At 58.4% G+C, this 57,671-nt stretch carries 51 protein-coding genes and 1 pseudogene (2 of these 52 only partly in view); 11 read left to right on the top strand and 41 right to left on the bottom strand.

Annotated elements, in window-relative coordinates:
* From DTA24_RS11660 to nasR, 7 genes are all read right to left on the bottom strand, one after another.
* Nucleotides 1-182: the 5' portion of a YchO/YchP family invasin gene (locus DTA24_RS11660; protein WP_110196298.1), read on the bottom strand. The gene continues 1,201 nt to the left of window position 1, outside the view; only the first 182 of its 1,383 coding nucleotides appear in the window; it begins with the start codon at nucleotides 180-182; the stop codon falls past the left edge of the window.
* Nucleotides 183-333: 151 nt separating this feature from the next.
* Nucleotides 334-2,940 (bottom strand): nitrate reductase, encoded by a 2,607-nt coding sequence (locus DTA24_RS11655; protein ID WP_110196299.1) that lies wholly within the window; start codon nucleotides 2,938-2,940, stop codon nucleotides 334-336.
* Nucleotides 2,940-7,007 (bottom strand): nitrite reductase large subunit NirB, encoded by a 4,068-nt coding sequence (gene nirB / locus DTA24_RS11650; RefSeq protein ID WP_110196300.1) that lies wholly within the window; start codon nucleotides 7,005-7,007, stop codon nucleotides 2,940-2,942. Before nirB ends, DTA24_RS11655 begins: the two co-directional genes overlap by 1 nt.
* A 10-nt stretch (nucleotides 7,008-7,017) precedes the next feature.
* Nucleotides 7,018-7,806 carry an ABC transporter ATP-binding protein gene (locus tag DTA24_RS11645; RefSeq protein ID WP_004145418.1) on the bottom strand — a complete coding sequence of 263 codons (789 nt, stop codon included), beginning with the start codon at nucleotides 7,804-7,806 and terminating at the stop codon, nucleotides 7,018-7,020.
* Between the two features lie 9 nt (nucleotides 7,807-7,815).
* Nucleotides 7,816-8,700: a nitrate ABC transporter permease gene (ntrB, locus tag DTA24_RS11640; RefSeq protein WP_008804396.1), complete on the bottom strand. Its 885-nt coding sequence runs from the start codon at nucleotides 8,698-8,700 to the stop codon at nucleotides 7,816-7,818.
* Between the two features lies 1 nt (nucleotide 8,701).
* On the bottom strand, nucleotides 8,702-9,958 hold the full coding sequence (locus tag DTA24_RS11635) for a CmpA/NrtA family ABC transporter substrate-binding protein (protein ID WP_063105869.1): 1,257 nt from the start codon (nucleotides 9,956-9,958) through the stop codon (nucleotides 8,702-8,704).
* Between the two features lie 242 nt (nucleotides 9,959-10,200).
* Entirely contained in the window at nucleotides 10,201-11,382 is a 1,182-nt protein-coding gene (nasR, locus tag DTA24_RS11630; protein ID WP_012967812.1) for a nitrate regulatory protein NasR, read from the bottom strand.
* A gap of 68 nt (nucleotides 11,383-11,450) precedes the next feature.
* Between nasR and DTA24_RS11625 the strand changes: the two genes are divergently transcribed.
* Together DTA24_RS11625 and DTA24_RS11620 are read left to right on the top strand one after the other, a co-directional pair.
* Entirely contained in the window at nucleotides 11,451-11,804 is a 354-nt protein-coding gene (locus DTA24_RS11625) for a DsrE/DsrF/TusD sulfur relay family protein (RefSeq protein WP_012541343.1), read from the top strand.
* A gap of 238 nt (nucleotides 11,805-12,042) precedes the next feature.
* On the top strand, nucleotides 12,043-12,285 hold the full coding sequence (locus tag DTA24_RS11620; protein WP_002910387.1) for a DUF1883 domain-containing protein: 243 nt from the start codon (nucleotides 12,043-12,045) through the stop codon (nucleotides 12,283-12,285).
* 218 nt (nucleotides 12,286-12,503) lie between these two features.
* Here the strand turns inward: DTA24_RS11620 and DTA24_RS11615 are convergent, their stop codons facing one another.
* Nucleotides 12,504-13,184 carry a gamma-glutamylcyclotransferase gene (locus DTA24_RS11615; protein ID WP_004203203.1) on the bottom strand — a complete coding sequence of 227 codons (681 nt, stop codon included), beginning with the start codon at nucleotides 13,182-13,184 and terminating at the stop codon, nucleotides 12,504-12,506.
* Between the two features lie 136 nt (nucleotides 13,185-13,320).
* A complete protein-coding gene (gene chaB, locus DTA24_RS11610; protein ID WP_008804392.1) occupies nucleotides 13,321-13,551 on the bottom strand; it encodes a putative cation transport regulator ChaB in 231 nt (76 codons plus the stop codon).
* 263 nt (nucleotides 13,552-13,814) lie between these two features.
* On the opposite strand from chaB, the gene chaA reads away from it, so the two are divergent.
* Nucleotides 13,815-14,915: a sodium-potassium/proton antiporter ChaA gene (chaA, locus tag DTA24_RS11605; protein ID WP_008804391.1), complete on the top strand. Its 1,101-nt coding sequence runs from the start codon at nucleotides 13,815-13,817 to the stop codon at nucleotides 14,913-14,915.
* Nucleotides 14,916-15,002: 87 nt separating this feature from the next.
* Here chaA and kdsA read toward each other — a convergent pair whose 3' ends face one another.
* Genes kdsA through hemA form a run of 6 tightly spaced genes read right to left on the bottom strand, consistent with a single transcriptional unit; the run spans nucleotide 15,003 to nucleotide 20,334 of the window.
* Nucleotides 15,003-15,857 (bottom strand): 3-deoxy-8-phosphooctulonate synthase, encoded by an 855-nt coding sequence (kdsA, locus tag DTA24_RS11600; RefSeq protein ID WP_002910393.1) that lies wholly within the window; start codon nucleotides 15,855-15,857, stop codon nucleotides 15,003-15,005.
* A 39-nt stretch (nucleotides 15,858-15,896) separates the two neighbouring features.
* Nucleotides 15,897-16,709: an invasion regulator SirB1 gene (gene sirB1 / locus DTA24_RS11595; RefSeq protein ID WP_008804390.1), complete on the bottom strand. Its 813-nt coding sequence runs from the start codon at nucleotides 16,707-16,709 to the stop codon at nucleotides 15,897-15,899.
* Nucleotides 16,710-16,712: 3 nt separating this feature from the next.
* Nucleotides 16,713-17,105 carry an invasion regulator SirB2 gene (gene sirB2 / locus DTA24_RS11590; RefSeq protein WP_008804389.1) on the bottom strand — a complete coding sequence of 131 codons (393 nt, stop codon included), beginning with the start codon at nucleotides 17,103-17,105 and terminating at the stop codon, nucleotides 16,713-16,715.
* Nucleotides 17,105-17,953 carry a peptide chain release factor N(5)-glutamine methyltransferase gene (prmC, locus tag DTA24_RS11585; RefSeq protein ID WP_032735945.1) on the bottom strand — a complete coding sequence of 283 codons (849 nt, stop codon included), beginning with the start codon at nucleotides 17,951-17,953 and terminating at the stop codon, nucleotides 17,105-17,107. The genes sirB2 and prmC overlap by 1 nt, the downstream gene beginning before the upstream one ends.
* Nucleotides 17,953-19,035: a peptide chain release factor 1 gene (prfA, locus tag DTA24_RS11580; protein ID WP_008804387.1), complete on the bottom strand. Its 1,083-nt coding sequence runs from the start codon at nucleotides 19,033-19,035 to the stop codon at nucleotides 17,953-17,955. Before prfA ends, prmC begins: the two co-directional genes overlap by 1 nt.
* 42 nt (nucleotides 19,036-19,077) lie before the next feature.
* Nucleotides 19,078-20,334, bottom strand: a complete 1,257-nt coding sequence (hemA, locus tag DTA24_RS11575) for a glutamyl-tRNA reductase (protein ID WP_012541339.1) — start codon at nucleotides 20,332-20,334, stop codon at nucleotides 19,078-19,080.
* Between the two features lie 271 nt (nucleotides 20,335-20,605).
* Between hemA and lolB the strand changes: the two genes are divergently transcribed.
* From lolB to dauA, 4 genes are all read left to right on the top strand, one after another.
* Complete coding sequence (gene lolB, locus DTA24_RS11570) at nucleotides 20,606-21,217, top strand: lipoprotein insertase outer membrane protein LolB (RefSeq protein WP_008804385.1); 612 nt, start codon at nucleotides 20,606-20,608, stop codon at nucleotides 21,215-21,217.
* Nucleotides 21,217-22,065: a 4-(cytidine 5'-diphospho)-2-C-methyl-D-erythritol kinase gene (gene ispE / locus DTA24_RS11565; RefSeq protein WP_012541338.1), complete on the top strand. Its 849-nt coding sequence runs from the start codon at nucleotides 21,217-21,219 to the stop codon at nucleotides 22,063-22,065. The genes lolB and ispE overlap by 1 nt, the downstream gene beginning before the upstream one ends.
* Nucleotides 22,066-22,248: 183 nt before the next feature.
* Nucleotides 22,249-23,196: a ribose-phosphate diphosphokinase gene (gene prs, locus DTA24_RS11560; protein ID WP_002910407.1), complete on the top strand. Its 948-nt coding sequence runs from the start codon at nucleotides 22,249-22,251 to the stop codon at nucleotides 23,194-23,196.
* Between the two features lie 250 nt (nucleotides 23,197-23,446).
* The gene (gene dauA / locus DTA24_RS11555; RefSeq protein WP_071787626.1) at nucleotides 23,447-25,126 is read left to right on the top strand and encodes a C4-dicarboxylic acid transporter DauA; all 1,680 of its coding nucleotides are present in this window, start codon (nucleotides 23,447-23,449) and stop codon (nucleotides 25,124-25,126) included.
* Here the strand turns inward: dauA and DTA24_RS11550 are convergent, their stop codons facing one another.
* Together DTA24_RS11550 and ychH are read right to left on the bottom strand one after the other, a co-directional pair.
* Complete coding sequence (locus tag DTA24_RS11550) at nucleotides 25,127-26,173, bottom strand: MerR family transcriptional regulator (protein WP_008804381.1); 1,047 nt, start codon at nucleotides 26,171-26,173, stop codon at nucleotides 25,127-25,129.
* Nucleotides 26,174-26,393: 220 nt separating this feature from the next.
* Nucleotides 26,394-26,669, bottom strand: coding sequence for a stress-induced protein YchH (gene ychH / locus DTA24_RS11545; RefSeq protein WP_002910437.1), 276 nt, complete (start codon nucleotides 26,667-26,669; stop codon nucleotides 26,394-26,396).
* Nucleotides 26,670-26,941: 272 nt separating this feature from the next.
* On the opposite strand from ychH, the gene pth reads away from it, so the two are divergent.
* A complete protein-coding gene (gene pth, locus DTA24_RS11540) occupies nucleotides 26,942-27,526 on the top strand; it encodes an aminoacyl-tRNA hydrolase (RefSeq protein WP_004180389.1) in 585 nt (194 codons plus the stop codon).
* Between the two features lie 117 nt (nucleotides 27,527-27,643).
* A complete protein-coding gene (gene ychF, locus DTA24_RS11535; RefSeq protein WP_008804380.1) occupies nucleotides 27,644-28,738 on the top strand; it encodes a redox-regulated ATPase YchF in 1,095 nt (364 codons plus the stop codon).
* 81 nt (nucleotides 28,739-28,819) lie between these two features.
* On the opposite strand, the gene DTA24_RS11530 is transcribed toward ychF, so the two are convergent.
* The 18 genes and pseudogenes from DTA24_RS11530 to tssK form a co-directional block, all read right to left on the bottom strand.
* Nucleotides 28,820-29,149, bottom strand: coding sequence for a DUF1869 domain-containing protein (locus tag DTA24_RS11530; RefSeq protein ID WP_043875095.1), 330 nt, complete (start codon nucleotides 29,147-29,149; stop codon nucleotides 28,820-28,822).
* 83 nt (nucleotides 29,150-29,232) lie between these two features.
* Nucleotides 29,233-30,147: a sugar ABC transporter substrate-binding protein gene (locus DTA24_RS11525; protein ID WP_032730670.1), complete on the bottom strand. Its 915-nt coding sequence runs from the start codon at nucleotides 30,145-30,147 to the stop codon at nucleotides 29,233-29,235.
* A gap of 131 nt (nucleotides 30,148-30,278) precedes the next feature.
* Complete coding sequence (locus tag DTA24_RS11520; RefSeq protein WP_038421420.1) at nucleotides 30,279-31,682, bottom strand: VasL domain-containing protein; 1,404 nt, start codon at nucleotides 31,680-31,682, stop codon at nucleotides 30,279-30,281.
* 19 nt (nucleotides 31,683-31,701) lie between these two features.
* Nucleotides 31,702-32,145, bottom strand: a complete 444-nt coding sequence (gene tssE / locus DTA24_RS11515; RefSeq protein WP_004152261.1) for a type VI secretion system baseplate subunit TssE — start codon at nucleotides 32,143-32,145, stop codon at nucleotides 31,702-31,704.
* Nucleotides 32,146-32,147: 2 nt separating this feature from the next.
* Nucleotides 32,148-32,684, bottom strand: coding sequence for a type VI secretion system lipoprotein TssJ (gene tssJ, locus DTA24_RS11510; RefSeq protein WP_077257008.1), 537 nt, complete (start codon nucleotides 32,682-32,684; stop codon nucleotides 32,148-32,150).
* Nucleotides 32,665-33,681 carry a type VI secretion system baseplate subunit TssG gene (tssG, locus tag DTA24_RS11505; RefSeq protein WP_164481328.1) on the bottom strand — a complete coding sequence of 339 codons (1,017 nt, stop codon included), beginning with the start codon at nucleotides 33,679-33,681 and terminating at the stop codon, nucleotides 32,665-32,667. The genes tssJ and tssG overlap by 20 nt, the downstream gene beginning before the upstream one ends.
* A gap of 29 nt (nucleotides 33,682-33,710) precedes the next feature.
* A complete protein-coding gene (tssF, locus tag DTA24_RS11500; protein ID WP_023340369.1) occupies nucleotides 33,711-35,474 on the bottom strand; it encodes a type VI secretion system baseplate subunit TssF in 1,764 nt (587 codons plus the stop codon).
* A 134-nt stretch (nucleotides 35,475-35,608) separates the two neighbouring features.
* Complete coding sequence (locus DTA24_RS11495) at nucleotides 35,609-38,923, bottom strand: ImcF-related family protein (protein ID WP_206060572.1); 3,315 nt, start codon at nucleotides 38,921-38,923, stop codon at nucleotides 35,609-35,611.
* Between the two features lie 117 nt (nucleotides 38,924-39,040).
* Nucleotides 39,041-39,544 carry a hypothetical protein gene (locus DTA24_RS28825; RefSeq protein WP_227508089.1) on the bottom strand — a complete coding sequence of 168 codons (504 nt, stop codon included), beginning with the start codon at nucleotides 39,542-39,544 and terminating at the stop codon, nucleotides 39,041-39,043.
* Nucleotides 39,545-39,578: 34 nt separating this feature from the next.
* A complete protein-coding gene (locus DTA24_RS28820; protein WP_227523394.1) occupies nucleotides 39,579-40,253 on the bottom strand; it encodes a hypothetical protein in 675 nt (224 codons plus the stop codon).
* A gap of 4 nt (nucleotides 40,254-40,257) precedes the next feature.
* Nucleotides 40,258-40,515, bottom strand: coding sequence for a PAAR domain-containing protein (locus DTA24_RS11485; protein ID WP_071787515.1), 258 nt, complete (start codon nucleotides 40,513-40,515; stop codon nucleotides 40,258-40,260).
* A 25-nt stretch (nucleotides 40,516-40,540) separates the two neighbouring features.
* Nucleotides 40,541-41,437, bottom strand: coding sequence for a hypothetical protein (locus tag DTA24_RS11480; protein WP_164481327.1), 897 nt, complete (start codon nucleotides 41,435-41,437; stop codon nucleotides 40,541-40,543).
* A gap of 14 nt (nucleotides 41,438-41,451) precedes the next feature.
* Entirely contained in the window at nucleotides 41,452-43,506 is a 2,055-nt protein-coding gene (locus DTA24_RS11475) for a peptidoglycan DD-metalloendopeptidase family protein (RefSeq protein ID WP_123836831.1), read from the bottom strand.
* Between the two features lie 2 nt (nucleotides 43,507-43,508).
* Entirely contained in the window at nucleotides 43,509-46,136 is a 2,628-nt protein-coding gene (locus DTA24_RS11470; protein ID WP_123836830.1) for a type VI secretion system Vgr family protein, read from the bottom strand.
* 150 nt (nucleotides 46,137-46,286) lie between these two features.
* Nucleotides 46,287-46,411 (bottom strand): annotated as a pseudogene (locus tag DTA24_RS28110) (hypothetical protein).
* Between the two features lie 186 nt (nucleotides 46,412-46,597).
* Entirely contained in the window at nucleotides 46,598-48,295 is a 1,698-nt protein-coding gene (locus DTA24_RS11465; RefSeq protein WP_123836829.1) for an OmpA family protein, read from the bottom strand.
* Between the two features lie 3 nt (nucleotides 48,296-48,298).
* The gene (gene tssL / locus DTA24_RS11460) at nucleotides 48,299-48,952 is read right to left on the bottom strand and encodes a type VI secretion system protein TssL, short form (RefSeq protein ID WP_012541320.1); all 654 of its coding nucleotides are present in this window, start codon (nucleotides 48,950-48,952) and stop codon (nucleotides 48,299-48,301) included.
* Nucleotides 48,949-50,289, bottom strand: coding sequence for a type VI secretion system baseplate subunit TssK (gene tssK / locus DTA24_RS11455; RefSeq protein WP_123836828.1), 1,341 nt, complete (start codon nucleotides 50,287-50,289; stop codon nucleotides 48,949-48,951). The genes tssL and tssK overlap by 4 nt, the downstream gene beginning before the upstream one ends.
* 632 nt (nucleotides 50,290-50,921) lie before the next feature.
* Here tssK and DTA24_RS11445 point away from each other — a divergent pair.
* Complete coding sequence (locus DTA24_RS11445) at nucleotides 50,922-51,251, top strand: gamma-glutamylcyclotransferase family protein (protein ID WP_008804357.1); 330 nt, start codon at nucleotides 50,922-50,924, stop codon at nucleotides 51,249-51,251.
* 57 nt (nucleotides 51,252-51,308) lie between these two features.
* On the opposite strand, the gene DTA24_RS11440 is transcribed toward DTA24_RS11445, so the two are convergent.
* The 6 genes from DTA24_RS11440 to dgoR all read right to left on the bottom strand — a co-directional run bounded on the left by DTA24_RS11440 (nucleotide 51,309) and on the right by dgoR (nucleotide 56,971).
* Complete coding sequence (locus DTA24_RS11440; protein ID WP_012967808.1) at nucleotides 51,309-52,256, bottom strand: 2-hydroxyacid dehydrogenase; 948 nt, start codon at nucleotides 52,254-52,256, stop codon at nucleotides 51,309-51,311.
* Nucleotides 52,253-53,566, bottom strand: coding sequence for an MFS transporter (locus DTA24_RS11435; RefSeq protein WP_043875087.1), 1,314 nt, complete (start codon nucleotides 53,564-53,566; stop codon nucleotides 52,253-52,255). Before DTA24_RS11435 ends, DTA24_RS11440 begins: the two co-directional genes overlap by 4 nt.
* 94 nt (nucleotides 53,567-53,660) lie before the next feature.
* A complete protein-coding gene (dgoD, locus tag DTA24_RS11430) occupies nucleotides 53,661-54,809 on the bottom strand; it encodes a galactonate dehydratase (protein ID WP_023322864.1) in 1,149 nt (382 codons plus the stop codon).
* Nucleotides 54,806-55,423, bottom strand: a complete 618-nt coding sequence (locus DTA24_RS11425) for a 2-dehydro-3-deoxy-6-phosphogalactonate aldolase (protein ID WP_023340379.1) — start codon at nucleotides 55,421-55,423, stop codon at nucleotides 54,806-54,808. Before DTA24_RS11425 ends, dgoD begins: the two co-directional genes overlap by 4 nt.
* Nucleotides 55,368-56,285, bottom strand: coding sequence for a 2-dehydro-3-deoxygalactonokinase (locus tag DTA24_RS11420; RefSeq protein WP_064180429.1), 918 nt, complete (start codon nucleotides 56,283-56,285; stop codon nucleotides 55,368-55,370). Before DTA24_RS11420 ends, DTA24_RS11425 begins: the two co-directional genes overlap by 56 nt.
* Entirely contained in the window at nucleotides 56,282-56,971 is a 690-nt protein-coding gene (gene dgoR, locus DTA24_RS11415) for a D-galactonate utilization transcriptional regulator DgoR (RefSeq protein WP_022066201.1), read from the bottom strand. Before dgoR ends, DTA24_RS11420 begins: the two co-directional genes overlap by 4 nt.
* A 368-nt stretch (nucleotides 56,972-57,339) precedes the next feature.
* Here dgoR and DTA24_RS11410 point away from each other — a divergent pair, with 368 nt between their 5' ends.
* Nucleotides 57,340-57,671 carry the 5' portion of a DUF2058 domain-containing protein gene (locus DTA24_RS11410; protein ID WP_012967804.1) on the top strand. It continues 208 nt past the right edge of the window, so 332 of the gene's 540 nt are visible here — the first part of the coding sequence; it begins with the start codon at nucleotides 57,340-57,342; its stop codon lies beyond the right edge, outside the window.

Here is a 57,671-nt window from a genome sequence, read left to right as displayed (position 1 = left end):
TTCGCCACCTCAGCAAAGTGCCGGGCGTCGTCATCGACCTGGGGAGCAATCCCCATATCGGGCAGCGGATCTTGCGCTGGCGCGGGGCGAGTGGTGTCGCTGGCGGTCAGCGCCCAGACGGGAACGCCCGGCAGCAGCAGGAGAAAGGTCAACGTTGGCAACAAACGGAAGGACACAGGCATCAACAGATTTTGAGCAGGCTCACAAAAATGGGAAGAAATGTTAGTTTATCGTTTTTTCCCTGCTCCCGCAGCCCTGTGGGCAATTCCAGGAATATACTGAAACCGGTTGGGCAAGGTGTCGCCCAACCGGAGCCGTCGCTGCGCGCCACCGTTACGCCTGGGTTCGGGTTCGTTGCGCCGCCAGCAGCGCGTTGAGTTCCGGCACGCAGGAGCCGCAGTTGGTCCCGCATTTCAGCTTTCCACCCAGCGCCCCGACGCTGGCGCAGCCGCTGGCGATAGCCTCGTTAATTGACCGTTCCCCCACGCCAAAGCAGCTACAGACGATCCGCCCCCGCGGGGCGACGGCGGCGCCCGGTCGGCCGCTAAGCAACGCATGTCGCTGGACGGCATCGGACGGCGGCGCGGCAAAGGCGGCGCTTATCCATGCGCTATCCACCGCCGGCTCGCGCGCATCGCTCCACCAGCCGAGCATCAGCCTCCCCTGATGCCAGGCCAGCAGGTTCCATACCGCGCCGCCGTCAGCCACCTGTAGCTGCCAGCCGCGCCGGGCGCACCACGCGCTGATCCACTGTCGGGCAGACACCTCCCCGGCCAGCGAATAGTGCAGCACGCCAGGCGCCGCCCGCCGCCGCCAGTGCCAGGCGGCAGGAAACGGCAGCGGTTCGCGACAGAACAGCTCGCTGTGCCAGGCTGGTTGCCAGGCGGCGATGGCCACCGCCGCCTGTTTACTTTCCGGCTGGCCGGAATACGGGTCGGTGACGGCGGTCAGCAGGTTATTCACCCGCCCCTGACGGGCAAACTGATTGTTCCAGTGCATCGGAACAAACAGCGAGCCGGGGCGCTGCCCTTCACTGATCGTCACTTTCGCCACCATCACCCCATGCCGCGACCAGATCCGCGCCAGCCCGTCGGCGGGAAGCTGGTAGCGAACGGCATCCTGCGGCGCCACCTCCACCACCGGCTCCGCGATGTGCTGCATCAGCCGCGGCACCGTGCCGGTACGGGTCATGGTGTGCCACTGATCGCGGATCCGCCCGCTGTTGAGGATCAGCGGATAAAAGACATCGGTTGTCGCCCGGGTCGGTTGAGGCGTCACCGGCACCATCCGCAGCCTGCCATCGCCATGCCAGCCGCGCGCGATATCCCAGGCGGCCTCGCTGCGGCTGACCGGCCAGCGCACCGGCGCCATGGCGTCCCACGCCTCACGGCTGAGATCCGCCAGCGCGCCGATATCAAACGCCCGCTGACCGTCGTTTTCGAAACCGGACAGCGCCGCATGCTCGCGGAAGACGTCATGCGGATGCTGCCAGGCAAACGCCTCGCGATACCCCAGCGCCTGCCCCACTCTGGCGATGATCCACCAGTCCGCTTTCGCCTCCCCCGGCGGCGGCAGGAAGCTGCGCTGACGGGAGATCCGCCGCTCCGAGTTGGTGACCGTACCATTCTTCTCGCCCCAGGCCAGCGCCGGAAAGCGGATGTGGGCGAAATGTCCGGTATCGGTCTGGGCGGCGACATCCGAGACGATCACCAGCGGACAGGCGGCCAGCGCCTGGCTCACCGCGTGGCTGTCAGGGAGCGACACCACCGGGTTGGTGCCCATGATCCACACCGCTTTCACCTCGCCGCGGCCAATGGCGGCAAACAGCTCCACGGCGGTCAGCCCCGGGGTCTGCGCCAGCCGTTCCGTCCCCCAGAAGCGGGCCAGCCGCTGCAGATCGTCTGGCACAAAATCCATGTGCGCCGCCAGCATCGTCGCCAGCCCGCCGACTTCGCGGCCGCCCATGGCGTTGGGTTGACCGGTCAGCGAAAAGGGGCCGCAGCCGGGGCGGCCATACTTCCCGCTGGCCAGATGGACGTTGATGATGGCGTTACATTTGTCGCTGCCGCTGGCGGATTGATTGATTCCCATGGTGTAGAGGGTGATCGCCCGCGGGGCGGCGATAAACTCGCGATAGAAGGCCGCCACCTCATCGACAGTCAGGCCGCAAAAATCCGCTACCGTCGCCACGTCCCAGCCTCTCGCCTCGGCCAGCGCCTGTGAGCCATCGCGAAAGCCGTCGATGCAGGCTCCGGCCTGCGCCACGGCGTTAAGCAGCCCCACGAACAGCCCACCGTCGCTCCCCGGGGCCAGCGCCAGATGGCGGTCGGCGATCTCGCAGGTGGCAGTGCGCCGGGGGTCGATCACCACGATCCGCAGTCGGGGATTATCCCGCTTCGCCTGCGCCAGCCGCTGGAACAGCACCGGGTGCGCCCAGGCGGCGTTCGAGCCGACCAGCACCACCAGATCGCTGTTTTCCACATCCTCATAGCTACAGGGCACCACATCGGCGCCAAAGGCCCGTTTGTAGCCGGTCACCGCCGACGACATGCACAGCCGCGAATTGGTGTCGATGTTCGCCGCGCCGATAAATCCCTTCATCAGCTTGTTGGCGGCATAGTAATCCTCGGTTAACAGCTGGCCAGAGGCGTAGAAGGCCACCGCCTGCGGGCCGTGCTGGTCGATAACCTGTTGCAGGCGCGCAGCGGTCTCCGCCAGCGCCTGAGGCCAGGCTACCTGCTGGCCGTCCACCTCCGGTGCCAGCAGCCGCCCCGCCAGGCCCGTGGTCTCCCCGAGGGCCGCCCCTTTGACGCACAGGCGGCCGAGGTTGGCCGGGTGCTGATCGTCGCCGCGCACGCTCACCTGCCCCGCATCGTCCACGCTCGCCAGCACCCCGCAGCCTACGCCGCAGTAGGGGCAGGTCGTTCGGATGGTCTGCATCAGGAGGCCTCCGCTCGGGCCAGCAGCTGCTGGCTGCCCACCCACACTTTGCCGTTTTCCACTTTCACCGGCCAGGCGCGTACCGCCTGTTCACTGCCGTCGCACGGCCAGCCGTCGCGCAGGCGGATCCGCTGTTTGTACAGCGGGGAGATCACCACCGGCTCGCCGCCGACGTCCCCTAACAGCCCGCGTGACAGCACGTTGGCCGCGCTGCCCGGCTCGCGGTTGTCCAGGGCGTAGACCCGATCGCCAAAGCGGAACAGGGCAATCTGCCGCTCCCCTAAGCGGGCGCCGATCCCCGCCTGCGCCGGGATGGCGTCAAGGTCGCATACCGCCTGCCACGGCCGGGATGGGAGTTCGCCCTCGGGCAACGTCTCAGTCTGTAACAGCTGCGGCTGACCACGCAGCTCGTGGCGCTGCACCGCCTCGTCCGGCTGGTCGCTGTTCACGAAGGAGCGGAACAGCGCCAGACGCTGCGGATCGTTGAGGGTGGTCTGCCACTCGCACTGGTAGCTGTCGACGATCCGGGCCATCTCCTGCTCCAGCTCCTCGCCAATGCCGAGACTATCCTCCAGCACCACCTGCCGCAGATAGGCGACGCCGCCCTCCAGGTTATCCATCCAGATGCTGGTCCGCTGCAGGCGATCGGCGGTACGGATATAGAACATCAGCAGACGATCGATGCTGCGGATCAGCGTCGCTTCGTCGAGATCGCTGGCAAACAGGTCGGCGTGACGCGGTTTCATCCCGCCGTTGCCGCAGACGTACAGATTCCAGCCTTTATCGGTGGCAATCACTCCGATATCTTTTCCCTGGGCTTCGGCACATTCGCGGGTGCAGCCGGAGACCGCCATCTTGATTTTGTGCGGGGCGCGCAGCCCTTTATAGCGATGCTCGAGCCGCACGGCGAGCCCGGTGGAGTCCTGCACGCCGTAGCGACACCAGGTTGAGCCGACGCAGGATTTCACCGTGCGCAGCGACTTGCCGTAGGCGTGGCCGGTTTCAAACCCGGCGTCGGCCAGCTCGCGCCAGATAGCCGGCAGCTGTTCCAGCCGCGCGCCAAACAGATCGATACGCTGGCCGCCGGTCACTTTGCTGTAGAGCTGGTAACGTTTGGCGATCTGCCCGATAGCGATCAGCCCGTCCGGCGTCACTTCCCCCGCCGCCATCCGCGGCACCACCGAATAGGTTCCGTCCTTCTGAATGTTGGCGAAATAGCGGTCGTTGGTATCCTGCAGCGGCAGGTGCGCCGGCTTCAGCAGGTACTCGTTCCAGCAGGAAGCCAGCACCGAGGCCACCAGCGGTTTGCAGACATCACAGCCGTGCCCCTGGCCGTAGCGGCTAATCAGCTGCTCGAAGGTATGGATATGATTGACCCGTACCAGGTGGTAGATCTCCTGGCGCGACCACGGGAAATGCTCGCAGACGTCTTTTTTCACTTCGACGCCCTGCTCCGCCAGCTGGTACTCCATCACCTGTTTCACCAGCGCGCTGCAGCCGCCGCAGCCGGTGGCCGCTCTGGTGCAGCTTTTTATCGCCGCCATATCCCCCGCCCCATTGTTCACCGCCTGGCAGATATCGCCTTTGCTGACATTATGGCAGGAGCAGATCGGCGCGCTATCGGGCAGCGCCGCGACGCCGAGCGCCTTCGGCGCGGCGCCCTCCAGCGCGGGCAGGATCAGGCTCTCCGGACGCGGCGGCAGCGCCATGCCGTTCAGCATCATCTGCAGCAGCGTGGCATAGTCGCTGGCCTCCCCCACCAGCACGCCGCCAAGCAGGGTTTTGCCGTCCTGACTGACGACGATTTTTTTGTACACCTGCTGCGGACCATCGGTCCATTGATAGCTCTGGCAGCCCGGCGTACGCCCCTGCGCATCGCCAAATGAGGCGACGTCCACCCCCAGCAGCTTCAGTTTGGTACTCATGTCGGCGCCGCTAAAGCAGGCGTCTTCTCCCGCGAGGGTGGCCGCGGCGATACGCGCCATCTGATAGCCCGGCGCCACCAGACCGTAAATTTTATTGTCCCACAGGGCGCATTCGCCTATCGCCAGCACGTCCGGGTCAGAGGTGCGGCACTGGCCGTCGATGTGAATGCCCCCGCGTTCGCCCACCTGCAGCATGCAACCGCGGGCCAGCGCGTCCTGCGGACGGATCCCCGCCGAGAAGACCACCATGTCGGTCCGCAGCGCGCCGCCGTCGGCAAAGTTCAGCCGCAGGCCGTCGGCCTCGCGCACGATGGCGGTGGTCGCTTTGCTGGTATGCACCCCCACGCCGAGGGCGACGATCTTCTCCCGCAGCATCGCCGCCCCGCCGTTATCCAGCTGGACGGCCATCAGGTTCGGGGCAAACTCCACTACGTGCGTGTCCAGCCCCAGCTGTTTCAGGGCGTTAGCCGCCTCCAGCCCGAGCAGGCCGCCGCCGATAACCACTCCGGTCTTCGCCGCGGCGGCATGGGCGGCGATACGGTCGAGATCGTCAAGAGTGCGGTAGACAAAGCACCCGTCGAGATCGTTGCCAGGGATCGGCGGAACAAAGGGATAGGAGCCGGTCGCCAGCACCAGTTTATCCCAGTGGGTTTCATGTCCCTCGGCGTCTCGCACCAGCCGCGCGTCGCGGTCGATCGTCGCCACCGCCTCGCCGAGGCGGAGTTCGATGCCGTGCTGGTGAAAGAAATCATCGGCCACCAGCGACAGCGATTGAGCGCTGCGCCCGGCGAAATATTCGGAGAGATGGACCCGGTCGTAGGCGGCGTAACGCTCTTCGCCAAACACCACGATTCGATATTGCTGATGCAGGTTGCGGCTCACGCATTGTTCGAGAAAATGGTGGCCGACCATGCCATGTCCCACCAGCACTAATACAGGTTTCGTCATCGTCATTATTCCTGCAGCCTGCGGCTGCGTTGAAGAGGGGTCAAAAAGCCAGTCCGCGGTGGCGGGCTCGTCGCTTTCCAGGCGCGCGGTGAGCGCGGCGGCGGCGGTGCAGTCGCCCATCAGCAGCACGCCGCGCAGGCGGCCGTCGCGCAGCAGCAGGCGACGGTAGTGGCGATCGATGGGGTCCCAGCTGGTATAGATGTCATCCTGTTCGCCGGCCTGCTGCTCCCCGACGCTAAAGAGTTCAATGCCGGTAACCTTCAGGCGGGTCCCGGCGTCCTGCCAGACAAAGCCCTCACCGGGGGCGCCGCACAGGCGATCCGCCAGTACCTCGGCCTGGCGCAGGCAGGGAGCCACCAGCCCCCAGGTCTGGCCGTCAATTTCGCAACATTCCCCGACGGCGCTGATCCCCGGCAGCGAGGCGGCCATCTGGCGGTCAACCACGATCCCCCGCTGACACAGCACGCCGCTCTGCGCCGCCAGACGGCTGTTAGGCTGCACGCCGGCGGCCAGCACCACTCTGGCAGCACGGAAAGCGCGCCCGTCCGCCAGCCGCACGCCATCCTCTTCGATGGCGGCGATCCGGCATTCCAGCACACAGCGGATGCCGCGCGCTTCAAGCTGCTGCCTGAGCTCATCGGCGGCAAAAGCGTCGGTCAGCGGCGCCATTAATCCGCTGCCACGATGCAGAAGAGTGACCTCCCCGCCGTGGCGACGCAGCGCCGCCGCCGCTTCCACACCCAGAACCCCACCGCCAATCACCACCGCCGGCCCGGGTATCGCCAGAATACGTTCCACGTCCGCCAGGGTGCGGAAGGGGATAACCTGCGGACGATCACTGCCCGGCAGCGGCGGGATAAAGGGCCGCGAACCGGTGGCGAACACCAGCTCGTCCCACGGTAGCCAGGTTTCCGCGATGCGCAGCCGCCGTTGCTCAACATCGACTTCATCGACCGCCTCGCCGGACCGCAGGCACACCCCGTGCCGGGTGTACCACTCCGCCGGCAGCAACGGGAGCTGCGCCGCCGTTTTTTCGCCAGCCAGCAGCGGCGAGAGCTGAATGCGGTTATAGGCCGGATGCGGCTCGTCGCCGACGACAGTAATGGCAAACTGCGCGGGGTCGCGCTCAACCAGTCGCTGCACCAGTCGGGTGGCCGCCATGCCGTTACCGATCACCACCAGTCGCCGCGTCATGACCGCCTCCTCACGCCGCTTTCGGCTGTTTTTCATACAAAAAATGCAGAATCTGCTGGCGCAGATGGTGATACCGGCTGTCGTCCGCCAGCTGAACGCGGTGACGCGGACGCGGCAGATCGACCGCGAGGATCTCGCCCACCGTCGCCGCCGGACCGTTGGTCATCATCAGCACCCGATCCGAGAGCAGCACCGCTTCATCAACGTCGTGGGTGATCATGACGATGGTGGTATTAAGCTCCTGCTGAATATGCATCACCGTGTCCTGGAGGTGGGCGCGGGTCAGCGCGTCCAGGGCGCCGAAGGGCTCATCAAGCAACAGCACCTTCGGCTTCATCGCCAGCGCCCGGGCGATACCTACCCGCTGCTTCATACCGCCGGAGATCTCCCCGGGACGTTTGTGCAGCGCATGCCCCATCTGCACGCGCGCCAGGTTGTGTTCGATCCACTCCCGGCGCTCACTCTTGCTCATGGTGCGACGGAACACCTGATCCACCGCCAGCGCCACATTATCGAAACAGCTCAGCCACGGCAGTAGCGAGTGGTTCTGGAAAACCACCGCCCGCTCCGGCCCGGGCCCGGCGATTTCCCGGTTATCGCACAGCAGTCCGCCCTCGGTGGGCGTCGTGATCCCGGCGATCAGATTCAGCAGGGTCGATTTTCCGCAGCCCGAGTGGCCGATCAGACTGATGGTCTCCCCTTCGACGATATCGAAGGAAACATTCTGCAGCGCCAGGAACTCGCCGCTGGCGGTGTTAAAGCGCTGGCTGACGGCCTGCACCTGAATTAATGGTTTCATGTTGGCTCCTTATTTGTCCTGCCAGCTAAAGCGGCGGGCGAGCAGCATCAGACCCTGCTCCAGCAGCAGGCCGACGACGCCGATAATGACGATGGCGATGATGATGTTTTCCACATTGAGGTTGTTCCACTCGTTCCAGATCCAGAAGCCGATCCCCAGCCCGCCGGTGAGCATTTCCGCCGCCACGATCACCAGCCAGGCGATGCCGATGGAGAGACGCACGCCGGTGAGCACCGCCGGCAGCACTGCCGGAAAGAGAATTTTGCGCATCACCGTCCACTCCGAGAGCTGGAGGACGCGGGCGACATTGAGATAGTCCTGCGGGATCCGCCGCACGCCTTCCGCGGTGTTGATCACCATCGGCCAGATGGAGCAGATAAAAATGGTCCAGCTGGAGGCCGGCTCCGCCTTCTGGAACAGCAGCAGGCCAATCGGCAGCCAGGCCAGCGGGCTGACCGGGCGCAGCAGGGCAATCAGCGGATTAAACATGCGGGCGAAGAACAGCGAACGGCCGATCAAAAACCCCAGCGGAATGCCCGCCAGCGCCGCCAGGCCGAAGCCCACCGCCACGCGCTGCAGGGAGGCCAGCACGTTCCAGCCGATGCCCATGTCATTGGGCCCGTCCTGATAGAACGGATCGGCAAACAGCGTCAGCGCCGAGTCCAGCGTGCTCAGCGGCGTGGGAAAACCTTTGCTGTGCATCGCCGCCAGCTGCCAGGCCAGCAGCAGCACCCCCAACCCCAACAGCGGGGGCAGCAGGCGCTGAATGAGCTCACGCAGCCAGCGCGTGACGGTTGGCGTGGTGCGCCGGACCTGCACCGGCGGCAGGATAATCACTTCGCCAGGCGCGTTCTCCACGCTGACGACCGGTTGCTTACGTTGTGCCTGCTTCATCTCATGCCCCCTTACGTTGAATGGCAAAATGGCGGGCGTAGCCTTCCGGGTCAGACCCGTTCCAGACCGTACCGTCCATCAGTGTGCTGTTACGCATCGTGGCTGCCGGGGTGCTGATCCCGCCGACCGCCTGGGCGGCAGCCTGCCAGACGTCGATGCGGTTAATGCGCGACGCCACCGCGAGGTAATCCGGAGCCTGCTTCAGCAACCCCCAGCGGCGGAACTGGGTGAGGAACCACATTCCGTCCGACAGCCAGGGGAAACTCACCTCGCCCCCGGCCCAGAAGCGCATCGGATGGGCATCCTGCCAGCGGCGGCCGAGGCCGTTGTCATACTCCCCAAGCATCCGGCCGGTGAGGTACTGTTCCTTGGTATTGAGCCAGCCACGTCTGGCGAGCAGGCGGGCCGTCTCCTGAGTGTTCTCCGGCGAGGCGGCGATCCAGCGCTGCGCCTCCATCAGGGCCGCCACCAGCGCGCGGGCGGTGTTCGGGTTACGTTCCACCCAGTCGCGACGGGTGCCCAGCACCTTTTCCGGATGCTCGGGCCAGATATCCTGGGAAGTGGCCGCGGTGAAGCCAATGCGGTCGTTAATGGCGCGCGCGTTCCACGGCTCGCCGACGCAAAAGCCGCTCATATTGCCGATGCGCATGTTCATCACCATCTGCGGCGGCGGCACCACGACGGTGCGCACATCGTTAAAGGGATCGATGCCGGCGCTCGCCAGCCAGTAGTAGAGCCACATGGCATGGGTGCCGGTGGGAAAGGTATGGGCGAAGGTGTAGCTGCCCGGCGCGCTGCGGTCGATCAGCCGTTTCAGCCCGCCGAGGTCGGTTACCCCTTTCTCCTGCAATTCACCGGAGAGGGTGATGGCCTGACCATTGCGGTTGAGGGTCATCAGATTAGCCATCGCCTGCGGCTTGCTGGCGATCCCCAGTTCAAGACCGTACAGCAGGCCGTAGAGAATATGTGCCGCGTCCAGCTCGCCGGCCACCAGCTTGTCGCGCACCGCCGCCCAGCTGGCTTCCTTACTCGCCACCAGGGTGATGCCATACTTTTTGTCAAACCCCTTCGCCGCGGCGATAGCCAGCGGCGCGCAATCGGTCAGCGGAATAAATCCGACCCGCACGCGGGTTTGCTCCGGTTTGTCCGATCCGCCGGCCCATGCGGCCTGCATCCCCCCCGGCAGCAGCATCGCGCCGCCCAGCGCGGCCCCTGCCTGCAGCAAGCGCCGCCGGGAAATTGAAAACTTGTCGCTCATATCCGCTCCACCACGCGCAAAAAAAAAGCGTCCGACAGTGCATACGCACTGCAGGACGCCTTTATCCACGGACACCCGAACCGCCATTGGTTCGTTGTCCGGACTTTTATTCACTCAATAAGTAATGCAAACGGGATGCCAGCTTTGGCAATCGCGCGCTGGCAGGCTTTTTCCCAACGTTGGCCGGTTTTTCACGTAAAAGTGCACCGCCGGCAGGCAAAGAATGCCCATCGATTGTGCATCTACTCCTTTGGTGTTAGCGGCCAAATCGCCTTCACCATCAGCAGCGCGCGGGCTATCTCAACCATGCGCTGGTTTTTGTCCATGGCCATCTTGCGCAGCGTCTGCCAGGCCTGCTCCTCCTGCATTCCCTGGTGCGTCATCAGCAGGCTTTTCGCTTTTTCTATCAGCTTGCGTTCTTCGAGCGCGTCTTTCAGCGAGGCCAGCTGGCTGGAGAGCTGCTGTAGCTCATAGGCCTGCTGGCGCACCAGCGGCAGCAGCTGTTTATCCAGATGCGGCGTCAGGGTATCGACTTCCTCGCCGGGCAGCCAGCCAGGCGCGTCGTCCACTAACAGCGTGTCGGTGGCGTTCAGTAGATCGTCGATCAATTGCTCTTCCACTTCGCGCAGGTGTTCAAGCCGCTGGGTTTGCAGGCCAAACCAGCGCAGCGCCGTTTCCCCGCCGTCGGCGGCCGGCTGGCGGGTGCAGGCGATCCGCCGCAGCTGCTCAATGTCCAGGCCGGCCTGGCATTGGGTGATAAACAGCTGGACGGTCGCCGGGCTGCCCAGCGCCTGAAAGCTGTCGAAGCAGGGCTGCTGACCGTCAATACGGTCCACCAGCTGCTGGCGCAGGCTGTCGCTGAACTCGCCGCGGGTAAAGCCCAGAGCGCCCAGCGCGCGCTCCTGACCCACCAGCTCTTTACCCTGCATAAAGCTGTACAGCGCGACCATGCGGCCGGCCACCGGCGGATCGTCAATGCTGTCATTGAGCTGCGGGACGATATTCAGCAGATGGCGGATGACACGGCTGAACTGCTCCGTCGCGGCTTCCGCGGCAATCTGCCGGCGGGCGATCTGCTCACGCAGCGCCGGAAGCTGCAGCAGATCGCCAACCGCCCTGGCAATGCGCCAGCACAGCGCGCTGCCGGCGACCGTACGTGCCCGTTCGAGGCTGGCATAGAACAGCGCTAACCGCTCATCAACCAGCGCCCCGCCCGCCCGACACTCCGCCGCATACAGTTGGCCGCCCGAGCAAAGAAAAATATTCGACGCCCCGCGCTCACACTGCAGCATATGCACCAGCGCGCTGAGCTGGCTGGCCAGTTCTCCCAGTTGGCTAAGCTGCTGAAGCTGTTGTTTTTGCAGGCGACGCGCCAGCTGCAGCCAGGCCGTCTCATCGTGCGCGTGACCAGTCGTATTATTCATACCCCTCCTCCGGGTTAACGCTTTATACTGCGGTAAAGCAATAACCGTGCCTTTAAGAAGGAGTTTGTATGCAACGTATTGTGATTATCGCCAACGGCGCCGCCTATGGCAGCGAATCCCTGTTCAACAGCCTGCGCCTGGCCATTGCCCTGCGCGAGCAACAGTCCGACCTCGATCTCAAGCTGTTTCTGATGTCCGACGCCGTCACCGCCGGGCTGCGCGGGCAGAAGCCGGCGGAAGGATACAATGTGCAGCAGATGCTGGAGATCCTCACCGCCCAGCAGGTGCCGGTGAAGTTGTGCAAAACCTGCGCGGACGGCCGCGGCGTCAGCGCGCTACCGCTGATTGACGGCGTGGAGGTCGGTACTCTGGTTGAGCTGGCCCAGTGGACGCTGGCGGCAGATAAAGTGCTGACCTTCTGAATGTAGGCCGTCGAACGGGATGAAATGTCACGTATTGGCGCTTGAAGAGACAAAAAAAACGTTAGCTGAATGCTTTCAGGAACAACGTCATTTTTGTTTAATCTTTATCCCTTTTTTTGATCAAAATCAGCATCCCGGCCCGCGCCGTTTGGTGTGATGCACAGAGCAAAGTGTGAACAATATCACGCGAGGACTGGGTGGGCAGGATGCTGTAGCGGGACAGAAACGGGGTACAAAAATGGCGATGGTTAAAGCAAGTTTGACGTTATTTGGTGGTGACACACTGGTGGTGCGGTGTTCAGAGCGCTGCCATATTCATCTAATGAGCGCGAAGGTCCCGGGCGATAGCCATGCGGATATTCTGAGCGTGCAGGATCGGGATAGCGCCTATCTGACGGTGCCCTACAGCGGCACCTGGAACGTGCTTATCGACAGTCACAGCCAGTCACTGGAGCACTCCATCAGCTACGTTCCGGCCTGACAGTTACTATCAGAACACACGCCCGGCCGTGCCGGGCGTGAGATTCATGACAAACCTCATGCAATCATTGTGCTTGCAGATTGCACCAGAAAAATAACAGGGAAAATCAATTTATTGATTTTCGGCTGATAACCACCAGTAAGGAAAAACCACGCTTTTTCCTTACTGGTCAGCAATCGGACGCCCGGCCGTGCCGGGCGTTTTTCTTTTCCGCGCGCTCAGGCCAGGCCCGGCGTCGGACTCTCGCCCAACAGCGCGCGTACGCTGGCCACCAGGTCATCGAGACTGGCGTCGTGCATCCCCAACTTGCTTAGCGCCTGCTCGAGCGAAAACAGATACTGGGCGTTGGTGCCGAGCGGCCCGCTGGCCCGGGCGATCAGCGGGGCGATAACCTGGGCGCTGGTATCCGGTTCAAACAGTGGGTGGCGCGGATCCATAATAAACACCAGGGCATTCACCGTCCGTCCGTCGTCCAGCTCCAGCTTGCACCAGGTAGGCAGATAGCAGCCGGTGATCATCTCCCGCTTCCACAGCAGGGTCAGTTCTTCTTCCAGCGTGTCGTCAGGCAAACGATAGGCGACGCCGGTGGTTCGGCCGCCCTCTTTGAGAGCCAGCATGCGTCCCGGCTGGCAGGCGCTACCGCGCCCGGCGGTCAACCGCAGGCAAAACGCACGATGCCAGCCCGGCAGCGTCCCGGTGCAGGACTCGCGATAATTGAGCGCCGGGTTCCAGATAAGCGAACCGTAGCCAAAGATCCACACTGAGCCATCATCCGGGCGGCAGGCCAGCGTCGCCGCCAGCGAGGCTGCACGTTGTTCTGCCGACCAGAGTAGCGATTCCTCAATAGCGCCAAACGCTGTCTTACAATCCGCATTCATTAAGAAATCACGAGTTAACACTGTTTACTACCTCCGCCACTGCCCGCTTCCCGGCGTTCGTCTCATGCATCCGTTAATATTGCTGAAATATTATCCAGCTTTATCCTTCAATAAGCAATCAGCGGGGCGCTGGCAAGCATAAAAGCGGCGTCAGCAATTATTTTTTCTTATGCCACTTATCATCATCGCCTTTCTCGTAGCTGTTCTTCACCGCCGCCCAGGCGACTTTGTGCGCCGTCTCTTCGCGGCTGGCGTCATCGCGCCTCTCATCTTTATCTTTATATTGATCCCAGGCGCTGTTAAACGCTTCTTTATAAATTTCCTGCGCATGAGCAGGCAGAACATGCTGAACGCTGTCGGGGAGTTCTTGTTTATTGCGATAGGGCATACTGACCTCCTGTTTGAGCATTAAATTTAAGTCTGGTACGCAAGCGGCTGGCTATCAAGGTCAAAATGAGTAGAAAAATTATTTTAGTAATTATCTGAATAGTAAGAACTAAATAGTGGTAAACATAAATTATAATAAACTAATCAAGATATCACTCGATACCCGTAAATTTAAGTAAAAAACCAGCGGTAATTTATCAAAATCTGTTACTTTACCGCCCTACGTTTTTATAATTATAACACCTGCATAAATGGAGATGGTTCATGACCCATGCACATGAGGCGGTAAAAACCCGCCATAAGGAGTCTTCCCTCGTCTTTCCGGTGCTGGCGCTGGCGGTGCTGTTTTTCTGGGGCAGCAGCCAGTCACTGCCAGTGGTTATCGCAATTAATATCCTCGCGCTGGTCGGTATTTTAAGCAGCGCCTTCAGCGTGGTCCGCCACGCCGACGTCCTCGCCCACCGCCTGGGCGAACCCTATGGCTCCCTGATTCTCAGTCTGTCGGTGGTTATCCTTGAGGTCAGTCTGATCTCCGCCTTAATGGCCACCGGCGACGCCGCGCCGACCCTGATGCGTGATACGCTCTACTCCATTATTATGATCGTCACCGGCGGTCTGGTCGGTTTCTCTCTGCTGCTGGGCGGGCGTAAATTTGCCACCCAATATATGAATCTGTTCGGCATTAAGCAGTATCTTATCGCCCTGTTTCCGCTGGCGATTATCGTGCTGGTGTTTCCGATGGCGCTGCCGGGCGCAAACTTCAGCACCGGGCAATCGCTGCTGGTGGCGGTGATCTCGGCGGCCATGTACGGCGTTTTCCTGCTGATTCAAACCAAAACCCATCAGAGTCTGTTTGTTTATGAGCATGAAGACGACAGCGACGATGACGACCCGCACCACGGTAAACCGTCTGCCCACAGCAGCGGGTGGCATACCGCCTGGCTGCTGGTGCACCTGGTGGCAGTGATCGCAGTCACCAAAATGAACGCCAATCCGCTGGAAACGCTGTTGACCAGCATGAACGCCCCGGTGGCCTTTACCGGCTTCCTGGTGGCCCTGCTGATCCTGTCGCCGGAAGGCCTTGGCGCCCTCAAAGCGGTGCTCAACAATCAGGTACAGCGGGCGATGAACCTGTTTTTCGGCTCCGTACTGGCCACCATCTCGCTGACGGTCCCGGTGGTCACCCTCATCGCCTTCCTGACCGGCAATGAGCTGCGCTTTGGCCTTGGCGCCCCGGAGATGGTGGTGATGGTCGCTTCGCTGGTGCTGTGCCATATCTCCTTCTCCACCGGGCGCACCAATGTGCTGAACGGCGCGGCCCACCTGGCGCTGTTCGCCGCCTATCTGATGACCATTTTCGCCTGACCCCGCTTACCCGCCCGGCGGAGTCCGGGCGAAAAAAAAGCCTGCCGGTGTTAACACCGGCAGGCTTTTTCTGTGATGCGTTCAGGCTTACTTGCTGGTATCCAGCTCGTCGAAGCTTTTCACCAGATCGTCAATCGCTTTCATCTGCTTGAGGAACGGCTCCAGTTTATCCAGCGGCAGCGCGGACGGGCCGTCGCATTTCGCGTGGTCCGGATCCGGATGCGCTTCGATAAACAGACCGGCGATACCTACCGCCATACCGGCGCGGGCCAGCTCGCTCACCTGCGCGCGGCGACCGCCGGAGGCAGCGCCAAACGGGTCGCGGCACTGCAGCGCGTGGGTGACGTCGAAGATAACCGGCGAGTTGTTGGAGGCTTTCTTCATCACGCCGAAGCCGAGCATATCCACGACCAGGTTGTCGTAACCGAAGTTAGCGCCGCGGTCGCAGAGGATCACTTTGTCGTTACCGCCTTCGATAAACTTATCGACGATATTGCCCATCTGACCCGGGCTGACGAACTGCGGCTTCTTGACGTTGATCACCGCCCCGGTTTTGGCCATCGCTTCCACCAGGTCAGTCTGGCGCGCGAGGAAGGCCGGAAGCTGGATCACGTCCACCACGTCAGCCACCGGCTGCGCCTGGCTGGCTTCATGAACGTCGGTGATGATTTTCACGCCAAAGGTCTGCTTCAGCTCCTGGAAAATCTTCATCCCTTCTTCCAGACCCGGACCACGATAGGAGTGGATGGAGGAACGGTTGGCTTTATCAAAGGAGGCTTTGAAGACGTAGGGGATGCCAAGCTTCTGCGTAACGGTGACGTAATGTTCACAGATGCGCATCGCCAGGTCGCGCGACTCCAGCACGTTCATCCCGCCGAACAGCACGAACGGCAGGTCGTTCGCTACGTTGATATCACCAATGCTAACCACTTTTTGTTTCATAAGTTCGCCTTATCAGGGTGTAACCGGAATGGTTCCAGACTAATGCAATGTAATTTGTTTGTGCGAAATCGTGTTGATCTGCGCGCGGATCATCTCACTGATCGGATCCTCCGGGCACTGCTCAACGAAATAGCTCAGATCCAACAGCGCCACGTGATCGCAGTCCAGCTGGGCGTATATCAGCCCGCGGTCGCGGATCTCATACGGATCTTCCGGGTTAAACTGCAGCAGCGCTTCGCTGGCGCGCAGAGCCAGCTCCATCTGCCGCTCTTCCATCAGCGCCGACTTCAGGGTGTCCAGCAGCTTGCGGATCACCTCGGCGTTATCCGCTTCGTCGAGATCTTCATTAAACAGTTCCGCCACCGGCCCGATGTTGCCCTTCAGCCATACCTCCAGGGTATGTTCGTCGAGGGTCTCGCCGTTAAACGGATTAATCAGCCACATCTCTTCGCTGGTTTCCGGATCCGCACGCAACAGCATTTGGGTCGGGAAGATCACCGGCACCACCGGCAGCGCCAGGCGCTGGGCGATCCACAGCAGGATCGCGCCTAACGACACCGCGCTCCCCTGACGGTTGACCAGCACTTTATCCAGCCATAACGCGTCGGAAAGACGATAAATGCCCTGCGACGCGCCAAAGCCCCACTCGTCGTAAAACAGCGCCAGCAGGCGTTCTATCTGGCGCTCCTGGTCCCACGACGGCGCAATCTCCTCCTGCGCGAGGCGCAGCAGCCGCTGCAGCTCTTCCTCGACAAAACGCGACGGAAAATCGTCGCGGACCTGTTCAGAAATGAGGACCATGCCATCACACAATGGCGCTTTGTTAAATTCGAAATCCGCTAATGACCCCATGCCCTACCCCAGTATCGGTATTCTTGTGATGGCGAGTTGAATGATAATAAACAACACCACCAGCGCCAGCAGGAACGCGATAAAACGGCTCTGCTGGCTGCGCGGACGACGGCGGCCCAGCGCGATAAAACCTAATGCGATGTAAATGATAACGCCAAACAGCTTTTCAGTCAGCCATGCGCCGTCTTCGGTGAACGGCAGGTAGTGCGTTATCGCCATTAAACCCGCACCGCTGAGAAACAGCAGCGTATCGCTGCAGTGCGGCGCAATTCGCACCCACCGCTGGTTCAGCAGCGGGCTCTGATGATACATCCACCAGTAACGTAAAACGAACAATCCTACCGACACCACCACGCTGGCGATGTGCAGGTAGAGGACAGCCGTGAATAAGTTCATCAGCCAACGTTCTCCATGTCGGGTAAACGTCCGAGAGTCAGACGTTCATTGTCGCCATAGTCGCGACAGGTCGCGACGTCGAGATAGCCCGCTTCGCGGAACAGGGCGCGAACCGCCTCGCCCTGGGTCCAGCCATGCTCCAGCAGCATCCAGCCGCCGGGCAGCAGATACTGCCGTCCCTCGCGGATAATCTGCGCCAGATCCGCCAGCCCCTGATCGGCAGCAACCAGCGCCGTCAACGGCTCAAAGCGCACATCGCCCTCGGCGAGATGCGGGTCGGCGGCGTCGATATAGGGTGGATTACTGACGATCATGGCAAAACGCTGCCCGGCCAGCGCGCTAAACCAGTCGCTTTGCCGTATCGTCACGTTAGCGATGTCCAGATGAGCGGCATTGCGCAGTGCCAGCGCCACGGCGTCCGGCATCACATCCACCGCGGTGACCTCGCAATCCGGACGCTCGCTGGCCAGCGCCAGAGCAATGGCGCCGGTCCCGGTGCCGAGGTCGAGAATACGGCACGGCGCGGCAGGCAGTCGCGCCAGCGCCTGCTCCACCAGACACTCGGTATCCGGTCGGGGGATCAGCGTCGCCGGGGAGACGAACAGCGGCAGCGACCAGAACTCACGCTGCCCAACCAGGTGGGCAATGGGTTCTCCGCGCTGACGTCGCTGCAGGAGCGCCTCCAGCGTCGTCGCCTCGTCAGCGGACAGCGTCGTTTCGCCGAAGGCCAAAATCCAGGTGCGCGCCCGGCCGGTAACATGTCCCAGCAGGATCTCGGCATCGCGTCGCGGGCTGTCGCTTTCACGCAGCCGGGCGATCGCCTGCTGCAGCCAGGCCTGAAAGGTCATCATTCCTGCTCGGACAGCGCCGCCAGCTGATCGGCCTGATATTCCTGAACAATTGGCTCAATCAGCATATCGAGTTTGCCTTCCATGGTTTCATCCAGACGATAAAGCGTCAGGTTGATGCGGTGGTCGGTCACGCGCCCCTGTGGGAAATTGTAAGTGCGGTTACGGTCGCTACGATCGCCGCTGCCCAGCAGGTTACGGCGCGTGGAGGCTTCCGCCTGCTGACGCTTGGCCACTTCGGCGGCGCGGATACGCGCCCCCAGCACTGACAACGCCTTGGCTTTGTTTTTATGCTGGGAACGTTCGTCCTGACACTCCACTACGATGCCGGTCGGCAGGTGAGTAATACGGATAGCCGAGTCGGTGGTGTTGACGTGCTGACCGCCCGCGCCGGAGGAGCGGAAAGTATCGATGCGCAGATCCGCCGGGTTAATGTCCGGCATTTCGGCTTCCGGCAGCTCCGGCATCACCGCCACGGTGCAGGCGGAGGTATGAATACGCCCCTGCGATTCGGTGGCCGGCACACGCTGCACGCGATGGCCGCCGGATTCAAATTTCAGCCGACCGTAAACGCCGTCGCCGCTGAATTTGGCGATCACCTCTTTGAAACCGCCGTGTTCACCTTCGTTGGCGCTGAGGATCTCCACCTGCCAGCGACGCGATTCCGCATAGCGGCTGTACATGCGGAACAGATCGCCGGCAAACAGCGCCGCTTCGTCACCGCCGGTTCCGGCGCGCACTTCCACGAAAGCGTTACGCTCGTCATCGGGATCTTTCGGCAACAGCAGCACCTGCAGCTGTTGCTCCAGCTGGTCGCCTTTTTCTTTGGCGTCACGCAGCTCTTCCTGCGCCATTTCGCGCATCTCCGGATCGTCGAGCATCATCTGCGCAGTTTCGATATCCTCCTGCACCTGACGCCAGTCGGTATAGCAGCGCGCCACATCGCTCAGTTGAGCATATTCCCGCGACAGCGCGCGGAATTTATCCTGATCGGCAATCGTCGCGGCATCGCCGAGCAGCGCCTGCACTTCTTCATGGCGCTCGTACAACGCTTCCAGTTTGGCAACAATAGAAGACTTCATAGGCGTGAATTCACCCTGTCCTGAAAATAAGAGAAAGGTGCGCTATTCCAGCCCGAGGCTGTTGCGCAGAATATGCAGGCGTTCGTCGTCCCCGTCACGGGCGGCCTGCTGAAGAGATTTGGTTGGCGCGTGGATCAGGCGGTTGGTCAGCTTGCGGGCCAGATCCTGCATAATTTCCTGGGCATCACCGCCCTGCTCCAGCGCGGCCAGCGCCTTCGCGGTCAGCTCCTCACGGACCTGCTCAGACTGAGAACGGTATTCGCGAATCGTCTCGCTGGCGCTCTGCGCGCGCAGCCAGGCCATAAATTCGCTGGTCTCCTGCTCGACGATCGATTCCGCCTGCACCGCCGCGGCTTTACGCTGCGCCAGGTTATGCTGAATGATGTTTTGCAGATCGTCGACGCTGTAGAGGTAGGCGTTGGCCAGCTTGCCGACCTCCGGTTCGACATCGCGCGGGACGGCGATATCCACCAGCAGCATCGGCTGGTTACGCCGCGCCTTGAGCGCGCGCTCCACCATACCTTTGCCGATAATCGGCAGCGGACTGGCGGTGGAGCTGATAATAATGTCGGCCTCTTTCAGCCGTTCGTCGATATCACTGAGGGCAATCACCTCGGCGCCCACTTCGTCCGCCAGCGCCTGGGCGCGTTCGCGGGTGCGGTTGGCAATCACCATTTTGCGCACGTGATGTTCGCGAAGATGGCGCGCCACCAGTTCGATGGTTTCACCGGCGCCGACCAGTAACACGGTGACGCTGGAGAGCGATTCAAAGATTTGCCGCGCCAGGGTACAGGCGGCGAACGCGACGGAAACGGCGCTGGCGCCGATATCGGTTTCGGTACGCACACGCTTTGCCACCGAGAACGACTTCTGGAACATCCGCTCCAGTTCGCTGACGTTAAGATGACCGCGGCTGGAATCAGCAAACGCTTTTTTCACCTGGCCGAGGATCTGCGGCTCGCCCAGCACCAGCGAATCGAGGCCGCTGGCGACGCGCATCAGATGGCTGACGGCGTCATTATCCTGGTGCCAGTAGAGGCTCTTACGCAGGTCTTCTTCGTTGAGGCCGTGATAGTTGCACAGCCAGCGGATCAGCGCTTCCTGCAGATTGTCCTGCTCTTCGACGCTGAGATAGAGTTCCGTGCGGTTGCAGGTCGACAGCACTACCCCACCCTGCACCATCGGCTGAGCCAGCAAGCTCTCCAGCGCCTGATCGAGCGTTTCCGGCGAAAACGTCACGCGTTCTCGCAGGTCGACCGGCGCTGTTTTGTGATTGATGCCAAGAGCTAAAAGGGTCATTGTGAGGGAGTAGTACCAGCGTTGCTAAGGTTAGTCTGAGTGCATCATACAGGATGCGCGTAATCAATAAAAGAGAGGCTCCCCTTTTGGAGTAATAGCCAAAGCAAGACCGCCATTAACGTTAATTTTTTGATTTCAGACAACTTGAACGTAGACGCTATCGCCCGGCGACGCTAGCATTAAGGGTTATAAATGTAACCTGCTACACAAATCGGCCCGCTATTCCCCTGCCGCCGTTTTTCCCTGTAGACATCAAGGATTTGTCATCATTATGAATCGACTGTTCCGCTTGCTGCCGCTGGCCAGCCTCGTCCTCACCGCCTGTTCTCTTCATACGCCGCAAGGGCCTGGCAAAAGCCCGGATTCGCCGCAGTGGCGTCAGCACCAGCAGGCTGTTCGCAGCCTCAACCAGTTCCAGACTCGCGGGGCGTTTGCCTATCTTTCCGATGAGCAAAAAGTCTATGCTCGCTTCTTCTGGCAACAGACCGGCCAGGACCGCTATCGCCTGCTGCTGACCAACCCGCTGGGCAGCACCGAGCTGTCGCTGACCGCGCAGCCAGGCAGCGTGCAGCTGATCGATAACAAAGGCCAGACCTACACCGCCACCGATGCCGAAGAGATGATCGGCCGCCTGACCGGGATGCCGATCCCGCTGAACAGCCTGCGCCAGTGGATCATCGGCCTGCCGGGCGACGCCACCGACTATTCGCTGGACGATCAGTACCGTCTGCGTGAACTTAACTACACGCAAAATGGCAAAACCTGGCACGTCACCTACGGCGGCTACACCAGCGATACCCAGCCAGCCCTGCCGTCTAATGTCGAGCTGAACAATGGCGCTCAGCGCATCAAGCTGAAGATGGATAACTGGATCGTGAAATGATGAGCCGCTGGCCCTCTCCTGCAAAACTGAATCTGTTTTTATATATCACCGGCCAGCGGGCCGATGGCTACCATACCCTGCAGACGCTGTTTCAGTTTCTCGACTATGGCGACACCTTGACCATCGAACCGCGAACTGACGGTCAACTGCGCCTGCTGACGCCGGTGGCCGGCGTGCCGGACGAGGAGAACCTGATCGTTCGCGCCGCGCGTCTGCTGATGCGTGCCGCCAGCGAAAGCGACCGCCTGCCGGCGGGTAGCGGCGCCGATATCAGTGTCGACAAGCGCCTGCCGATGGGCGGCGGCCTGGGCGGCGGCTCATCCAATGCCGCCACCGTGCTGGTGGCGCTCAACCATCTCTGGGGCTGCGGTCTCTCTGAAGAGGAGCTGGCGACCCTGGGCCTTCAGCTGGGGGCCGATGTGCCGGTCTTCGTGCGCGGTCATGCCGCCTTTGCCGAAGGAGTCGGCGAAATTCTGACGCCGGTGGAGCCCGAGGAAAAATGGTACCTGGTGGCGCACCCGGGGGTCAGTATTCCGACGCCAGTCATTTTTCGCGATCCGGAGCTACCACGAAATACCCCGCGCCGGTCAATTAATACGTTATTAAATTGTGAATTCAGCAACGATTGCGAGCTTATCGCAAGAAAACGTTTTCGCGAGGTTGATGCAGCGCTTTCCTGGCTGTTAGAATATGCGCCGTCACGCCTGACCGGCACAGGGGCCTGTGTGTTTGCTGAATTTAACACCGAATCCGCTGCCCGTCAGGTGCTGGACACTGCCCCGGCATGGCTAAATGGCTTTGTAGCGCGCGGAGTTAACCTCTCGCCGCTCAAGCAGGCCCTGCTCTGAATCCTGCGCCGTGATGGCGCAACGATAACGAGTCAACCGGGGAAATTGAGTTACGGTGACAACGTCACCCTGTTCCAGACGTTGCATCGTGCTCTTTAAATACACCGACTGGATCGAATGGCGCCAGCCCGCACATTATTGGCCCACTCATCCACCACTGGACGCATGCCTGAGGTTCTTCTCGTGCCTGATATGAAGCTTTTTGCTGGTAACGCCACCCCGGAACTAGCACAACGTATTGCCAACCGCCTGTACACTTCTCTTGGCGACGCCGCTGTAGGTCGTTTTAGCGACGGCGAAGTCAGCGTACAAATCAATGAAAACGTACGCGGTGGTGATATTTTCATCATCCAGTCCACTTGTGCTCCCACCAATGACAACCTGATGGAACTGGTTGTTATGGTTGATGCTCTGCGTCGTGCTTCGGCAGGTCGTATCACCGCCGTTATCCCTTACTTCGGTTATGCTCGCCAGGACCGTCGTGTTCGTTCTGCTCGTGTGCCAATCACCGCGAAAGTGGTGGCGGATTTCCTGTCCAGCGTCGGCGTTGACCGCGTGCTGACCGTTGACCTGCACGCAGAACAGATCCAGGGCTTCTTCGATGTGCCAGTTGATAACGTGTTCGGCAGCCCAATCCTGCTGGAAGATATGCTGCAGCTGAACCTGGACAACCCGATTGTGGTTTCTCCGGACATCGGCGGCGTCGTGCGTGCCCGCGCTATCGCTAAACTGCTGAATGATACCGATATGGCTATCATCGACAAGCGCCGTCCGCGCGCCAACGTCTCCCAGGTGATGCATATCATCGGCGACGTGGCTGGTCGTGACTGCGTGATGGTCGACGATATGATCGACACCGGCGGCACCCTGTGTAAAGCGGCAGAAGCGCTGAAAGAGCGTGGCGCGAAACGCGTATTCGCTTACGCCACGCATCCGATCTTCTCCGGTAACGCTATCCAGAACATCAAAAACTCTGTGATTGATGAATTTGTCGTTTGCGATACCATTCCGCTGGCACCCGAAATTAAAGCGCTGGATAAAGTGCGTACTCTGACGCTCTCCGGTATGCTGGCTGAAGCTATTCGCCGTATCAGCAATGAAGAATCTATCTCTGCTATGTTCGAACATTAATCGAGCCGAGCATAAAAACCCGCTGCGGCGGGTTTTTTTGTCTCTGAATTTTTAATTCTTCCACAAAATCATTCGGCATGCGTCAAGGCGGCAAGTGAATGAATCCCCGGGAGCGTACAGGCAGTACGTGACCGGGGTAAATGAACGCAGCCAACACAGAGGCATCCCGAAGGATGACGTGGAAATGACCAATGCCTCCTTCACCTGCCATTTAGTTGACAGATGATGCGCTCATGGATGAAACATTATTGTGAACAGATTATTTTCCTCACATGTGATGCCTTTCCGCGCCCTCATCGACGCTTGTTGGAAAGAAAAGTACACCACCGCCCGCTTTACCCGCGACCTGATCGCCGGGATCACCGTCGGGATCATTGCGATTCCGCTGGCGATGGCGCTGGCGATTGGCAGCGGTGTGCCGCCGCAGTACGGCCTCTATACTTCAGCGGTGGCAGGGATTGTGATCGCCTTAACCGGCGGGTCGCGCTTTAGCGTTTCCGGTCCGACCGCCGCCTTTGTGGTGATCCTCTATCCGGTTTCCCAGCAGTTTGGTCTGGCGGGGCTACTGGTGGCGACGCTGATGTCGGGGATCTTTTTAATTCTCTTTGGTCTGGCGCGCTTTGGCCGTCTGATCGAATATATCCCGCTGTCGGTGACTCTCGGTTTCACCTCCGGGATCGGTATCACCATCGGTACCATGCAGATTAAAGACTTCCTCGGCCTGCAGATGCCCCATGTGCCGGAGCATTACCTGCAGAAAGTGGCGGCGCTGGCGATGGCCCTGCCAACGATTAACCCCGGCGATGCAGCCATCGGCGTCGTCACCCTTGGCACCTTGATCCTCTGGCCGCGGCTGGGTATCCGTCTGCCGGGCCACCTTCCGGCGCTGCTGGCTGGCTGCGCGGTGATGCTGGTGGTTAATTTGCTCGGCGGCGATGTCGCCACAATTGGCTCGCAGTTCCACTATCAGCTGGCAGACGGCACTCAGGGCAACGGTATTCCACAGCTGCTGCCGCAGCTGGTACTCCCCTGGGATATGCCGGGCTCAAACTTTACCCTGAGCTGGGCCTCGCTGCAGGCCCTGCTGCCTGCCGCGTTCTCCATGGCGATGCTCGGCGCCATTGAGTCTCTGCTGTGCGCGGTGGTGCTCGATGGCATGACCGGTACCAAGCATAAAGCCAACAGCGAGCTGATTGGCCAGGGGCTGGGCAACATCGTTGCGCCGTTCTTCGGCGGGATCACTGCCACCGCGGCGATTGCCCGCTCGGCAGCGAACGTCCGCGCCGGCGCCACATCGCCGGTTGCCGCCGTGATCCACGCCCTGCTGGTGATCCTGGCGCTGCTGATCCTCGCCCCGCTGCTCTCCTGGCTGCCGCTGTCGGCGATGGCCGCCCTGCTGCTGATGGTGGCATGGAATATGAGCGAGGCGCATAAAGTGATCAACCTGCTGCGCCACGCACCGAAAGACGACATCGTGGTGATGCTGATGTGCATGTCGCTGACGGTGCTGTTTGATATGGTGATTGCCATCAGCGTCGGGATCGTGCTGGCCTCGCTGTTGTTTATGCGCCGTATCGCGCGCATGACCCATCTGGCGCCGGTCAACGTCGAGGTGCCAGACGATGTGCTGGTGCTGCGGGTGATTGGGCCGCTGTTCTTTGCCGCCGCCGAAGGCTTGTTCAACGACCTGGAGACCCGGATCGCCGGCAAGCGCATCGTGGTGCTGAAATGGGACGCGGTGCCGGTTCTCGACGCCGGTGGTCTGGATGCCTTCCAGCGCTTTGTGAACAAGCTGCCGGAAGGCTGTGAATTGCGCGTATCTAACCTCGAGTTTCAGCCGCTGCGCACGTTAGCGCGCGCCGGCGTCAAGCCGCTGCCCGGACGCCTGAGCTTCTACCCCGATCGTCAGGCCGCGCTGGCTGACCTGTGATCACCCGGCGGCAGGCCCCTGCGCCTGCCGCATCAAGGCTCCGGTCGCCTGCTGCAGCCAGCTCAGCACCGCCGGCGTCATCCAGGTGCCCTTCATCAAATGCGGCTCCTGCTCCATTGCCCGACGAAACTTCTGCAACGTCTGCGGCCGGGTACCAGCATAGGACTGAAACAGTTCAAGCCACGCCCGGGCCAGCGCCTGACCCGACGCCGAGTCCGGCGCTACGCCCTCCCGGCACGCCTGATGCAGCTTCGCCACCAGCGCAGGCCACTCCTGTAGCCGGTCGAAATAGTGCCGGCGGGTGAACGCCATCTCCTCGTCGTCGAGGTAACGCGCCCAGATGGCCAGTTTGCTTTCGGCAAAGGCCTCGGTGATAAAGGCGATGATGGCCGGGGTGACGCCGGTCTGTTCAACCATTTGCGGCTCGGCGGCATGCATCTCGTTCAGGCGGGTCAGAAACTCCGGGCGCCCTGCCGTATCCTGCTCCAGGCGCTCCATCCAGCGCGTCGCCATACTCATCGCCTGCGGACTGTCCGTCGGGCAGCCGCTCGCCATCAGCGTCTGCACCTCCTCTGTTAGCTCGCGCCACGCCTGCGCGCGCTGTTCATCCTGTGCCGCAAACGGCAGCGCGGCTAACTCCTGTTGACTAAACCAACGATCGTACATTTTCATTAACTCCAACGTCTGTAGCCAGGACTCCAGATCGGGTTCATTGCCGCCCGCCAGCGCCTCGCGCAGCACCAACAGCCGGTCGCGCAGCCTGCCGACATCGCGCAATTGGGCGTTGAGCGTCTCTATCTGCTGCGTCAGCAGCTCGGGTAGCGACAGCGTTTGCCGATCGAGATAGTCCTTGATGGTGGCGAGCGTCAGCCCGGCCTGCGCCAGCGCCTTTATCATATGCAGGCGCTGAACCGCGGACAGGTTATAGAGCCGATAGCCCGCCTCGCTTCTGGCCGAAGGCGTTAACAGCCCCGTCTGTTCATAATGATGCAGCGTACGCACCGTCATTCCGGCGCGCTTCGCCAGCTCTCCCACCTGAATTAACATGACTGCTCCTCTCTGTGGCCAGGTCCGCTACTCTGCTGCCTGACGTAACGTCAGGGTCAAGCGAAAACCTCATTAGCTATTCATTTTGGTGGCAACCTTAGCAGCACGGAGGTCAGGACGGAATGGGGTCGTATGGTGATGGGGAAAAGAGGAGGAAATAACGAGAGTCACAGGAAAACGCATCGGCCTTCAGGGGCCGATGCGGGAAATCATGCTACGGTTAGCTGTGGCGATGCTGATTACGACGGCAGCGTTTATCATAGTGGCGCACCCACCAGTAGCGGTCGCTGACCTGCTCGTGGCCGCCAATACGGGCACCGGCCAGCCAGAGCACGGCGCCAACGAAGATGCTTAAGATTGCGCCATGTGCAAAGAATTGCGGCAGGTTAAGCTGCGGAAGCTGGTTCAGAATGGAGTAACCTACCCCCACAACCATCACCACCAACCCTAACCCCATGAGTACGTTACCGAGTAACGAAGCGTTTTTGCGTTTCATGTGTCACCTCCGGACTTTGGGTTGCCAGGGAATATCCCCAAATCTTATAGGTGTAGTATAGACAGGGTCCCTGCCCTGGAGTGCGCCCACGATCACATTAGTGAACACCGATTAGACAAATATTTACAAATAAGCCTCTGAACAATATCAAATTCTAATGATTCAGGTGGGTAATCATCAATGCTGGTATTGTCTCGTGGGCAGAACTTTGTCAAGCGCGCCCGCAGACAGTACACTACGCGGCAGAGAATGCCCCATGCAGGAAAGAAAACGTGACCATTAAACTGATTGTCGGCCTGGCCAACCCCGGTGCGGAATATGCCGCCACCCGGCACAACGCTGGCGCCTGGTATGTCGATTTACTGGCGGATCGCCATCGTGCGCCGCTGCGCGAAGAGAGCAAGTTCTTCGGCTACACCTCGCGCATCAATCTGGCGGGCGAAGACGTTCGCCTGCTGGTTCCTACGACGTTTATGAACCTCAGCGGTAAAGCAGTGGCTGCAATGGCGACCTTTTATCGCATCAACCCGGATGAAATTCTGGTCGCCCATGATGAGCTGGATTTGCCGCCCGGGGTGGCGAAATTCAAGCTTGGCGGTGGCCACGGCGGCCACAACGGCCTAAAGGACATCATCAGTAAGCTCGGCAATAACCCGAACTTTCACCGCTTACGCGTCGGGATCGGCCATCCGGGTGACAAAAACAAGGTTGTCGGCTTTGTACTCGGCAAACCGCCGGCCAGCGAGCAGAAACTGATTGATGATGCTGTCGACGAAGCGGCGCGCTGCACCGAAATCTGGTTAAAGGACGGGCTGACCAAAGCCACCAACCGCTTACATGCCTTTAAGGCGCAATAAGCCGTTGTCGTGCGGCATTTTTGCCGCGCACCGTGTATAATAGGCAAAGCTATTCAATTTTCTGCAATCTGTTGCTTATAACAGATTGATTATCCAAAGATTAAGGTGATTTAAATCATGGGATTCAAATGCGGTATCGTCGGTTTGCCCAACGTCGGCAAATCCACCCTGTTCAATGCGCTCACCAAAGCGGGTATTGAAGCGGCCAACTTCCCCTTCTGTACCATTGAGCCGAACACCGGTGTCGTACCGATGCCCGATCCGCGTCTGGACAAGCTGGCTGAAATCGTCAAACCGCAGCGCATCCTGCCGACGACGATGGAATTCGTTGATATCGCGGGCCTGGTGAAAGGCGCGTCCAAAGGTGAAGGTCTCGGCAACCAGTTTCTGACCAACATCCGTGAAACCGAAGCTATCGGCCACGTGGTTCGCTGCTTTGAAAATGACAACATTATCCACGTTAACAACAAAGTGGATCCGGCTGACGACATCGACGTTATCAACACCGAGCTGGCACTCTCCGATCTGGACACCTGCGAGCGCGCTATCCACCGTGTGCAGAAGAAAGCTAAAGGCGGCGATAAAGACGCTAAAGCTGAGCTGGCGGCGCTGGAAAAATGCCTGCCGCAGCTGGAAAATGCCGGCATGCTGCGTTCACTGAAAAACCTGACCGACGAAGACAAAGCAGCGATTAAATACCTCAGCTTCCTGACGCTGAAGCCGACCATGTATATCGCCAACGTCAATGAAGACGGCTTTGAGAATAACCCTTATCTCGATAAAGTCCGTGAAATTGCCGCCGCCGAAGGTTCTGTGGTCGTCGCCGTTTGCGCCGCCGTTGAGTCCGATATTGCCGAGCTGGACGACGCTGACCGCGACGAGTTTATGGCCGAGCTGGGTCTCGAAGAGCCAGGCCTCAACCGCGTGATCCGCGCCGGTTACGAGCTGCTGAATCTGCAGACCTACTTCACCGCAGGGGTGAAGGAAGTTCGCGCATGGACCATCCCGGTCGGGGCAACCGCCCCGCAGGCAGCCGGTAAGATCCACACCGACTTCGAAAAAGGTTTTATCCGCGCGCAGACCATCGCCTATGAAGATTTTATTACCTACAAAGGCGAACAGGGTGCAAAAGAAGCCGGTAAAATGCGTGCTGAAGGTAAAGACTACATCGTGAAAGATGGCGATGTGATGAACTTCCTGTTCAACGTCTGATCCCGCTGGCTGGCGTTTTCGCCACCACCGCGTCATAAAAATCCACGCAGCGGCGTGGATTTTTTTTACCCGGACGACACGCTACTCCACAATATGGGTCTCTTCAGCCGCCTCATAGCCATCAACGATCTGCACAATTTTCTTTAATTCGCCCTCGATGAAAGCCGGGGTGGCGCTTTCCCCTGAGGCCGGGTGATGAAGCTCCACCGAGATGCCGCTGGCGGCATTGGTCAGTGACAGGCTGATCTCCAGCTGTCCCGCTGCGGACGATGGTCGCCCGATTTGCTGCACGATGGCCGCCGCCGCCGCGCGCGTATCAACGTCTGCGAGATGCCCCCACCTCATTTCAACATGTCCCTGCTGCCCTGCCTTTATCACCTGCAGCGTATAGCCGCTTCTTGCCGTTGCCATGTCTTTTCCTCCGGTTTCGTTGCCCGGGCGTCACATTATCAGCCCGGTTTTATCAGCAAAGTTCGTTCACGTGCGCCTTGCCGTTAATGACTCTTTTCCACATAGGTCTGCATGTTTTCTTTGGTCACTAACTCAAACGGGATCCAGACATGAGACTCGACCTTTTCTCCTTTAATCAACTTCAGCGCTACCGCTAAGGCCGTTTTGCCCTGACCGACGGCGTCCTGGAAGACCGTCACCTGGATCTTATCGCTGGCCAGGGCTTTCAGCCCGTCCGGCGTGGCGTCGATCCCACCGATCAACAGCTTCTTCTGGCTCTTCTCCAGCGCCATCGCCGCGCCAATCGCCATCTCGTCGTTGTTCGCCGCCACAATATCAATCGCTTCCCCGTTGCCTGTCCAGTTCTGCATCAGATCCATTCCCTCGCTGCGGGAATAGTTGGCCGGCTGTTTCTGCACCACTTTCATTGCCGGATATTTGGCCACCACCTGCTCGACGTCTTTGGTGCGCTGCAGCGCGCCGGCGTCAGTGAGATTGCCGATCATGATGGCGACATTGCCTTTGTAGTTCGCCAGCTTCGCCAGCGCCTCCATCTGCAATGTGCCGGACTCCCGCTCGTCCGAACCGACAAACACCACGCCAGGCGGTAACGTTTTATCCCCCGGCGTCCGGTTCACATACACCAGCGGCATTTTGGCCTGCTGCGCCATCTTCGTCAGCTGCGGGGTGCTGGCGGAGTCCACCGGGTCGACGATGATCGCGTCCACGCCGGAGGCGATAAAGCTCTGCACCTGATCGGCCTGGCGTCCGGTGTCGCCGCGGGCGTCTTCAAACTGCACGTCGACATGACGGGCGCGGGCCTCTTTCTCAATGGACTGGCGGATAATGGTGAGAAAGTTTTGATCGAAGTAGGCCATTGAGACGCCGATCTTCTCCGCCAAAGCCGAGGCGGAACTGGCCAGTAACCCCACTAACAGGATGATTTTACAGTGCTTCATAGCATGCCCTCAGAGGTCGAAATGAAATTTTCAATATAAACATAAATGGTATATTTAAATCATTTTCAGACTACGAAGGGCGTTCAGTTCTTGCAATAAGGATGTAAAGAAAATGTTGCCATGCGCACACTTTATTTCACCGCCTCACTCACTGAGGGCTCACCGGTAGGGGGGATCGCCGCGGGCGGCGCCTGCTTTCGCTTCAGCAGGGCATACTCCACTATCAGCTGTTGCAGATGCAGCTCCGCGAGGCTTTCCCGGGCGGCAGGCCAGGGTTGATCAACGGGAAGCACGGCCAGCTGGCGTAGCTCCTCCTCCAGCGGAACGGCGCGGTTAAACGACTGCATGATGGCAAACACTGCGGTTTTCAGTTCGCTCACCGTGAGGTATCTCCCCTTCTGCTCGTCGAGGGCATTGAGCTGGCCGGCGAGCCGCTGCAGCTGCTGCATTCCCTCGGACCAGCCGGTGAGGTTTTCCGCGGGCAGTGCGGCAGCGCTCAACTGCTGCCGCCACTGCTGCGCCAGCGGTTGTGCTTGATCCGGCCAGCGACTCAGGGCCTGCCGGACCAGCTGGTCGCCGTAGCTTACCGCCCAGTCCGGCGCCAGGCGGGCGAGCTCGCCAAGCTGGCGCTGCGTCTGAGGCAGATCCACCGGCATCAGGGGAGATGCCCCCGGCAGGCCCGGTATCACATTTTGGGTCACCGAAATGGGCGGTAAATCGGACTGACGCAACGCCAGCCATCCACCGACGGCGATGCCCGTCACCGCCAGCATGGTGACCATCCCGGCGACAAACGGCTTCCAGCGCGGCGCGGTTGCCGGAGAAGACGCCACCACTGGCGCGGGCCGCTTTGCAGGTAAAGGCGGCGCAAGCGGCTCAGCCTTTGGCCTACGTTTTAGTTCTGGCACTGGTTCAACCTTCGCCGCATCCTCTTCGCTGACCAGAGCGCCGGGAAGTTCCGCGTCAGACACCGCCACCGGCGGCGCGGTGGGGAGCGCTGGCGCAGGGTCGAGATTCTCGAAGCGGCTTACCGTGCTGTGCAGCAGCGCCCGCAGGTCGCTCAGCGGGTTTTCAGGCCCGATCTCAAGGCGCTGGAGCACTGCGTCGAAGCTCTGCAGCGAACGTTCAGCCTGACCAAGCGATTCGAGATCCGCCGGGGCGAGACTGAGAGTGCGGAGCACCTGCCGCAGCCGCTTGCTCAGGGTGCGGAAGATCTCTGTCCGGGCCGGGAGCGCCTGCGGCCACAGGTTTTTCCCCTGGTGGGCCAGCAGCGACTCCATTAGCGACAGCCCCTCGTGGATCCCTGCCAGCCCGCCCAGCCTGGCGCGGGCCAGCGTATACCAGGCGACAGTCTGCAGATCCGCGCCGTGATGCTCCAGCAGCGAGCGGGCAAGCTGCTCGGCATACGGCCAGTTAATATCCGGCCGCGCCGGGTGGCTGAGCTTGTTCATTTCCGCACGCAGGGCAATAAAATCAGCCAGCGTGCGCGGGTCGCCACCGGTTTTATAGTGGCGTTCGTCGTGTGTTGTCATCATGATGTCTTTCAGCGAGAGATTAGAGGGCGGAGCGGGCGTCAAGATACTGCTGGCGTTTGAGGTGGCGGATCAACACCCTGCCCTCGGGCATAAACTCTGTGCCGTAACGCACCAGGCCAATATCCTTCAGCTCCGCATCAATGGCATAGCGCAGTTCGCCGGGCGCATGCTGATCGAGCATCACCACCGCGATCCGCTGCAGGCGCGGTTCGTATTTCAGCAACACCGCCGATAACGTGCTCATCAGCTGATGCGCCGACGCCGGCATCCCCTGGAGGATAGCGGTCATATCCGGCAGGCCGTAGTCCGGCAGATGCGCCAGCGTTCCAGCCCGACAGTTAAGGATGCGCTGCATGTTATCGAGCACCGACAGGATGACCTGATCCGTTTCGCTGACAGTATTCAGGTCAAGCCCGCCGGCGAAGTTGCCGTACAGGATGTCATACAGGGAGGGACGAGGCATTTTCACTTCTCCTTAAGCGGGTGCAGCGTCAGTTGATTTTGGCTGGCTTCGATAATGCGCGGCCTCGCCGGGTCAAGATCGTCCCGGGTGAGTACCAGCCGCCAGCTGTTTTGCGTCAGGTCTGGATCGATAAACATGGCCGCCACCGCCACAAACTGCGCGCGGGTTTCCATGGGCATATCGACGGTCACCGACTCGCCCGGACGCAGGCGAACATCTTTTTCCGCCACCCGGTCCGCCTGCAGCGCCTGGCCATCGCCGGCAAACAGCGACGGGTAGTCAGTATTGTCAAACGCCTGCCGATCCTTAAGCTGGTAAATACGCACCACCGTCGCCAGGGAGGCGCCTTTGGCGTTGTTATTCACCCCTTCCCGGGCGCGAAGATCCAGATGCAGGGTTTTCACCTGGGGGTAAAAAATGGACTGGGTCACGGAAACGGCGCCGTCTTTTACGGTCTGCGTCAGGCCGCAGCCGGTTAAGACGGTAACCATAAGGAATGCCAGCAACCTGGCGGAGGGTTTAACTGCGGTAATCGCCATCTTCATCGCTCTCCCTGCGGTGGATATTTTCCCGGACGCGCTGATAGCGCCCCAGATAAATCGTGGTCCTGTCGTCAGCCTGTTTCTGCGCATCCAGCGGACGCAGCACAGCGGTACGGCCAAGCTGGACGGCATGCGCCTGCTGGCAGCAAAGTTGCGCATCCGGCAGTAAATGGCGGGCGACGCAAAGCTGCAGCCGCACGTCGAGATGAGATCCGAGCCAGACGTGCAGGAGCGCCATCAGGTCGCTGAACAGTTCGCCGCCAGGCAGCCAGCCGCGGACCTCATCAGGCTTTTCCGTCGCCAGCTGCAGCAACACCTGACTGTTCACATCCGTGGCGTGGGTTCCCATCACTGGCCTGTGTTGCAGGCTAACCGGCTGGCGGATGCTCATCGTTAACGGCTGCGACAAGGGGATCCGGCAGGGATCGTGGTGGTACACCGTCGCCCGGGTCCCCGGGGCCAGGAGCGCCACCAGCGCCTCCATGCCTTCCCCGGATCTCCCCGGCAGCATCATCACCGGCAGCAGCGCCAGAAATCGCGACAGCGGCGCTGCGGCAACGGCGGCACATCCCGGTATGCCCAGCCCCGCCAGGCCCAGCAGATACTGCGAGGTGTTGTCCGTGCCACCCGCCCGAAAGGTTGCCGGGTAGGAATATTTGCGCCAGATACGGTAATACTGGGCGATCAGCCGATGGTTAAAGATATCGAGAAAATCCTCGGTCGCCTCGACGCCTTCCCGCCGTTGCGCAATGTCATCGCTATAGTGGGTCGGCAGCGGGGATTCCACGCCGTAGAGTCCCATAAAAGTAACGCGAACCGCCGGCGGACGGGGCGGTTCAGGATCGTCCATTCCACGGATTTCGCCAGCCGGAAAGCCCATCCCCGGATGCGGGCGAAAGCGTATGGGTTCATCACCTAATAGCCAGCCGCTGCCGATGATCGGCGCCTTCGGATGGTTCTTCTCCAGCAACTGGCAGAAGCGGTAAAAATTCATGTACGGCAACTGAGGCCGGAGCTGAGCCATCAGCCGGGCAGGCGCAGACTGTGATTCTCTTTCCACCGGATACATTTCCCTTCAGGTTGAACAATGAGCGTCAGCTGGTTGAACTGATTCATATCGGCATACAGTGCGAAAAAGCGGTTGAGCATGTCGCCAAACAGGTGGACATCGCCCGCGCCGGTAAATCCGCTACCGTCGAGAGTCACTTCGATATCCAGCCCGCGCAGCAGGAATCCCTGTTCGAAACGCTGAATTCGGTGATGGCTGACCGCCAGAATAGCGTCCAGACGACGGTTATTGAGCTCATCCTCCCGCCAGTTGTAGAGCGACAGCGTACCGCGCAGTACCTCGGCGCTGCTCATCATATTGAGAAAACGGGTGCCCAGATGGCTCATGACCCGCCAGTGGTAGCGGTCTTCCGTCGGGGGATATACCGGCAATGTGGGCTTACAGAGATTGCGGACGGTAAGCGGCGTGGCTGATATCGACTCACAGCGATCCAGCAGCGTGCTCTGTAGCGCCCGGCGCGGCAGCTGGCCGTTAGTGCCGGTGATGCGCAAGGAGACCGTTTCCCGCGCCAGCGCCCGGTCAGCCTCCCATTGCTGTCCGCCGAGGATAAGCCAGGTATCGTGCATGCCGGTGACGCCCCGTTTGACGCGGGTGTGGTAGTAGCGCTCCGGCGCATGGCGACGCATCATTCCCCCCTGGTGACGAAAGCGGGTGAAAGGCACATAGCGCGCCTCCCCGGTGCGCCCGGAGCCGGTCACGCTGTCGACAGAATAGATTTCGGTATGCCCGTCCTGCAGGCGCTTCGGACGCAGGAGGTATTCGCTCTCCAGCCCGCAGATGGTCAACGGATCGGCCTCGAGGGTAAACAGGTTAATCACCGGCACACAGTGCAGGCGCAGGCTGCTTGCGCTGACGGGTAAATCGCTTTGCCAGACCTCGCTGAACACCACCTCAAGCGTGAAATGCGATATCCCCGCCGGCAGGGTGATGTTTTCCAGGCCATTTAGCTGCACGAACATAAATTTTTCGCGAAAGGTGAAATACTCGAGCAGCAACTGATAGCCGCTGAAAGCGCTCTCCCCCTTCGGCCATAAACGATCCTCCTCGCTGAATCCCCCCGGGGAAAAATAGCCGTCGAGGCTTATCCGCTCTGTCTGACCCGGCAGGCGCAGGTACAGCGCGGCCTGGCGTCGGGTCAGCCACAGATGGAGGGCGCTGCCGGTAACGGCGTCTTCTCCCAGGTACAGCGACAGGCGGCGGAGATCGGTCTGCGACCAATCAGCCAGCTCGCTACAGGCGAAGCGTAGCCGCAGGACCGAACGTCCGTCCGGCTCCGCCGTCATCACCGCCTCCTCTATCGCCAGCGGATTAAGCGTCAGATCGCGGGTGGTTCGGTACCGGCACACGGTATTTTTCGGCCCCAGTGGGCGGGAGCTAATCTCAAACCCGGGGGTCACCGTTTCCGCCATCTTCATCGCCGGCAGCGTTGGGGTCAGCGCCACGATCGATAGCGATGGAATGGTGCGCAAATAGTGCGGCCACAGCATGCTGACCAGCCCCTCGGTCAGCTCCGGCAGATCATCATCAATTTTTTCGCGCAAGCGACCTACGGAAAAGGCAAAGCCTTCAAACAGGCGCTCAACGTAAGGGTCCGGCGTACCGGCTTTATCGAGATCCAGCATCGCCGCCCGATCGGGGTGAGCCTGCGCGAACGCTTTTGCCGCCTCGCGCAGGTAGCGCATTTCAGCGTCAAAATATCGCAGGGTTAAATCGTCCATTATGAATATTCCATTATTCGTCTACAGGGAGACACGCAGCATGGCTGCGCGGTCAGATTAGTTGGCCGTCGGGCGGCCATGAGCGAAGGAGGCCTGGCGTTGCAGGTCAACGCCAATCAGTCTGGGAGGCGGTTTCAGTATCCCTCTTCTCCGGGTATATCGTCGGTCAGCGGAACACGCTCAGCAGGCGCGCGCACGCTGAATATCGTCTCCGGTAGCGTAAAGTTTCGCAGAGACAGCAGCGCCAGCGGTCCTTCCCCCGCCTCGGTACGCAGCGTGTAGTTCAGCAACAGACCATCCGGCGCTTTCCAGCTCAGGCTCCAGCTGCTGCTCGTTCCGGGATAAGCGCTGACTACCGCCTTATCCAGCAGTCGGATCCACCCCCAGGCGCCCGGGAAATCGCCATACTGGCGGGTGCCCGCCCGGGTACTGATCCAGCTCAGACTAGCGCCCGGCGCTTCGGTGTCGGCGGGCCAGCTGAACCGCCGCCAGGCCGGCATCTGGTTCATATAGACAAGTTTCTGACTGTCGATGACCAGCTCCGTCTGCATCACACCGTCCGCCGTGCCGGGGCGTAGCGCAAAATGCAATCCCGCTTCGCCGTTAGCGAACGCGACGTCGGAGAGATGGCTCAGGGTATTCATCGCCTGCAGAAAGGCCGGGTTAAATGTCAGTCCCTGAGCATTGATACTGTCCGCCATCCAGCGGCTCCCCTCTTTATGCAGCACACCGTTCAGCCGGGTCTGCAGAAAGCGGGCGATGCGCCCGGTCTCGCTATTAAGATATTTTGCCAGCAGCGGCAGAGAGACTTCACTGCTGGTATTTTTAAAGGGGTAGCGACCGCCAAAAGCGCTATTCCAGTCCTCCACCACCGCGCTGCGCCACTGGGCGTTGAGACTTTCCGCCGCCGGGGTCAATACCTGCTGCCAGGCCTGCTCCATCGGGTGAACAAACAGCGTCTGCCCAAAACCACTCCACTCCTGGCCCAGTCCCGCCGCCACCAGGCTGCCGTAGTCGCGCGTTTCGGTTAAATCCACGGCCTTGCCCTGGAACACCGTCTGCGCAAGCAACCGGGTCATCGCCTGCGGGTCGGTGGCGTTGGTGACCTGCTGCAGGCGCAGACGCACCTGGGTGACGCGGGTCAGGAAGGTCTGCAGGCTAAGACGGCTGGTGGGCGTCCCGCCGTCGCGATTATCCAGCAGCGCCAGCACGGGTCCGAAGGTGGCATCCAGAGGACCGCGCGCGCCGGACCGTTGATCGATGGCGGGCGAGTTATCACGGTTAAACAGTTGCTTTGCCGATTTGACCAGCGAATCGGCGATGGCTTCCCCGGTCTGGCCGGTTCGCCCCTGCACGCTCAGGGTGTTCATCAGCGCCACCAGCGGCGACTGGCGCACATCGGCCATCAGGGTCAGCTGGTCAATGGCATCGGAGAGGGTCGCCGCGCGCTGCCAGCGCAAGCAGTTGAGAAAATCCAGCCAGGCGCCGCTAAAATCAGCGAAATAACGCTCCGCCAGCCGGGCTCGCAGAGTTTCCGGCGACATCAACTGCGCGGCAGTTTGCTTCGTGTCGCTCAGCACCCAGTCCATTTCATCGCGGCGTTCCGCGACCACTTTCTCAATGGCCGACTGCACGGCCTGCTCCCAGGCCTGACGGGTAAACATTCCCGGCACCACCTCATCAGTGCTGAACAAACGCGAAGCATCGGTGTCGGCAGTCATATCCGCCAGGCGCATATCGGCATACTGATTCGCCACCTGCGCGAGCATCTTCTGATAAAGCGTGGACTCACTGTTGCGCTGGCCCAGTTGGCGAATTAACCGTGTGCGCACCTGGCTGACCAGCACGTCGTCGGTATGCAGACGCCACTGCGGATGCGATGCCAGGCTGGCGGCATAAAATGCCAGCAGCGAAGGGCCGCTGCCCTGCCAGACGGCGTCGGCGATGCCTGAGCGCTGCGACCACTCGCGCATCAACGCTCCCGCAAACCACGCAGCATCCATTCTCTCCGGGCGGGCCAGCATCAGGTACAGTTTCAACTGGTCGTAAGCGGTCTTCGTCATCTTCTCACGCAGCGGGCTGTCCGGCGGCAGCTGTACGAAGGCGGTGAGCTGCTCTTCCAGATGACGCGCCGCCGCATCGCGCAGCAGCGGCTGCGCCCTCTCTCCGTAGCGCGGAAACAGCGCCGCCAGCAGGTCATCGTTCTGACTGAGGCCAGCGCGGGCATACCACGGCGCGCCGTGCTGCGAGCGGTATTCCAGTTTAGAAAACGTTTTCTGTAACGCGGAGAGCGCATGCAGGCGTACGGCCAGCGGCTGTTTTCCCGCCGAGGCCTGCTGCACCTGCTGCTGTGCGGTCGCCACCAGGTGGCGGTTGGCGATAAAAGAGACTGTCATTGAGGCGGCCCAGAGTAACATCAGGGCAGCAGCGGCCACGCTCATCCCACGCATCCAGTTGACTCCCTGTTTGCGCGGACGTAGACCTGCGGGTAATTCCGTCATCCTGTCCGGCAGAATATCCCAGCTGTTATCCCGGCCCCAGTGATGGCTGATGCTGCGGCCGGCCTCCGCCGACGGCGCGCTGAACACCACTCCGGCCAGCGGCTGCGGGCGGTAAGGATTAAGCAATACCGATAACGGCTCCGTCACCGTTTCCGGTTTACGGGTCAACTGATCGGCCAGCGTGAGTAAAAAATTGTGCTGTGGCTGACCGCAGACCTGCTGTATGCCTTGCGCGGTCAGCTGCGGTATCAGCCCGGTAAGCTGTCCGGCGAGCGTCTGCGGTGAACAATTCGCAGGCAACAGGCACCCCACTGGCTGGGTGACGCGCCCGGCCTGTTCTCCGGCGCGTGGATGCAGCGACCAGACGTACAGTGGCAGCTTCCAGCCCAGAGCCTCATAGCGAAGCTTTAAAGCATGAGACACGCTATCCATTGCATCTGGCGTGAGACCTGAGGTTGCGCTGTTTTCCGTTGCCGGCATACCGTCCAGCGCTGAGGTCACCCAGACCATTCCGTCCACCGCACGGCGGCGCAGTTTACGCAACGCAGCCAGCCAGCCTGCATCGGCCGGAGTCGCAGGATCGCCACCCCACAGCAGCACAGTCCCCCGGTCTTCCTGCCAGAGTTCCCTGGTGAGTTTTGGGGCCAGTTGTTCCACATCACTGACTGAGCCGGTCATCAGCAGGATGCGGACTTTGCTATGCCAGAAATGACCGTAAGTATGTCGCAGAACTTGTTGTACGTCGTTTATTATCTTTTTACTTATGTCTACCTGTTTCAAATGAGCACTATTGTTTGACCAAGTATTCTGTTTATCATTTAACTTACGGAAAAAACGCAATCTTGATGCAAACGCAACAAGTGAGTACCGACTGACTAGCAACAAAGAGAGGAAAACAGGAACTGCGAAAATAGTACAGAGCACCCGAAATTTTTCTGCTGGTTCCATCAATCCCAGGGATGGTCCCCACAGGTAATATAGTAGAAACAAAATAACAGTAATAATAACGACAAAAAAAAACGCCAGAAAATTTAATAAGGATTTTCTTCATGTTATAATAAACCTCTAAACACTGGCAACCGAGTTAAACAAATGAGAGTTCAAAACATCATTATTTTTATTTACCAATAAATACTGTCCTGGGGGAAGATGCTCATTTACATAACTCAATTGCAAAAACTCGGTAAGAGGCGGGCATTTACATAAATAGTTGTCTGAATCAACGTATATATACGACGAAAGTGCACTTTCCGACATTACATCTGTTGTTTTTAACACCACTTTTTTAAGCTCTTCTTCATTCAACCCAGAATATATAACACCAGATAGCCGCCTCCCTTCATTAACCCTTCCCCAAAGGAGCGATTTATCTATTCCTACCCAATCACATTCTGGTCGAAAAAAAGCCCCTAAAGATGAGTGACCAACAGTCTCACCATCATTTCTCAGTCTTCCCAACAAAAACATCACAGATTCAGATTTATCGTCGATTTCATCGTCAAGTAATTCTGCGCCATAAAAACTGGCGGCAATAAGAACTATATATTCATCAGAAGAGCTATCCAGCAAGTTATCGATGGATTCAGATAAGTTTCTACTAAACTCAATATCCCCCCCCCGGATATATATTATCAAGTCGTTCTTGCCAAATCTTTTCCATCAGAGGTTTTAAATTATCATTAAGAGCGCATATCACTTTTACCCTAACATATTTAGGCAAAAGGGTTATATGCATATGGATATCATTAATTAGAAATCCCATTATTTTATTAAATAAAATAGCATTTCTATCCTGTATTTGATGAATGCTATTTAATTCATTTATTGGGGAATTAAAACTAAGATATCTGGACATATGCGTTAACTTTGGTGCATAGCGAACAGGCAATAAATCCCCCTCTATGATATTAGTCACACCACCATTTAAATCAGGCAATCTGACCTGTAACTCAATGACCTCAAGATAGGCCCTTCCTTTTTGAAGCAACTCCTGATAATAATCCAGGCGAGTTTTATTCCAGTAAACTGTTTCGATATTCTCATTATTCCATATTATAACTCTGAAGAAAAATACAGCCCCGCTTAAGAGTAGCGGCACCAGCAATAACTCAGACCAGAAAGCATAATTATTTTTTGATAAATACTCAGGAAAATAAACCAAAAAAACACATACATATACAGCAAGAATACAAACACAAATTCCGAATTCAACCCATAATGATAATGTTTTTTGGGATGTTTTCTCTTCCGAAGGAATATCAAAAATATTTACTGGCATAAATTCATTCCTTTAAAACACGCGAACCGGTGGAAATAAGAATAGCGCCACATGAACAGCGATGCCCTTCTAACGCAACAGCTAACCCGTTATCGCAATGTTTTTCATCTCCCTCACTTATACTATTTACACCGTGTGTTGGACATGAGACCAGATCAGACTTACGTGCCACAGATTTACCATCAATGATTATCTGAGATGAGCCCGTTAAGACAGATCCACCATGAGATGTTTTATCACCTACACAAATAGTTTTTTTCATATTCTCATTTATCCAGTCTGATATATTAATTGGCAATAGTAACTTCAGGAAGTCTTTTTAAAATGACAGGATTATAGCCATCAGGGTCATCAACCATTACTGGCTTTCCATTAATCAAGATGCTTTTCCCATTGTCATCAGTTTTTGGTACTTTAGGTATAGCTTTGCCTGTGTCAGGGTCAACAATAACGGTCTGATCTTTTGCGATTATTCTAAATGCAACGTCAAGCGCATCATACCGATAGTATCCATTTATTGACACCAAAGATTCTTTTATATATTTAAGATCTTCAGGAGTTGAATAAGGTATTGAATCAAGCACAATTATCGCATCATATATTTTATCATATAGTAAAATATCATATAATATGCTATGGCGGGTTGAGTTAGGTTCAAAACTAAAACTAGCACATCCAGAGTAAAAATATGTATATAATGAAGAGTCAAAAACTATATTATTTATTACACTGAGACATTTAGATGGGTAATTATTAGTTTCACGTTGCAATAGAAATTGTGAAATTTTACCCTTTCTTTTAACTCTTAATATTCGTTGTTGATGATACCCACCATTAGGAATGTCCTTGTAATAGTTTGCTGGCACTTTGATATTTTTTCCATCAAACAAGCCAAGCCATAGATCCTGTTCTTTATTTACCAACCAATATTCATTACTTGAAAAAACTTTGCTCCTCTGAGAATCAGGTAAATTATTTTGCTTATTTTTGTAATTACGATAATCACCGCGATATTCCTCATCAACACGTTGTTGTTCCTGTCTTGAAAAAATCTCCGAGAATGTCATGGAATTTGTATCCGAGTTGACGCTGGATACTGACTTATCTGACGCATAACAGATTTGTAAGCTTGCCGCTTCTAAAAATAAAAGCGACATGAAAGAATATTTAATAAAAATTCTCATTTCTCATTTTCTTATTAAGGATAATTAAACCCATCGATGAAAGGAGCAGGATCAAGCCTGTTTGCTATACCAGGACCAGGTCTCTCTTTTACTCTAACTTCAAAATGGAGATGAGCACCTAAAGCTATACTGGTCATTCCATTGGCATTACCTGTGCAACCAGTTTCTCCCAATAATTCACCACAACGTACATGGTCTCCCCTCTCTAAACCAGAATGAATTGCAGACAGATGGGCGTAGAAAAAATAAACCTCACTAATTTCACTATCATTACATCTACAAAGCAACGCCTTCTCTAGTGGAAGATCGTCAACCTGAACAATAATACACAACTGTCTGCCATAATCACTACGAGGAGGATCAATTATAAAAGCGATGCGACCATCTGCTACTGAAAATATTGGTGTATTTGGCGCAGCTTCTATATCCAAGCCCTGGTGTTGATAACGACGTCCATTAGAGCGAGTTCTCCATCCCTTAAAAGTAGCACTACGGACTCGAGGAAGAGCATGAGTACGAATCCGGCAAACAGAAAGTGGATTACTCCATGTATTCCCCTCAACGTTTACAGAAGGAGATGGGGTATTTCTTGGCTGCGAATTTGATGGGGTACTTCTTGGCTGCGAATTCATAATAGTTACTGGAGGTAAATCCGTATTTAGAATGTACGTAGAATTAAGTTTCTGAATAATATCTTTGGTGGAGTAATTTTTCATCTTCGGTTCAATTCGGTAATGATCAGGTACGATAATTGAATCGAAATAATTGACCATCCATGCAACAAAAGCGGTCCTCCATGTACTATCAATAGAATAATACCTAATTATCATCTCATTATCTTTTAAATTACCAATTAGTCGGTTATAGAAAACAATATTAGTCGGGATTTTTTCGCCTTTTCCAGGAGTTTCCTTCCCATTCATAATAATGTCATATGCGCCAAATGCCCCATTCATATGAACAAGGTAAGCTATTTTAACTAATTCATCTGATTCAAGAGCACTAACTGCTGATAACTTTAAACTAAGTGAGTCAATCCCTTTTCGATCATACAATCCAATCATATCAATATTGTATTCTGCATTAACCCGTAAAGATAAAACAGTATCTGTATCGATTTCCGTTATAGTTCCGTCAACTGACTCGCCAAAAAGCTTATTATCTCTATATATTAATTTTTGGTATGAGTATTTTTCTGTTATAAACTGATAAACCTTGGATTCAGGTTTAGTGCAGTAAGATAACCATGTATCAGGTTTAAACTGTCCTAACCCTACCGCTCCAGAACCAGTAGGATTGGTCGCATTTGCTTTCCATCTTGACTCTGCATAAATTAATGCAGCAAGTCCCTCTGGCTGGAATTCATATTTTTTAGCTGTTTCAATGATATAATCTCGATATTGTTCTGCCTCTGGAGGAAGGCGTAACCCTTCACTGACATTACCAATATTACTCACACTGGTGGGAGCACCACCTTCGGTTCTCGTGGTTTGATTTACAGAAGGTGTCGGGCTTTCCGCTGTTCTACTTTCTGATGGGCCGGAAGCAGATGAGTCATTTCTCTGTTTCGCCTTTTCTTTTTCCTGTTGTTTGCTCGATTGTTGGGTACCTTGTTTAACTCTGGTACTCCCTTTTATTATCATTTCCCTGGATGATATCCGCAAACTTAACGTTCCCAGCGGCAATTTTTTATGGTCTGCAATCAGAATGTATTCTTTTTTATTTAAATGTTGCAGTTCAACCTTTATACCTTTGGTGCGGTCTTCAATAAGCAGACCAGCGACAACACCAGTGCTGTCTGTTACGTAATCACACGTCTTACCATCAAAAGTGAGTCTGAGTTTTGCATCTCCAAGCGGGCGCCAGACGAGATCGCAAATCCTCAAAGTCAATTGAGCATCATAAACTTTGTCTTTTGATGGTAAACTCAATACCTGACCGGGCTGGATAATATGCTGCTCTGCTTTAGTGAGAAGACCGTTAATATTGGCCAGTTCATTAACATCAATTCCGAATTTACGACTGATTTTCCACAGGCTGTCACCCTTCTGAACTGTATACTGTTCCATGGCTATTCCTTATCTTGTTCGTTTAATTCACCATCATATTGCGGACCATGTTCATCGAAATCCAGGTCATCATCAGTCTCATCCTCAATATCATGCTCATCGTTATAAGAAAAAAGGCTCGTCCATTTATCATCGCCAATTATTGCATGAAAATTTTTACTTTCAGGCTGTTCAAAACAACCTGACTCTCCATCATTAAAAGCAGAGTTCCATATTTGTTCTTTTGATTCACTATCAAAAAGACTCACTTTCATAGTAGATGGCGCAGCATTACCAAGAGCATCTAACAGCATAAAACTCATTGACTGTGGACCACTATCAGGAAGTTCTGGAATATTTGACTGCATAGAAGCTGGGCCACTGTAGAGAAGCTTACTTTGCTTCATCATAATATCACCAGGGCAGCCTAACTCGATGTTTCCTCCGGACAGGCGAATGTATGCCCCGCCAGCACAGTTAAACGTTAAAGTTTTTGCCGCTGTAAAAGTCATACCCTCTGTTGTACTGGTCAGTGAAATATTTTGCTTAGCTATTACTTCAATATTTCCTGACTGAGCCTGTGATATTAGATCGCCTTTGGCTACAATAGCTTCTATGCCCTCAGTTTCGGTAAAGATTGATATTTTTTCAGAAGCGGCAAGAGTAATATTTTTCTTTGCTCCCAGTTCAACATTTTGCCCTGCAGTCATATAAATATTTTCGCTTGCAACTGCCTGAAGATGACTTCCACTGGCTAAAGCAATACCTTCTGGTGCACTCATCAGTAATACAGCCCGCTTTAGCGCAAGTAACTTCTCTTCCATCAGTGCCTGTTGTTGCTCATATTGCAAGAGCTGTGCTTTTGCTGCTGATGCTGCCTGTGAAAGAGACTCCATTTGACTAACGGCTTGCGTCAACAAGGAATGTACCGCAGCCATATCCAGCACTTTCCCTTGTGCCTCAGTCTGGCTGTCCGCAGTAATGAATATCCCTTTCCCCGCCCGGATCCCTCCCCACGAATCGGTACGCAGTTCAAACCCTTCCCCCCTAAGCTTGCGGCTGGCATCAACGTTATGTCCTAAATTCAGCTGCGTCTTGCCGCCGTACTCGGTGCTGAGCTTGATATGCTCCTCGCCGCGCTTATCCTCCATTCGCAGCTTATTATTGGCCGGAGTACGAATCACATTGCGGGTGCTGTTTTTCTCCGTCACAGGGTCGACATGCCGCGAGTCGTGCAGCGCATGCGCAATATACGGCCGGTCAGGATCGCCTTCGTGGAAAGCAATCGCCACCTCCGTGCCCTGGATCAGCGGGAAGTGAAAGCCGTACACGTCGCCGCCGTAGGGTTTGGCGAGACGCACCGGCATGCTTTCCTGACCCTGCCCTTTAACCTCTCTGTCAGCGTCAAATTTCACCCGGTACAGGCCGGACGCATCCTGCCAGGCGTAGATATCATTCGCCTTCGCGCTGGTCACCCGCGCCGTCATGGTGCCAGTCACCTTCGGGCGCGGCAGCAGCGGCGGACGCCAGCACAATGTTTCGCTGTAGGGCACCGCCAGCAGGGACACCCGCAGTGCCTCCCGGCGGCTGGCGGTAAAACCTGTGCCGGTGATTAACAGCGGATCCTGCACGGGCGCAGGCAGGGTCGGTGGGAGGCTGTCGGTAACGGTCAGCACCTGGGCCGGCGCCAGCCAGGCTGCAGTACTGCTCGCGGTAATAAGCGTCTGGTGAGCCAGAAAACGCTCATGGTCGAGACGGGCATAGAAGTTGGCGGTCTCCGTCTGCGGGTCGATTTTATCGCCACGCTCCAGGTGGCGAAGCTTATAGTGGTATACCTCACCGTAAGTGATGCCTTCCCCATTTCCCCGGGTCATATCCGCTGTTGCCGACTGGAGAACGCTCTGCGCATCGCGGGGGTTATAATCCCGGGTAGTGACGTTCGCCTCTACGACGTTACGCGTGATGTTCAGACCCCATATCGATTCCGTACCGCTGTCGCTCATCCCGGACGGGCTGTTTACAGGGAGTGTCTTATCGAACATCAGCGCCCGCTGCGCGTCGGCGAAGTGGACCACTTCGCTCTGGGCCTCTTCCTGCAGGGTGAAGAAATAAAATATCCCCACCTCTGCCAGCAGGCGCTGGATAAATGCCAGGTCGCTCTCCTGATACTGATTAATTTGCTCGCGCCGCGGATAGTGTTGCTTGAGATTAAACTCATACTCCCAGTCATGCAGGTGATGTTCCTGCAATACCTGCTCCACCACCTCCGGTACCGATTTATTCACGAAAAAACGATGGCTACGAAACTGTTTATCCAGCAGGAAGAGAAACGGCTGGAGGGTTATCTGATAGGTCGACTGATCTTCAGAACGATTGACGCGCCGGAAGGTGGTAATCACACCATGGACGCGTTTGCAGTCCGCCAACTGCTGCAGTGCGCCGCCGCCCATCGTCAGCATGGCGGGTTTGCTCAGGAGCTGTGCGGCATCGATGTTTTTCTCTGCGCTGGTAAACGTAATGGTGTAATAATAAAGTTCACTCAGCTTTTCTGCACCACTGAATTCTTCCACATCCAGCGATGCGGTACATGAAGGAATATCCAGCTGGTAACGGTTAAGGGTGGTGCCGGTAATCATTGAAAAGGTATCCATTATATTCCTGTTTTACTCCGCAGTAATGACCACCAAAAATCAATTAACAGGATGCACTGTTTAATTTTTTTTAATGATAATCATCTCATTCATCATAAATATATTTATGTGCATATCGATATCTCAGATACCCCACCAGGAATTTCATAACTAAAAGGAAACCCCAGAGATATTTATATTCACTGACTGAGAAATAAAAAAAGCAGCCAGAAACCGGAACCTTCAACGTTTATCGCCGCCAGCATTTCTCTGGCACTGTCCTTAGCGCTATCCATGCTGATCTCCTTTATCCATCCCCTTTCCTGCGCTTCATCCCCGCAGAGGCCCCGCTTTGCCGACAAGATTGACTGGCTGCAGGCACGCTACCGCCCATCGCTGTTTCCTGTTTATCAGGAACCCGTAGCGCACAGGGTCAGGCAGGCATAATGTTGTTGTTCAACGTCCGCGATCGGGTTCGCGGGTTACTCGGTTTCGTTTTTTAAGGCGTCAGCCCCGGCTCCTGACGTATTAGCCGTGCCCGGCGTCAGACAGGCGTCCTTCTGCGGGACCAGACTGATCTCCACCCGGCGATTTTGCGCCCGCCCCTCTGGCGTCTCGTTGCTGGCGACAGGACGACTTGCGCCGTAGCCCTGCACCGCAAAACAGCTCTCCGGCACATCGCCGGTATCGCGCATCCAGTCGCGGACCGCCTCGGCACGCTTCAGGGAGAGCTGTTGATTGGATCTATCGTTGCCGATGCTGTCGGTATGGCCTGCCACCACGATCAGCCAGCCGGGTTTCGCCTTAATGCCCAGCAGCGAGTTCACCAGCAGCTTTGTCGAACCTGGTTTCAGCGTCGATTTGCCGGTATCGAACAGCGCCATGCTATCGAGGCGGATCGTCTGCGGCCCCTGCACAACCTGCTTAATGACCGGACGCGGCGGCAGGGGCGGCGCCCAGGCATTGATAGCGGCTTCCACGAAGGGGATCAGCCGCATCCCCTGATACAGCCCCAGCCGGTAACGCAACGGCTCTCCCCGGCGCAGCCAGTCATCCAGCTGGCGGCTGTCGGTACGCAGACGCTGCTGCGCCTGCAGCTTCGGCATCGGCGGCGTGCCGCTGAGGCGGTAGTACACCGCCAGATGATCGCCGACGCTGCGCACCAGGCTCTGGTTGTTGATAAAGGAAGCCAGCATCGCCAGCGCCAGAAAGAGGAAGCCCACGCCAGCGGCAAGACCGGCATCGCGCATCCGGCGGCTGACCCCGTGGCGGTGCGGCAGTGACGACAGAAGAAGATCCGGCAGCGGGTGAGGACCTGGCGCCGCGGCGTTGCCCGGGGAGAGCGTGGTGATCCCGGCGATTTGCTGTTGCCAGAGGTTATTTGCCACCGCCGCCACCGGTGTCAGGCAGATGCCCGCGGCACACAGGCTCAGCGGAGGAAGTTCCGCCTGCCGGGCGCGGAATGGCCGGAAAAGAGCGTTTTCGGCCAAGGTCAGAATGCTCTCCAGCCACAGCGTCTGATACAGGCGTGAATCAGGGCTCCCCTCCCGCTGCCACTCGGCAACCGACTGGGGCGCTTGCCCCTTCTGCTGCACCTGGAGACTAGGCCTCTCCGGCGTGACGGTAAACCAGCGGCTTTCCCCTGCCTGGCCGCCTGGTGGCGTCACCCAGAACACGCTCCACACCAGCGGCAGACCGTTTAGCCAGGTTCGGCACTGAACGATACTCCGCCGCCAGTCGCGTAGCGACTGCGCCAGTTGCTCCCCGGAGGGGTGGTGCTCCGGTACCACCGCCAGCAGCACGGAAACCTGCGATACCAGCGCCGGACGCGCCGCCGCCAGGTACTGCGCCAGCCGCGGCAACTGCTCCGCGCTGTCTCCCCGTAGATACCAGCCGTGACGGGTTTCGCAGTGCGCCGAACGCCCGGGAAACAGACTGTCGGTATCCCCGCAGACCAGAACCACCGCCCCCTGAAAATCCTCGGGCGGCAGGACGATTTCCGATCGCTGACGGCTGACTGCCCGGCGACGCTGACGCCAGAGCGCCGCGCCGCCCACCAGCAGGATGCACAGACTGACGATCACCTGGTTGCCGATGGACAGCGGCCAGAAGCCCAGCACCAGCCACAGGGCCAGGATGACGGTCAGTAGCGTAAGCAGACGACGGGCGTTATCACGCATCTCTTATCCCTGCCCTGCTATCTTCGCCACCATCTGTGACAGCACGGCGGAGAAGGTCAACCACAGCGCGGCCAGCGCCACAATGCCAACCGCCCAGCCGCACCAGTACATCCGCCGTCCGCTGCGCAGCCGGGAGGCACGAACCACCACCGGCGCCTCCTGGGTCAGGCTGAACGGCGGGACCCGTGCGCCAAGCGCATGCGCCACGTCCTCACGCCGTTCGTCATCCTGGGCGCGGTACTGCCCGACAAATCCCAGTTGCAAAGTACGATAGAAACAAGTCAGCACCGCCGCATCCGCCGTGGGCTCTCGCAGCAGCTGGCGGATCCGTTCCCAGAGCTCTTCCCCGGCGTTGAGAGTGCTGAAAAAGCGCGCCTGCAGCGGATCCTTGCGCCACCTGCGGTAGCCATCATCCTGACTGGCGCGGTTGAGGACGCTCTCATCGAGCAGCGCGCAGTAGGCATAGAGCATCTGTTCAGCGCTGGTGTCACTGATTCCTGCCGCCGTCAGCGCCTCGCGCGCCTCGGTCACCCATCGACAGGCCTGACGATAGAGCGCCTCGCCATCGGTCACCGGCTGGCCGCAGCGTAACTGGCTGACCATCAGCCAGCCCGGGTAAAAAGTTTTGTTGATCAGATCGCTTTCAGAGGTATTCATGAGCGCAGTACCGCAAAGAGTTCAAGTTTCACGTCGCCAAGCGATTCCGGGGTATAGAAGGTGCAGTTGCCGGCCTCCAGCATCGCGCGGGCGGCATCGGTGGAGAGATCCAGAGCGAAATATTGGTTTTCCAGACGTAGCGGAATGGCCGCTGGCACGTGGCTCAGCGGTTTGATCGCGATGCCGCTGAGGGCAATATTGACGACCTCAGCGACATCATCATGGCTACCCGCCTTACAAAGCTGCGGAAAGCGGCTCTGTAGCTGGTGAGGGGGGAGTGAAGAGCGCACCGACAGATAAAAATCCGCCCCCTCGCGCAGTCGCGCATCGTGCAGCCTGCCCCGCCAGATCTCCCGGTCGGCTCCCTGCTCCAGAGCGATGGCGATCACCCTTGAGGGCAGGCTGACTTCGAGCAGCGTATCCAGCAGGGCAAACAGCGGCGGGAATACCTGCTCCGGCGAGGCATGCCGGTAGCGGGGGATAGCTTCCAGATGATGTTCAAGGGAGAAGGTAATCAGACTGCCGGCCAGCCTGGTCAGTTCGCGATAGAGCAGCTCCGGATGGCGCGAAGGGTCCTGATGCAGCTCGCTGAGCACCGGCTCGGCGCTGTTCAGCGCGTTGAGCAGCCAGAACAGGGAAACATCCGCCACGGCAAAATCAGCCATTCGCGCATTACTTTCACGGCGCATGGCCATCAGGCGTCTGCGTCGGGCCTGCAGGCGATGTAACAGCTCGCCCAGCTCACTGACCAGCGTCGGGCTTGCCGCCAGCGACAGCAGCGGCGGTATGAATTCCGGGTCAACGATCCACTGCCCCTGGGCGTCGCGTACCAGACGCGCTACCGGGCAGGTGAGGAAGGCCGCGTTTTCTTCGGTGGAGAGACGCAGCGTCAGCGCGTGCCGCAGGACGGCCAGCTCGCTGCGTTCATGGCCGGCCAGCTCCTGCACGGTCACCTGCTCGGCGCGCCAGCGGCGCGGGCGGGCGCTCTCCTGGCCGTCATCAAGATTGCCGCCGCTGGCGCTGAGCAGCGGCAGAGCAAGCACAACCTCCACGCTGTCCAGCATCACGCCCGAGACATCACGGACCGGTGGCAGAGTATCCGCCAGCTCGGTGTCAATCAGCGTTCCGTCGGCGAAACGCACGATCAGCCGGGTGGCGTTGAGCCGGGAAAGGGTGAGCGCGCTGGCGTCAAACTCCGCGCGCAAGACCCCCCACGGGTGGGCGAGCGCCATGCGGGAGACCGTATCCGCGACGTGCGCATCCCAGCGGGCCTGTTGCTGAAACTGCTGCGGGACCAGAAAAGCCCCGTCGCGCCATAATGGGCGGAAAATCTTCATTGCACCTCCTGTGCCTTTCGCTTTCATCTGTCTGCAGACAGGACCAAATGCCCGGTCGGATATCCTTCATCCGCCGTACGTTCGCCTCAGCCTCTGCCTTTGCTCTGGCCTGTTCATCACTAGCGGTTTTTCTCCCGAACGTCGTTCGGCTCGATTTATTGCCTGCCGCTTCAGGGAAAGGAAATATCAACTCTGCCCGCGAGGGTTTCGAAGTCAGATGGTATTCTTTGTACAAGGGAGGTTTATCATAAAGCGAAAAAGCCAGGGGAGGTAACGCCTGGCCCTAAATAATATCTGAATTCAACCTACGACTGCTTTTATGGCTCTTGTTTAATCCATTGAGAAGGAATATTCCATAAGCTATCGTTTTATTATTTCCCCATTGAGTGTTAATTAGCGAATTAATCCCTCCGTCAGGATTATTTATATTGATCTTAAATATAAATAATAATAAAAATATCATCGCGATCGATATACCTTCATTAGCGCCGAGGCCAAAGCTTTCCCCAGCATCAGAGAGATGCCCGGAGGAGTGCCCCGCCCCACCCGGCCATTGTCAGGCGCTGAATTACGCCGTATTTTGGTTTTCCGCTCCGCTGTGGGCGGGTATCAGGGCGAACGAGAGAGAGAAAATGAAACCGCTATTTGTCTATGGGACGCTCTGTCCCGGTCGCAGCAATGCGCACATTCTGGAGGCGATCGGGGGCGAGTGGCGTCCCGGCTACGTCACTGGCACCTTTTACGCGCGCGGCTGGGGCGCAGCCGCCGATTTTCCGGGGATCGTCCTCAACGCTCACGGCCCACGGGTCAACGGCTATCTGTTCCTGTCCGATCGTCTGGCGGCGCACTGGCCCATGCTGGACGACTTTGAGGAGGGGTACGATCGGGTGCCGGTGGAGGTGACCACCGACGATGGACAACAGGTCAGCGCCTGGATTTATCAGCTTCAGCCCCGGGAGTAATCCCCGCCGCGAACGCGCTATACAATACAGCAGCCCAGCGCGTTCACGGCTTTGCGGTCAGTCCGCCAGGCTTTCCGCCACTGGAGTCACCAGCGCCTTCTTCTCAGCCCAGCAGGCAACGTTATCGAGCACCAGTTGCGCCATCGCCGCGCGGGTACTCCAGGTGGCGCTGGCCATATGCGGTGTGACGACCACATTACTGCGCTGCAGCAGCCCGGCCGGTACCGCCGGTTCATGGCTGAAGACATCCAGCCCCGCCCCGGCGATAATCCCGCTCTCCAGCGCGGCAACCAGCGCGGGCTCATCAATCACGCTGCCGCGCGAGATATTGATGAGGATCCCTTTCTCCCCCAGCGCCGCCAGCACCGGCTGGTTAATGAGCCCCTGGTTTGCCGCCGTTCCCGGCGTGCAGATAACCAGAAAATCACTCTCCGCGGCCAGGGTCAGCAGATCTTCCCGCCAGGCATAATTTAGCGCCGGGAGACGCTTGCGGTCATGATAAGCAATCTGCATGGCGAACCCCTCGCAGCGCCGGGCGATGGCCTGGCCGATGCGCCCCATGCCCACGATGCCGACCCGCGAACCGGAGACTTTTTGCGTCCACGGAAAACCGCCCGCCGCCCACTCGCCCGCTTCGATAAACTTGTGGGCGGCGACGATCTGCCGCGAGGTCGCCAGCATCAGGCCCAGCGCCAGATCCGCCACATCGTCGGTTAACACCCCCGGCGTATGGCTGACCCGCACCTGGTGCTCTGCAGCCGCCTGCACATCCACGCCGTCATAGCCGACGCCAAAGACGGCGATCAGCTCCAGCGCGGGCAGGCTGGCGATCAGCGCTCGCGTCACGGTGGCTTCGCCGTTGGTGATGAGCACGGTAAAGGTGCCGGCCAGCGCGCGAAAGTCGGCGTCAGTGAGTGCGGTCAGCTCCACGAGGTGATAGCGTCGCGCCAGTTCCGCAGTCAGGGCATCCGGGAGCGACGCCTGTTTTAACACGTTCAGTTTCATAGCTTATCTTCTTTCAGAGTGTGGAAGGCGGAGGGTTTCTGGCCGCTCCGGGAGACGATGATGCCGATAATCCCGCCAAGGGCCAGCGCCACGGCGACGATCAGCAGTCCGGAGTGATAGCTGTTGGTCAGGTCCTTAATCTTCCCGAGCAGCGGCGGCAAGCCTAAGCCGACAAAATTGGCGATGGTGTTGATAAATGCAATGGAGGCCGCGGCCGCCACGCCCGCCAGCTTCTCGGTGGTCACCGCCCAGAACACCGGCGTTAGCGCGAAATTAAAGCCCACGGTGAGCACCAGCAGCAGATAGGCAACCAGCAGGTTGCCGGCATAGATGGCGACAGCCAGCGAGAGACCGGCCAGAATCAGCGGCAGCCCCATATGCCACGCCCGCTCGCCGGTCAGATCCGAATGACGGCCATTGAGGTACATAAACAGGCAGGCGAAAATAAACGGCACCGCGGACAGCAGACTAATAACCACATCGCTCTGCTCGCTGGCCATACTTTTGAGGATCAGCGGTAAGAAAAGCGTGATGCCGATGGAGCCGAACGCCTGCAGAAACCAGACCAGACTCAGCAGGAGTACCACTTTATTTTTCAGCGCACTGAACCAGGAGGCGTGTTGATTAACTACCGCGCCGCGGTTATCAGCGGCAATCTGCGCCGTCAGCCAGCCTTTCTCCGCCTCAGAGAGCCAGGCCGCCTTTTGCGGGCTGGAAGGTAGCAGCCAGAGCACCAGCGCCCCCAGCACGATGGCGGGAACCCCTTCAATGGCGAACAACCAGCGCCAGCCGGCGACATCGGCAATGCCATGCATATTTAAAATCAGCCCCGAGACGGGCAGCCCGATGATCGACGCCAGCACCGATCCCATATAAAAGAACGACATCGCCCGCGCCCGGTTGCGCTTCGGAAACCAGCAGGAGATATAGTAAATAATCCCTGGGGTGAATCCCGCCTCCGCCATGCCGAGTAAAAAACGCATAATATAAAGCTGGGTCGGCGTCTGGACGAACGCCATGCCGGCGCTCACCATTCCCCAGGTGATCATTATTCTGGCGATCCAGATCCGCGCCCCCACCCGGGTCATGATCAGGTTGCTGGGAATTTCGAAAATAATATAGGAAATATAAAACATGCCGACCCCAAGGCCGTACATGCTGGCCGTTAATCCCAGATCGGCGTTCATTTGCAGCGCGGCAATGGAAATATTGGTTTTATCAAGATTGGCGACAAAATAGCAGATAATAATAAAGGGGATGATTTTGCTGTTTAGCTTTTTTAATGTAGAAGTACAGAGTTCAATGCTCATAATAATAACCCCATGACTTTGCCTCGGGCAGGGGAAGACCGCCCGCGCCAGGCAAAGATTGATATTAAGAATCGCAGCAGGTATTAACCGGGGACTACCACTCGGCGACCACGCCATCGGCAAGGCGCCAGACGGGGTTCCGCCAGTCAGGAGCGCGTCGGCTCATCTCGATCACTTTCTCTTCGTCGATGTCGACCCCCAGCCCCGGCTTCATTAACGGCTTAAAGTACCCACCCTCCATATTGAAATCGGCTTTGTTTTTCACGAAGTCGAGTAACTCGGCGCCCTGGTTATAGTGGATCCCCATGCTCTGCTCCTGGAAGACAGCGTTGTAGGAAACAAAGTCCACGTGCAGACAGGCGGCCAGCGCGATGGGGCCTAACGGGCAGTGCGGAGCCAGCGACACGTCCGCCGCTTCCGCCATACCGGCGATTTTGAAGCATTCGGTGATGCCGCCGGCGTGAGAGAGATCGGGCTGCAGAATAGCCAGCCCGCCGGCCTCCAGCACCCGCTTGAACTCAAAGCGCGAGAACATGCGCTCACCGGCGGCCAGCGGGATCGCGGTTTGCGCCGCCAGCCGCGGGTAGTACTCCGCCTGCTCGGCCAGCACCGGCTCTTCGATAAACAGCGGCCGATAGGGTTCCAGCTCTTTAATCAGCAGTTTCGCCATCGGCGCGCTGACGCGGCCATGAAAATCGAGGCCAAATTCAATGTCGTTGCCAAATGCTTCGCGGATCTGCGCCACCGTGTTCACCGCCGCATCCACCGTGCGCGAACTGTCAATCATCCCCATTTCCTGACAGCCGTTGAGTTTGAAGGTATCAAACCCCATCCCGCGCAGCGTCTTAATCCCGGCAATGACCTCGGCAGGCCTGTCTCCTCCTACCCAGCTGTAGGCTTTGATTTTATCGCGCACCAGGCCGCCCAGCAGCTGCCAGACCGGCGCATTTAACGCCTTCCCTTTGATGTCCCACAGCGCCTGGTCAATACCGGCGATCGCGCTCATCAGGATCGGTCCGCCGCGATAAAAGCCGGCGCGGTACATGACCTGCCACAGATCGTTGATCCGCGCCGGATCCTGGCCAATCAGATAGTCCCCCAGCTCATGTACCGCCGCCTCCACGGTGCGCGCCCGGCCTTCGACGATCGGCTCGCCCCAGCCGACTATCCCCTCGTCGGTTTCAATCTTGAGGAACATCCAGCGCGGGGGTAAACGCCAGGTGGTCAGTTTGGTTATTTTCATTTCACAGCCTCTTGATACGCCCTAACAAATGCGGCGGCCTGCTCTGCGGTCCGCGTTACCGGCTGACCGGCGCGATAGAGATCGCTGCCCAGCCCCGCGCCCGCACAACCGGCCTCGATCCATTGCGCCAGGTTTTCCGGCGTGACGCCGCCGACCGCAAATACCGGCACCGACGCGGGCAAAACCGCTTTCAGCGCCCTGATGTAGTCGGGGCCAAACGCCGAAGAGGGAAAAATCTTCAGCGCCTGCGCCCCGGCCTCCAGCGCGGTAAACGCCTCGCTTGCCGTCGCGCAGCCGGCGCAGACGGTCATTCCGTGCCCGACGGCCCGGCGGATCACCGCCGGCTGCACATTGGGGGTCACCACCAGCCGCGCCCCAAGCTGCGCCAGCCGATCGACCTGCGCTTCCTGCAGCACCGTTCCGGCGCCAATCAGCGCCTGCGCGCCGTAGGCCTCGACCACGGCCGGGATGCTCTGCTGCCATTGCGGTGAATTGAGCGGGATCTCCACGGTGTCGAACCCGGCGGCGATCGCCGCGCCGACGTGCGCCAGCGCCTCGTCAGGGGTGATGCCGCGCAGAATAGCGATCAGCGGAAGTGAGGTTTGCCACTGCATGTACGATGCTCCTTATACCAGCCAGAAAGGCATCGTCGCCCGACACTGTCGTCACCTGGCGGCCCAGCAGCTGAAATGCCTGCTGATAGCGCGCGGAGAGGGACGGGCCGGCAACGATCGCGATAGCCTGTTCGTCGGCAATGAAGGCGCGCATGCTGGCCACCTCCGCGCCAATTAACAGGCCGGATAGATACTCGCTCACCTGCTCCCGGGCCAGCGCCCCCAACAGGTGCGCGGCGCGGGTCTCAAAAAGCTGTGGCAACACCGCGGGCGCGGCCAGGCCGCGCGCCAGCCCGGCGTGAAACGCCGCCGGCGCAGCCTGCTGCTCGGGTAATCCCGCACCGATCAGGGAGTGCGTCAGCAGCAGATGGTGCAGTTCGCCGGTCATCACCGTGCGAAAGTCCTCAATCCGCCGGCCGTCGGTTTTGACCCATTTGCAATGGGTGCCGGGCATGACGTACACCGCCGCAGGGGCCAGCAGGCGTGCGCCGAGGAGCTGTGTCTCTTCGCCGCGCATGACGTTGTGGTGGTCTTCGCGGGAAGTGCAAAGCCCGGGGACAATCCAGATCCCTTCATCTACGGCGGTCAACTGGTCGCCAATGGCCGTGAAATCGGCGGGAAGCGGTAAATAGGGCGCGTTCTTCCAGCCCACGTTGCTGCCTACCATTCCCGCCATGACCACCGGGGTACGCCCCTCGCGCCAGCCATGGATTTGTGTCGCTAACACCGCTGCCGGCGATTGACCGTTCAGGCGGGCGATCCCCGCCGCCGACTGTCGGCTGTCGAGGCAGCGTTCGCCCTCAAACAGCCAGGCGCGAAAATTGGTCGATCCCCAGTCAACAGCGATGTAGCGAGATGTCATGTGATTTCCTTCAGTCTTCGTGTCGAGCTGGCGATCATGGTGAGCGCCGCCTGCTCTGCCGCGTTGCTGTCCTGATGGCGAATCGCATCGAACAGCGCTTTATGTTCCTGGAGCGTTTGCGGCATGTTGGCCTCATCCCCCATCCAGGTCCGTTCAAATATCGCGCGCTGCAGCGAGCTAATCGCCACGCTGAGCTGCTGCAGCACCGGGTTATGCACTGACGCCAGCACCGCTTCGTGATAGCGAATGTCGGCTTCATTAAAGGCATCGCGCTGCTGGTTGTTGGCGATCATGTCATTCAGCGCCGCCTCAATCTGCGCCAGATCGCTGGAGGTGGCCCGCTCTGCCGCCCAGCGGGCTATCGCCGGCTCCACCAGATTACGCACTTCGCTCATCGCCGCGATGAGCCCCGGGTCTTCATCCTGTTCCAGCGCCCATTGCAATACGTCGCTGTCGAGGAAATTCCACTGGCTGCGCGGCGCGACGAAGGCGCCGCGATAGCGTTTCATCTCAATCAAGCGCTTCGCCTCCAGCGAGCGAAAGACTTCGCGGATGATGTTGCGGGAGGTGGCAAACTCCTCGCACAGGTCAGCCTCCGCCGGCAGCGCCGCGCCGGGAAGATATTTGCCGCTCACAATCTGGCGGCCCAGGGTCACCATCAGCCGATCGGTTTTAGTCAGGTTCATAGCGTGTCCTTAACGGGGTTATGCCCGGTTACTTTACTCCGTTTAGCGCATTTCCACCCAGTCTGGTAGTACAAACGTGAACCTGTTCATCCTTGCCTGTGACACATAGTAGTACTATTAATAAAAATTGTACTACAATCCAGATCACAAAAAAGACAATCCATCACAAAAAAGGATCGTCGGCATGCCAAAAATGGTGGCGATGATCCTTCGCCGGGGACGGGAAAGATGGGCCTGCGAGGCTGGGTTAACGCGGCTTCGGCGGGGGGCTGGCAGGCTAATCGGGGTAACGAACGGTGGGTAGTCTGGCGTCGTTTCGGCCAATGCAGGTATACTTGGCAGATGTTTCCTCAGTTTCAGACACGCAGATGACAAAACTCACCTTACAAGAGCAGATGCTCAAAGCCGGCCTGGTCAGCAGCAAAAAAATGGCTAAAGTCCAGAGGACGGCAAAAAAATCCCGCGTTCAGGCCCGTGAGGCCCGGGAAGCGGTGGAAGAAAATAAAAAAGCTCAGCTGGAGCGCGATAAGCAGCTCAGCGAGCAGCAAAAGCAGGCGGTGCTGGCGAAAGAGTATAAAGCCCAGGTGAAGCAGTTGATCGAGATGAACCGCATTACGGTCGCCCGGGGCGATATCGGCTTTAACTTCACCGATAATAATCTGATCAAAAAAATCATGGTCGACAAGACCACCCAGACCCA

This window comes from Klebsiella sp. P1CD1, from assembly GCF_003790505.1.
Taxonomy (GTDB): Bacteria; Pseudomonadota; Gammaproteobacteria; order Enterobacterales; family Enterobacteriaceae; genus Klebsiella; species Klebsiella variicola.
The sequence above is the reverse complement of the archived record's forward strand: the minus strand, read 5'-3'. Positions and strand labels throughout refer to the sequence as shown.

Excerpts from the sequence above, each read along its gene's own strand:
- DTA24_RS11655 (WP_110196299.1), bottom strand. The coding sequence starts at position 2,940 with ATGCAGACCATCCGAACGACCTGCCCCTACTGCGGCGTAGGCTGCGGG.
- nirB (WP_110196300.1), bottom strand. The coding sequence starts at position 7,007 with ATGACGCGGCGACTGGTGGTGATCGGTAACGGCATGGCGGCCACCCGA.
- DTA24_RS11645 (WP_004145418.1), bottom strand. The coding sequence starts at position 7,806 with ATGAAACCATTAATTCAGGTGCAGGCCGTCAGCCAGCGCTTTAACACC.
- ntrB (WP_008804396.1), bottom strand. The coding sequence starts at position 8,700 with ATGAAGCAGGCACAACGTAAGCAACCGGTCGTCAGCGTGGAGAACGCG.
- DTA24_RS11635 (WP_063105869.1), bottom strand. The coding sequence starts at position 9,958 with ATGAGCGACAAGTTTTCAATTTCCCGGCGGCGCTTGCTGCAGGCAGGG.
- nasR (WP_012967812.1), bottom strand. The coding sequence starts at position 11,382 with ATGAATAATACGACTGGTCACGCGCACGATGAGACGGCCTGGCTGCAG.
- DTA24_RS11625 (WP_012541343.1), top strand. The coding sequence starts at position 11,451 with ATGCAACGTATTGTGATTATCGCCAACGGCGCCGCCTATGGCAGCGAA.
- DTA24_RS11620 (WP_002910387.1), top strand. The coding sequence starts at position 12,043 with ATGGCGATGGTTAAAGCAAGTTTGACGTTATTTGGTGGTGACACACTG.
- chaB (WP_008804392.1), bottom strand. The coding sequence starts at position 13,551 with ATGCCCTATCGCAATAAACAAGAACTCCCCGACAGCGTTCAGCATGTT.
- chaA (WP_008804391.1), top strand. The coding sequence starts at position 13,815 with ATGACCCATGCACATGAGGCGGTAAAAACCCGCCATAAGGAGTCTTCC.
- kdsA (WP_002910393.1), bottom strand. The coding sequence starts at position 15,857 with ATGAAACAAAAAGTGGTTAGCATTGGTGATATCAACGTAGCGAACGAC.
- sirB1 (WP_008804390.1), bottom strand. The coding sequence starts at position 16,709 with ATGGGGTCATTAGCGGATTTCGAATTTAACAAAGCGCCATTGTGTGAT.
- sirB2 (WP_008804389.1), bottom strand. The coding sequence starts at position 17,105 with ATGAACTTATTCACGGCTGTCCTCTACCTGCACATCGCCAGCGTGGTG.
- prmC (WP_032735945.1), bottom strand. The coding sequence starts at position 17,953 with ATGACCTTTCAGGCCTGGCTGCAGCAGGCGATCGCCCGGCTGCGTGAA.
- prfA (WP_008804387.1), bottom strand. The coding sequence starts at position 19,035 with ATGAAGTCTTCTATTGTTGCCAAACTGGAAGCGTTGTACGAGCGCCAT.
- hemA (WP_012541339.1), bottom strand. The coding sequence starts at position 20,334 with ATGACCCTTTTAGCTCTTGGCATCAATCACAAAACAGCGCCGGTCGAC.
- lolB (WP_008804385.1), top strand. The coding sequence starts at position 20,606 with ATGAATCGACTGTTCCGCTTGCTGCCGCTGGCCAGCCTCGTCCTCACC.
- ispE (WP_012541338.1), top strand. The coding sequence starts at position 21,217 with ATGAGCCGCTGGCCCTCTCCTGCAAAACTGAATCTGTTTTTATATATC.
- DTA24_RS11550 (WP_008804381.1), bottom strand. The coding sequence starts at position 26,173 with ATGTTAATTCAGGTGGGAGAGCTGGCGAAGCGCGCCGGAATGACGGTG.
- ychH (WP_002910437.1), bottom strand. The coding sequence starts at position 26,669 with ATGAAACGCAAAAACGCTTCGTTACTCGGTAACGTACTCATGGGGTTA.
- ychF (WP_008804380.1), top strand. The coding sequence starts at position 27,644 with ATGGGATTCAAATGCGGTATCGTCGGTTTGCCCAACGTCGGCAAATCC.
- DTA24_RS11530 (WP_043875095.1), bottom strand. The coding sequence starts at position 29,149 with ATGGCAACGGCAAGAAGCGGCTATACGCTGCAGGTGATAAAGGCAGGG.
- DTA24_RS11525 (WP_032730670.1), bottom strand. The coding sequence starts at position 30,147 with ATGAAGCACTGTAAAATCATCCTGTTAGTGGGGTTACTGGCCAGTTCC.
- DTA24_RS11520 (WP_038421420.1), bottom strand. The coding sequence starts at position 31,682 with ATGATGACAACACACGACGAACGCCACTATAAAACCGGTGGCGACCCG.
- tssE (WP_004152261.1), bottom strand. The coding sequence starts at position 32,145 with ATGCCTCGTCCCTCCCTGTATGACATCCTGTACGGCAACTTCGCCGGC.
- tssJ (WP_077257008.1), bottom strand. The coding sequence starts at position 32,684 with ATGGCGATTACCGCAGTTAAACCCTCCGCCAGGTTGCTGGCATTCCTT.
- tssG (WP_164481328.1), bottom strand. The coding sequence starts at position 33,681 with ATGAATTTTTACCGCTTCTGCCAGTTGCTGGAGAAGAACCATCCGAAG.
- tssF (WP_023340369.1), bottom strand. The coding sequence starts at position 35,474 with ATGGACGATTTAACCCTGCGATATTTTGACGCTGAAATGCGCTACCTG.
- DTA24_RS11495 (WP_206060572.1), bottom strand. The coding sequence starts at position 38,923 with ATGGAACCAGCAGAAAAATTTCGGGTGCTCTGTACTATTTTCGCAGTT.
- DTA24_RS28820 (WP_227523394.1), bottom strand. The coding sequence starts at position 40,253 with ATGCCAGTAAATATTTTTGATATTCCTTCGGAAGAGAAAACATCCCAA.
- DTA24_RS11485 (WP_071787515.1), bottom strand. The coding sequence starts at position 40,515 with ATGAAAAAAACTATTTGTGTAGGTGATAAAACATCTCATGGTGGATCT.
- DTA24_RS11480 (WP_164481327.1), bottom strand. The coding sequence starts at position 41,437 with ATGAGAATTTTTATTAAATATTCTTTCATGTCGCTTTTATTTTTAGAA.
- DTA24_RS11475 (WP_123836831.1), bottom strand. The coding sequence starts at position 43,506 with ATGGAACAGTATACAGTTCAGAAGGGTGACAGCCTGTGGAAAATCAGT.
- DTA24_RS11470 (WP_123836830.1), bottom strand. The coding sequence starts at position 46,136 with ATGGATACCTTTTCAATGATTACCGGCACCACCCTTAACCGTTACCAG.
- DTA24_RS11465 (WP_123836829.1), bottom strand. The coding sequence starts at position 48,295 with ATGCGTGATAACGCCCGTCGTCTGCTTACGCTACTGACCGTCATCCTG.
- tssL (WP_012541320.1), bottom strand. The coding sequence starts at position 48,952 with ATGAATACCTCTGAAAGCGATCTGATCAACAAAACTTTTTACCCGGGC.
- tssK (WP_123836828.1), bottom strand. The coding sequence starts at position 50,289 with ATGAAGATTTTCCGCCCATTATGGCGCGACGGGGCTTTTCTGGTCCCG.
- DTA24_RS11445 (WP_008804357.1), top strand. The coding sequence starts at position 50,922 with ATGAAACCGCTATTTGTCTATGGGACGCTCTGTCCCGGTCGCAGCAAT.
- DTA24_RS11440 (WP_012967808.1), bottom strand. The coding sequence starts at position 52,256 with ATGAAACTGAACGTGTTAAAACAGGCGTCGCTCCCGGATGCCCTGACT.
- DTA24_RS11435 (WP_043875087.1), bottom strand. The coding sequence starts at position 53,566 with ATGAGCATTGAACTCTGTACTTCTACATTAAAAAAGCTAAACAGCAAA.
- dgoD (WP_023322864.1), bottom strand. The coding sequence starts at position 54,809 with ATGAAAATAACCAAACTGACCACCTGGCGTTTACCCCCGCGCTGGATG.
- DTA24_RS11425 (WP_023340379.1), bottom strand. The coding sequence starts at position 55,423 with ATGCAGTGGCAAACCTCACTTCCGCTGATCGCTATTCTGCGCGGCATC.
- DTA24_RS11420 (WP_064180429.1), bottom strand. The coding sequence starts at position 56,285 with ATGACATCTCGCTACATCGCTGTTGACTGGGGATCGACCAATTTTCGC.
- dgoR (WP_022066201.1), bottom strand. The coding sequence starts at position 56,971 with ATGAACCTGACTAAAACCGATCGGCTGATGGTGACCCTGGGCCGCCAG.